Below are 41,551 nucleotides of genomic sequence, written 5' to 3'. Positions count from 1 at the left end.
TCGACCGCCATCATGCCGAGAAAACAATTCGACGCCTGCTCAAACGTCTCGCCGACCTTGGGTGCCACGTCGATCCCATCGCTCATGCTGTCTAACGCTTCTTAGTAGCGCGCTTAGCGCCTTCCAGTCTGCCGCGGCCAGGCTCGGCCAGCCGGATTTCTTCAACGCGACCAAGATCGCATCGAGCAACACCGACGTATTGAGTGCTTCGAGCACCACCGGCGCGTCACCGGGTACGTATACGGTCGATGTCACCGCGCTGGCCCAGGCGCAGTCGCTGGTCAGTGCAGGGCAGGCCAAGGAGGATGCGGCGATCGGCACCGGCACGATCCACATCGATTTCGGCACGATCAGCGGCGGCACGGTCGATACCGACAGCAGCAGTGCAACCTATGGCAAATACACCGGCGCGACCTTTGCGGCCAAGGACGGCAGTACGGGCGTCGATATCAACATCGACAGCAGCCATGACTCGCTCGAAGGCATCCGCGACGCCATCAACTCGGCCAATGCCGGCGTGACGGCGACGATCCTGAATGACGGCTCTGGCTCGCCGTATCGCCTGGTGCTGACTGCCAACGACACCGGCGCCACCAACAGCATGCGCATTTCCGCGACCTCCTCGGATGGCGGCAATGCGCTGGCCGGCCTGGTGGCCAATGACCCCGCCGGCACGCAGAACCTTGAGCAGACCGTCGCCGCGCGCGATGCGACGCTGTCGGTCAACAATATCGCCATCCAGAGCGCCAGCAACCAGGTGTCGGCGATCCAGGGGCTGACCATGTCCCTGTCGCAGACCGGCATATCGGTCGTCAGCGTTCAGCACGACACCGCGGCCATCGAGAGCGGCGTCCAGGCGTTCGTCACGGCTTATAACAGCCTCCAGAGCACGGAGACCAGCCTGTCCGCGTTCGACCCGACCGCCGCGCAGGGCCAGCAGGCCTCGCCGCTGACCGGCGACGGCGTGCTGCGCAACATCCAGACGCAGATCCGGGAGGCACTCGATACGCCGCAGGCCGGGGGCAAGGATGCGCTGACCGTGCTGTCCCAGGTCGGGGTCGCCTTCCAGACTGACGGCACCCTGTCGCTCGACACCGACAAGCTGTCCACGGCGATGACCAGCAATATGGCCGGCGTGGCGGCGCTGTTCAGCAACAGCGACGGCAAGACCGGCTTTGGCAACGCGATCGGCAATCTGGTCTCGGCGATGACCGGTACCAATGGCGCGCTGACTTCCGCGACCGACGGCATCAACCGGACGCTGAAGGACCTGAGCGCGCAGTACGACTCGACCCAAACCATGGTCAACGCCACGATCGACAACTATCGCCAGCAGTTCACGCAGCTGGACATGATCATGTCGCAGATGAAGAACACGAGCAGCTACCTGACGCAGCAGCTCGGTTCAATGAGTGCATCTGGCTAATCCCGCACGATAGCCGGGCTGGGTCTCCCCGGCTATCCAAGGTCAGCCGGGCAGGGCGTCAGGGTCGATGCCAAGCTGGCTGGCCATGTGCTCGACCAGTGCTTCCAGTCGCTGGACCCGGTTGGAAAGCTCGCGCTGCTCGGCGCGCAGCCGTTCGAGCTCGGAGGGCGCGACACTCTCTTCCGCCGCGGCAGGCCCGCTCGCGGCCAGGCTTTCCACACTGACTTCGCCGCCAAGCAGGTGCATCCAGCGATGCTCGCGCTCGCCCGGCGCGCGGGCCAGCTTCACGACATAGGGCGGTTCGTGTTCTGCCAGTTCGTCCAGGAAGGCTTCGACCGACGAGATATCCGCAAAAGAATGCAGGCGCACCGTGTTCAGGCGCAGTTCGGCCGCTGTCTGCGCCCCGCGCAGGAGCAGCATGGCCAGCAGCGCGGCCGATTGCGAGGGCACGCCCAGCACGCGACCCATATTGTGTTCAAAGCGCGGCACGCGGCTGCTGCTGCCTTCAAATACCAGGCTCAGGCCTTTCAGGCTGTCGATGGCCATCACCACTTCCGCTTCCGTGACGTTCATGACCGGCGAACGCGCCGTCTTCTGGTTGCAGCCAGCGGTCAGCGCATTGAGCGAGAGCGGGTAGGTGTCGGGCACGGTGTGCTGCTTTTCCAGCAGTACGCCGAGTACGCGTCCTTCGATCGGGGTCAGGGTACGGATTGGCTGGCGGGAAGGAGATGCGGGCGTTGAGCTCATCAGGGGTTCGTGTCGTGGTGCGGTAAGCCGAAGCCGGCAAGGCGGACATTCAAGCGCAAGCTGGCGCAATACGCAACTGCCTGCGCCCGCCACGCGGCCTTGCCCTCGCATTCGCGCCGCCGCGGACTACTATCGATGAGGTGCGACCGCTGGCAGCGACCGGTGTGCGCGAGAGTCGACAAATCCTTGAGTGAGCGGGGGCAAGCATGGCGCAGGCGGAACTGACGGCGGGCGTGGAAGGGCAGGGCACGGAGGCGGCAGCCAGCCTCGACGCGCCATATTCCACGCTGGAATCCCGGTTGCACCAGATGTTCCCGACGCTCAGCGCCGAGGAAGTCGCGCGGATGCGCCACTTCGGCACACCGCAGCGCTGGCACGCCGGCGACCAGCTGTTTTCGGTCGGGCAGGCGGGCCGCGGCATGTACGTGGTGGTCAGCGGCAGCATCCAGATCATCCGCCGCGACGGGCTCGGGCGCGAGCACCTGGTCACGGATATCGGGCCGGGCATGTTCTCCGCCGAAGTCGGTACCCTGACGGGGCGCCCGTCACTGGTGGACGGCCGCGCGCTGACCGATTCCGAGGGGTTCGTCATCCCGCCCGACCGGCTGCGCGCGCTGCTGGTGGCAGAGGCCGAACTGGGCGAGCGCATCATGCGCGCGCTGATCCTGCGCCGTGTCGGGCTGATCGAGTCCGGCAGCGGTCCGGTGCTGGTCGGGCACGGCACGGAGCCAATGCTGCTGGCGCTGCAGGCGTTCCTGCGCCGCAACGGGCATCCCCACACGGTGATCGACATGGACACCGAGCGCGATTGCTCGGGCCTGAGCGAGTTCGCGAACGCGCCGGCCTCGGACTTCCCGCTCGTGATCTGCCCGGACGGGCGCGTGCTGCGCGCGCCCGACGAAGGGCAGCTTGCCTCCTGCCTGGGGCTGCTGCCCGAATTCGACCCGGCGCACGTCTATGACGTGATCGTGGTGGGCGCCGGCCCGGCCGGCCTGGCCACGGCCGTGTATGCCGCGTCGGAAGGCCTGTCGGTGGCCGTGATCGATTGCCGTTCGCCGGGCGGGCAGGCCGGTGCCAGCGCGCGGATCGAAAACTACCTTGGCTTTCCTACCGGCATTTCAGGCCAGGCGCTGGCGGGGCGCGCGTTTGTGCAGGCGCTGAAGTTCGGCGCCCACATTGCCATTCCGCTCGAGGTCAAGGCCCTGCATTGCGGCATGGACCCGATCCGGCTGGAGCTGGCCGATGGCCGCATGATCCCGACACACACGGTGGTGATCGCCACGGGCGCCCAATACCGCCGGCCGGCGATTGCCGCGCTGGAGCGCTTCGAGGGGTGCGGCGTGTACTACTGGGCCTCGCCCGTGGAGGCCAAGCTGTGCAAGAACGAGCCCGTCATGCTCGTGGGCGGCGGCAACTCGGCCGGACAGGCTGCGGTCTACCTGGCGACGCATGCGGCGCAGGTGCATATGCTGGTGCGCGGCCAGGGGCTGGCCGCCACCATGTCGCGCTACCTGATCGACCGGATTGCGGGACTGCCAAACGTACAGCTTCACTGCCATGCGGAAATCCGTGCGCTGAATGGAGATGGCTGGCTCTCTGAAGTGCGCTATCACGCGCCCGCCGAAAGCGACGAACTGGTTTCGCTGCCGGTGCGGCACCTGTTCCTGTTCATCGGTGCCGATCCCAACGCGTCGTGGCTGCGTACCTGCAATGTGGAGACCGACGACAAGGGCTTCGTGCGCACAGGTGGGGGGACGCTGGGCTGCGCGTCCGCGGTGCCGTATCCCCTGCAGACCAGCGTGCCGGGCGTGTTCGCGATCGGCGACGTGCGTTCGGGTTCGACCAAGCGCGTCGCCGCCGCGGTCGGCGAGGGCGCGGCCGTGGTCGCGCAGATCCACAGCTTTCTTGCCGGGTTGCCCGTAACGCAAGCCGCCTGAACGCTGCCCCCTACTGCATCTTTCCCAGGTTCCCGATCCGCACCATCATCTCGGTGAACATCTGCAGGTCCAGGTCGAGATCGGCGACTTCCTTGTACTCCTTCGCGTTGTGCGCGGTGTACTTCTTGCCGGGCATGGCCGGACCGAAGTTGATGGCATTGGGCAGCAGCTTGGCGGTGGTGCTGCCGGCGGTGGCCACGGGCTTGGCTTCGAGCCCGGTGGTGTCGCCGAAGATGTTGAGCAGGGTGGAAAGCCAGGCACCCTTGGGGTCGCGCGCCATCCAGTTGCCCTGGTCATGCTTGATCTCGACCGTGGAACCCGTGGACGCTGCCCACTTGTAGATGCGTTGCGCCGCCTTGCCACTCAGCGCCTCCGGCGTGCTGCCGCGCGGCATGCGCACATTGGTGGTGACTTCCAGGAATTCGCCTTGCTCGCGGATCTGGTTGGGCGACATGGTCAGCGGGCCCATGAACGGGTCGCGATAGGCCAGACCCATCTTCTCGCCAAGGTAGCCCAGCCCGTACAGGTCGCTGATATAGCGGGAGGCCCGCAGGTACTGGTTGTCGGCCAGTTGCAGGCCGGATGTCTGCAGGAACAGGGCCAGCCGGGGCAGCGGGTTGACGCCTTCTTCGGGACGCGAGCCGTGTGCGGACACGCCCGTTACCTTGACCTCGACGTCATTGCCGTCGCGCTTCACGTCGATGCTGAACTTGCCGCCCTGCGGCGTGTATTTGCGGATGAACGCAGCGCGGGCGCCTTCGAGCGCGGTCATCACGGCGGCCGGATTGCCGCCGGCGATGCGCGCCACGGCGGTCTCGGGCACGCTGTTCGCCGACGCCGCGCCGCGCATGGCCACGATGGCCGGCCGCTTGCCATCCGTGGCCAGCGTCGGGAACATGACGCGCAGCGCGCCCGAGCCCTTCTCGGCCACCACGGCCGGGTATTTGCTGTCGAGCACGATGTTGTAGTCGGGCAGCGCGTTGTGTTCGCGGTAGTACTTCATGCCGTCGCCACCGGTTTCCTCGGTGGTCTCGATCATCAGGCGCAGGCTGCGCTCCAGCGGCACGCCGCTTTCCTTGACGGTCTTCATGGCGTAGAGCGCCGCGGCAATCGAGCCCTTGTCATCGATGGTGCCGCGGCCGTACAGGTAGCCGCCCACGCGCGTGACGGCGAACGGATCGAGCTTCGTGCCGTTGTCCAGCACCCATTCGTCGGCGACGGCCGGCACCACGTCCGCATGGGTCAGGATGCCGAAGGTGTCCAGGCCGGTGCCGGGCAACGTGACTTCGAACACGCGGTTGTCGACGTTGCGATAGACCAGCCCGAAGGACTTCGCCATGCCTTCGACGAGCTTGCCGAATTCGATGATGGCGGGGTTCTCGTGCTGCGGGATCTTCTCGTCGCGCACGGTGCGCAACACAACCATCTTGCCAATGGTGTCGATGACCGCCGCTTCGTTGTGCAGCCGGTTGTAGACACCGAGCAGGCGACCGATATTGACGAGGTTTTCGCCGCTGAGCGGCGATCCTGCCTGCCAGGCAGCCACGGCCGGCGCCACCGCAGGCTCTGCCTTGGCAGCGCTGGTCAGGAACGCTTCCAGGCTCGCCGGCGCGCCGGACTTGTTGGCGGCGATCAGCGCATCCAGGGCTGGCTTGCGCAGCGTCTCCGCGGCGGCCGGGCAGGCCAGTGCCAGCGATAGCACCAGCAGGGGCAGCAGGGGGATCAGCCGGCGGCCGGATTGCAGGCTGACAGGGCGGGTCATGAGCGCCATGGTGATTCCGATGATGTCAACAGATGGCCGCATGATAGGGCACTTGTCTGGATCATTGTGAAGTTTATGTGTGTTATGAGACGCTTTCCCCTGTCCATCAGGGGAGGCTAATCCGGGATTGATAGGTGATGACAATCGATGCTGTTGAAACGATGAATTATACAAATCACATGGGGATCTCCACAATCGGGTCCATCGCTGCAACACGCAGCAGACCACCGAAACCAAGGAGTGATTCCGATGCTGCAATCCCGTGAAGGCCAACGCGTTCCCAATGTCGCTTTCCGCATCCGCCAGGACAACGAGTGGAAGACCGTCACCACCGGTGAACTGTTCAACGGCAAGACCGTCGTCGTGTTTTCGCTGCCCGGCGCCTTCACGCCGACCTGCTCGTCGACCCACCTGCCACGCTACAACGAACTGGCGCCGGCGTTCGCGAAGCAGGGTGTTGACGAGATCCTGTGCGTCTCGGTCAACGACACCTTCGTGATGAACGAGTGGGCCAAGGACCAGGAATCCCAGCACATCACCATGATCCCCGACGGCAACGGCGAGTTCACCGAAGGCATGGGCATGCTGGTGGACAAGGCCGACCTGGGCTTCGGCAAGCGCAGCTGGCGCTATTCGATGCTGGTCCGCGACGGCGTGGTCGAGAAGATGTTCATCGAGCCGGACGAGCCGGGCGACCCGTTCAAGGTCTCCGACGCCGACACCATGCTGAACCACATCGCCCCCGACGCCAAGCGCCCGGACCAGGTGGTGGTGTTCTCCAAGGTGGGCTGCTCGTTCTGCGCCAAGGCCAAGCAGCAGCTCTCGGACGCCGGCTACGAATACATCGAAGTGCCGCTAGACAACAAGGTGCGCGGCAAGGTTCTCGGTGCCGTGTCCGGTGAAATGACCGCGCCGCAGGTGTTCATCAACGGCAGGCTGATCGGCGGTGCCGCCGCGCTCGAGCAGTACCTGGGCCAGTAATTCCTGTCACGACCGCCCTTGCGCGGTCCGGCAGTCGCCGGACCCGATGGCGCCGCGCTGTCCGCGTGGCGCCATCCAGTCCGCCGATTGATGTCAGATCGATCTCGAACAAAATCACTGAAGCGAAGGAACCGTACGCCATGAAGACCATCCAGACCGACGTCGCCGTCATCGGAGCGGGCACCGCCGGACTCGCCGCCTACCGCGCCGCCATTGCCGCGGGCAAGCGCGCCGTGATCATCGAAGGCGGCCCGTATGGCACCACCTGCGCCCGCGTGGGCTGCATGCCGTCCAAGCTGCTGATCGCCGCCGCCGAAGCCGCGCACGAACTGCGCCACACGGCGGCGTTCGGCGTGCACGTGGATGGCAATATCCGCATCGATGGCCGCGAGGTCATGGCGCGTGTCCGCAGCGAGCGCGACCGCTTCGTCGGCTTCGTCGTACGCGGCGTGGAGACCATCCCCGAGGCGGACCGCATACGTGGCTATGCGCGCTTCGTCGACAACACCACTCTGGAGGTGGCTGCCGCCGATGGGGACGTCACCGTGCGTGCCAGCCGCGTGGTGATCGCCACCGGTTCGCGTCCGGTCGTGCCGGCACCGTTCAATGTGTTCGGCGACCGCCTCATCGTCAATGACGACGTGTTTGCCTGGGACGACCTGCCGCGCAGCGTGGCCGTGTTCGGTCCCGGCGTGATCGGCCTGGAGCTGGGCCAGGCACTGTCGCGCCTCGGCGTGCGGGTCCGCGTCTTCGGTGTGCGAGGTTCGCTGGGTCCGCTGACCGACCCTGTCATCCGCCGCTACGCGAACGAGACCTTCCGCAAGGAGTTCTACCTCGATACCGAGGCCAATGTCACGGACATGGCGCGCGATGGCGAGCTGGCCCGCATCACCTACACCGACCGCGACGGCAAGTCCGTCACGGAGACCTTCGACTACGTGCTGGCCGCGACCGGCCGCGAACCGAATGTGCGCGGGCTGGGTCTGGAGAACGCCGGCCTGGAACTGGATGCGCGCGGCGTGCCGTTGTTCGATCCCGCCACGCTGCAGTGCGGCGTAGCGCCGGTGTTCATTGCGGGCGACGCCAACAACATCCTGCCACTGCTGCACGAAGCCGCCGATGAAGGCAAGGCCGCTGGCGAGAACGCCGCCACGTACCCCCGGGTGAAGCCGCTGGCTCGCCGCGCGCCGATCGCCGTGGTGTTCTCGGATCCGCAGATCGCCATGGTCGGCCAGCGCTTTGCCGACCTGGCCGAAGGCAGCTTCGTCACCGGCGAGGTCAGCTTCGAGGACCAGGGCCGCAGCCGCGTCATGCTGAAAAACCGTGGCCTGATGCACGTGTATGCCGACAAGGCGACCGGCCGCTTCCTGGGCGCCGAATGGACCGGCCCGCGGGCGGAGAACATCGCGCACCTGCTGGCGTGGTCCTGCCAGCAGGGCCTGACCATCGCGCAGATGCTGGCCATGCCGTTCTACCACCCGGTGGTGGAAGAAGGCCTGCGCACCGCGCTGCGCGACGCGGCGGCAAAGCTCGAAGCCTGAAGCGCCTGAGCTTCAGCGGCCGGTGAAAACCGGCTCGCGCTTCTCCAGGAACGCGCGCGTACCTTCGCGCGCGTCCGCGCTGGCGGCGGCTACGCGGAACTGCATGGCTTCGATCGCCAGCCCCTCGTCGACCGGCACATTGATGCCGCGCGTGACCGCTCGCAGGCAGGCGGTGACAGCAATGGGCGAGTGCCGTGCGATCCGGTCCGCCAGGTCGAGGCAGGCCCGCAACAGCGTGCCGGCGGACACCACGCGGTTGACCAGCCCGATCCGCTCCGCCTCGGCGGCGCTGATCGCGTCGCCCGTCAGGATCATCTCGTTGGCGCGCTTGCGCCCAACATGCCGCGGCAGCCGCTGCGTGCCGCCGAACGTCGGTGGAAAGCCGAGCCGGATCTCGGGCTTGGCGAAGGTGGCATGTTCCGCGGCGACGGCGAGGCTGCAGGCCTCCGTCATTTCGCAGCCCCCGCCGAACGCCAGCCCGTTGATGGCCGCGATCACCGGCTTGGGGAATGTCTCGATACGGCGTGTCAGCGCCTGTCCGCGCATCAGGAAGCGGCGCAGCGCCTGTTCCGGCGACGCCTCCAGGTCCGGTGCAAAGCCGGCGATATCGGCGCCCGCGCTGAAGGCACGCGTGCCCTTGCCGGTCAGGATCACGCAGCGCACGCTGTCATCGTCCTCGGCGGCATCGAGCCGCGCCATCAGCGCATCGATCAGTGGGTAGCTGAGCGCGTTGAGCTTTTCTGGCCGGTTCAGGACCAGCAGCATGTGCTGGCCATGGCGTTCGGCTTCTATCAGGTCCGTCATGTGTGGCTTTCCTCCAGGAGAGAATGGGCGACAGCGCTGGGCGACTGTCTGGCCGGAGCTTCGGCATCGACCGCTACGCAGGCGGGCCGGCGACGCAAGGCTGAAACAAAGCAGGTGATGGCCGCCTCCGCGCGCAGGTGCTCGCCGGCGTTCAGCACGATGTCGCGCACGGCTTCGTCGCGGTCCGCGCTTTCGCGCGTGATCCAGACCTGTCCGTGCAGGCAGCGCAGGCAGTCGCCGACATGCAGCCTGATCGTGCAGGTCGCGGCACCGCCAAGGGTCCACAGTTGCTTCGTTGTCACGGCGATCTCCTTGCGGCCTGACGGGAAGGCAAGTCCGTGACATCATTGTTGGCGCGATCCGGCCGGCGTGGCCGGAAGTGTTTTCATCCGAGGTATTCCTGCCCGTCATGACCCTCCTGAGCCAGGCCAGTGCCAACGCCTTGCGTGCGATCTCGCTCGATGCCATCCGCGGCTTCGAAAGCAGCGCGCGCCATCTGAGTTTCACCGCCGCCGCGCAAGAGCTGTGCCTGACCCAGTCGGCCGTGAGCAAGCAGGTCAAGAGCCTGGAAGACGTGCTGGAGGTTGCGCTGTTCGTGCGTGGCGGCAAGGGGCTCGCCCTGACCGCCGAAGGCCGCCAGCTCTATGAAGCCGCGCGGGCCGCGATCGCTCAGCTCGGCGATGCGGTAGACCGCCTGCTGTCCACGGAGCGCGTCTCGATCGCCGTGACCACCACGCCGTCGTTCGCATCGCTGTGGCTGGTCCCCAAGCTCGCGCGCTTCACGGCCATCGCGCCGGGCATCGACGTGCGCGTGGATGCGTCGGAAGCCAATGCCAACCTTGAGCGCGAGGGCTTTGACCTTGCCATCCGCCTGGCGCCGGCCGCACCCGATGAAACACCCTTGCTGCGCGAACGCCTGATGCTGGTGGCGGCGCCGGCCGTGGCCGCCCGCGTGCGTGACGTGGCGGACCTCGTCCGCCAGCCCCTGCTGGTATTCCACGATCCGGCCGGCCGCTTCCCGTGGATGTCGTGGCCCGAATGGTATGCGCGCCTTGGCCTGGCGCAGTCAGCCCGCCAGCCTTGCCTCTACTTCTCGCAATACGAGCACGTGCTCAACGCCGCGGCGCAGGGCGCGGGCGTGGCCATCGGACGCACACCGCTGGTCCTGCCGCTGCTCGGCAGCGGACGGCTCGAGGTCGTGCTGCCGCAGTACGTGTCCGACGGCATGACCTATCGCATCGTCGAGTCGCCCAATGCCCGCAGCGGCGTGCGGCGTTTTCGCGAATGGCTGGAGAGCGAGCTGGCGGCGGAAGTGCTAGGCGGCTAGCGCCACATCAATCGCCCGCTGCAGCCGCTCCATGCCGAACGTCACATCCTGCACCACGCCATTGACGAAAAATGACGGCGTGCCGCGCACCTGCCATCGCGTGGCGCCGCGCATGTCGTCGCGGATGTGCGGCAGGTGCGCGTGCCCGGACATGTCCTGGTCATAGCGGTCCAGGTCCATGCCGAGCATGCCGGCGTAGTGGCGCAACGCGTCGGGCTTGAGGCCTTCCGGCTTTTCGTGCAGCAGGCGGTACATCTGCCAGAACTTCTGCTGCGCGCCGGCCGCTTCCGCGCATTCGGCGGCGGCTTCGGCCGACGGATGCCAGTGCGACATAGGATAGTGGCGGTAGACGAAGCGTACCTGCGGGCCGTAGTGCTCCATCAGGATCTTCATGGCGCCGTAGGCCATGCGGCAGTATTCGCATTCGAAGTCGCCGTACTCGACGACGGTGACCCTGGCGGTGTCGGGGCCGACAGCATGGTCGGCGGCCGTGATGGCGGCGTCTGGCATAAGGCGCTCCGGTACGTGGGCGTGCGGCCCGGGATTTTCCAGTTTAGGCGCAGACGGGGCTCAGGAGGGGTAAGCAGAGGTTGGGCGACAGGCGACAACCCGTCATCACCACACCCCGCGGGACACGCCGAGGAGCAAGAAAGGGTTCATCGCCGATTCGTGGGGTCTACGGATCGGGAGGTGGCTAGCGTCAATACTGAACTCAGATGACCGATCCGCCGTTGGGACTCACGACCTGTCCCACCAGGTAGTGCTCATCGCTGGCCAGATGCAGTACGGTGCTGGCATATTCCTCTGGTGTTCCAAAGCGCCCGGACGGGCAGCCTTGCCAGAGCCGGTTCTTGCCTGCATCGCCAATGCCGTCAAGGTAGGCGTTGAAGTCTGGTGTGGCTACACCACCTGGCGCCATCACGTTGACGAAGATGTTGGCACCCGCCACTTCCATGGCGACGGAGCGACTGAACGCAATCACGGCTCCCTTGGTTGCACTGTAGTGCGGGCTGTGCGCGCTTTTTGCGGACGTGCCGGCGACAGACGCAATATTCACGATGCGTCCGTAGCGCTGTGGCTGCATGAGCCTGAGTGCTTCACGCGTGCAGAAGAAGACGCCGTGCACATTCACGCCCCAGTACCGCATCCATTCCGCGTCGGAGATCTCGCTGGTGAATGCCAGCGTATCGCGTGCGACCGGAGTCTGCATGTAGGCGTAGAACCGGTTGCGGCGTTCCGTATCGATCGGGCGGTTCGGCACCAGCGCGGCATTGTTGACGAGCGCGTGCACGGTTCCGAAGCGCGCGACGGCGGCGGCAAACATGTTACTGACCTCGTCGCTCGACGACACGTCGCAACGTACCGCCAGGCATGCACCGCCTGCTGCTTCGATGGCCTGCTGCGCGTCTGCGAGGGCGCCCTCGTCGATGTCGCAGATCACCACGCTTGCCCCCTCGCGTGCCAGAGTGACGGCAATGGCCTTGCCAAGCCCGGGGCCCACTCCGGTCACAAGGGCTACTTTGTCCTGCATTTTCATGGTGAGATCTCGCATCGTTCGTCGCATGGATTGTGGCGGTCATCCGCTGATGTCGCTTATCCTGGCGTCACCTGTTTTTATCTGCGCCTGTCCGGGTACATGGCTCAATCCGCCTGAACATGCGCTGCAGCCACGATGCGCTTCCACGCCTGCACATCATGGCGAATCACGCTTGCGAACGCGTCAGGCGAGTTTCTCGGCACCCACACCACGCCCTGCCGCGAGAACGCGGCCTGGGACGCGGGGTCCTGCATGATCCGTGCGATTTCGAGATTGAACCGCGCCACCGTAGTGCCCGAAGTGCCAGAGGGGACAAAGAATCCATACCAGCCATCCAGGTCGAAATCGAAACCCTGTTCCTTGAGCGTGCCGACGCCGGGCAGCAGGGGCGTGCGGCGCGTGCCCGTCATCGCGATCGGCACGAGCTTGCCGGATTGAACCAGCGGAACGGGCGATCTCGCATCGACGAATGCCAGCCTGACCACGCCGCCCTGCAGGTCGGTCAGCAGTTGTCCCATGGTCTTGTAAGGCACGTGGCGCAGGCGAAGTCCCTTCGCATGGGCAATGGCTTCCATCGTCAGGTGTCCGGTCGAGCCGATGCCCCACGTGCCGTAAGCCACGTCCGGATGCTGACGGACATAGTCCACGAACGTGCCGAGATCGCGCACCGGCGTGCCGGCGGCGGCCACCAGCAGCACACCGCCGGCGCTGACCTGGACCACGGGTGCCAGGTCCCTGAACGTGTCATAGGGCAGCGCGTCGCGCAGTGCGGCATTGACGGCGATCGCCGAGGCGTTGCTGAACAGCAGCGTGTAGCCGTCAGGTGCCGCCTTCGCGGCCATGTCGTTGCCGATGACGCCGTTGGCGCCCGGACGGTTCTCGACCACCACTGGTTGCCCCAGCGCGCGACCCAGCGGCTCGGCAAAGAGCCGGGCCATCAGGTCGGTGCCCGAGCCGGCGCCGCCAGGCACGATCATGCGCAATGCCCGTGACGGCCAGGACGCCGCGCGGGCCCGGGGACTCCACGGCAGGCTTGCCATCGATGCCATCGACAACAGTGCATGAAGACAGTTTCTTCGGTTCATCGTGTACTCCTGGTGTCTCGTTGCCGCGGCAACCCGGCAACGCGCCAGCGCAACGTGCAACGGGGGCGGTTGATCTCCGGGGTGCCTGCGGTGTCAGTCAGTCGCGCCTGGGCGGGGGCTGAAACCCCAGGAATGCGCGGTTCCAGGTCGGGCTGATGACCAGTTCGTTCACGGTGGCGCGTGCCGGCAACGCGAGGACAAAATCCACCGCGGCGGCGACGTCCTCCGGCTGCAGCATCCGTGCAAGGTCTTGCGCCGATGGCGGGGTGGGTCGGTTGACCAGAATCGGTGTGGCGGTTTCTCCGGGATAGATCGCGCAGGCGCGAATGCCGTTCGCGCATTCCTCCATGGCCACGGACATCGTCATGGCGGCCATGGCATGCTTGCTTGCGCCGTATGCCGCGCCGGTCAGCGCGGAGGCAAAGCGGCCGGCCCAGGAGGAAATATTGATGATGGTGCCAGCGCCCTTGTCGCGCATCCCCGGCAGCACCGCGTGCATGCAATAGAAGGCGCCGTTGAGGTTGATGTCGATGACCTGGTCCCAGTCGGCTGGCGTCAGGCGCGTCAGCTTGCGGTTGGCGACGTTGATGCCCGCCGCATTGACGAGGATGTCGATTGCCCCAACGCGTTCCTGCAGCTGGCGGGCCGCCGCCTCCACCGCGCGGCGATCCGCGACATCCAGTGGCAGGGCGATGACGCGTTCGTTGCCACATTCGCGCACCAGGGCGTCAATCGCGGTCTGTGTGCGAGCCGATACGACGATCGTCGCCCCCGCGCGCCACAGCGATAGCGCGCAGGCGCGCCCGATGCCACTGGCGCCGCCAGTGATCCAAGCCGTCTTTCCGAGCAAAGTTGTCATGGTGCGTTCTGTTCCTGTATTGCGCGATGTGATGGGGGGCTCAGTGGGTGGTGACGCCCATGATCTGGTTGACGTCATAGATGGGTGGGCGCGGATTCCTGGCCCAGGTGTCGGTGAGCATGTAGCGCAAGCGGAAGCTATCCGGCACGTCGGCCAGGCCGGGCGTAGAGAGCCACAGGCGCAGCAAGTGGCGCTTGCGATCGAGTTCGGGGTGGTCCTCGTAGCTCGTGCGCGAATGCAGGACCACGTAGTTGTTCAGGAACTGCATGTCGCCCGGCGCCAGTTCCATGTCGATGCGAAAGCGGGCATCCTGGGTGTAGGCGTCGAACTGGTCCAGCGCCGCCATGTCTTCGGCGCTGAGGCGCGGTGCCTCCGGGAAACGCTGTGCGGTATTGATGAAGCTGCGGATGTACCTGTTGAACAGCCGGCCGTTGTGCCATGAGAAAACGTGGGTCATGGTGAACGGCGCCTGCCCCGGCGCTTCCTCGTGGCGGCGATCGAACGCGAAGGCCCGATAGAGGCGCGCCAGCATCTCGGGGTGCTCCTGCAACATCGCGTTATGAATGGCCATGGAGCTGGCGATGCTGCTCATGCCCCCTCGCTTGGCGGTGCGCAGGCACAGCAGCCCGACCACGTCGGCGCCATCGGTGTGAAACGGCAGCCGGTGGCGGGACTGGTAGCCGCGCGCCGTCATGTCTTCCTTGGGGTCCTTGCCCAGGTCCCAGACATGGCCAAGCACATCGCCATACGCGTTCTGTGCCACGGCTCGTCCCAGATGCATGCCAATACCCCAGTAGATGGCCCCGGCATCCATCTTCGAATAGCGCTCCACGGGCAGGCCGCGCAGCAGCACCACGCCAAGCCCCTGTTCCAGCCGCTGGCGTACGTCTTCGAGCTTTGCCGCGAGGCTGCCGAGCGGGAACGTGTCCTTGCCAATGGTCGGGACGGACAGGCCAAGGGCTTTTGCATGAGCCAGGGCCGCATCCAGTTGCGCGATGTCGTCGTCGCTCAGGCGGATGACCCATTCCGATTTCAGGCCGGCCATTTGCGCGGCGGTCCAGGCCGCTGGCGTATCGACAACCCGCGGTTCCGCCAGGTCTTGCGTTGCTGCCATCTTCGTCTCCTTGATTCTCTTGGGTCCGGGCCACGATGTGGCTGGTGAGGGCATTGTGCAAACGGCAAGCGCGGATGAATAATGAAAAATGGTGGTCCTGGCCTAACCGTACGGTAATATCTGCCGCTTTTCGATGCCCCGGCTTTCCGGGTGCAATCTCAACGAATTGCTTATTTCAGGGATTTCACCCATGGATGCCATAGGTTTTCTTCGTACCGGTCTGAAGCTGCGTCATCTCCGTCTGGTAATGGCACTGGAGGAATACCGGCAGGTGGCTCGTGTGGCCAACGCCCTGAACATCACGCAGCCGGCGGTCTCGAAGGCCCTGGCGGAAGTGGAAGAGGGGCTTGGCTACCCGCTGTTCGTACGGCAGCCCCGCGGCATCGAACCCACACCGCACGGGCTGTGCTTCGTCCGTTATGCGCAGTCGATCCTCGACGAACTCGATCGCGCCGGCGATGAATTGCTGGCGCTGGGGCAGGGCGCATCCGCTTCGGTGGCCGTGGGCGCCATGCCGGGCACGACCTGGTCGCTGGTGCCACGCATCGTCGCGCTCGCAAGGGCGCGCATGGCGGCGCTCAATATCGCGGTCTATGAAGCGCCGATGGATGTGCTGATGGGACAGTTGCGCACCGGGCGGCTCGATATCGTGCTGGGCGCCCTGGCGGATCGCTCTGTCGCCGACGATATCGCCCAACGCCATCTTTACGATGAAGTGATGCGCGTGATCGTCAGCCGGCATCATCCGCACGCCACGCGTCGCCAAGTGACATGGGCCGACCTGGCGGCGTTTCCATGGGTGGTGCCGCCGCGTACCGCGCGGCTGCGACAGAGCCTGGAGGCCGCTTTCCGGCGGATGAAGGTGGCCGGGCCGGTGAGCCCGGTCGAATCGGTATCGGCGGGCCTGGTGCTGGGGTTGCTCGACGATATGCAGGCCGTGGCGGTGGTGACGGGACGCCTCGCACGCCATTACGAGGAGCGTGGACTTGCCCGCATCCTGCCACTGGAGATTCCGGGCGTGCTGCTGCCCGTCTCCACATTCACGATGGCGGGCAAGGCGCCGTCTCCCGCCATCGATGTCATCCAGCATTGCGCGGAACTCGCCGTGGCGGGCTGAGAAGGCGGGCGCAGCAGCCGCCGGTGCCACGCGAGCCGCGCGCTATTCCGGCTGAATCTTGTTGACCTTCACGACATTGGCCCACGTGGCATAGTCGTTGCGCACGGTGCGAGCGAATTCCTCCGGACTCGTCAGCGGCGGCTCCGCCACCATATTGAGCTGCTGAAACCGCGACGCCAGTGCGGGCGAACGCAATGCCTTGTTGATCTCCCGGTTCAGCGTCGTGACGATCCTGGGTGGCGTACCTTTCGGCGTGAACAGGCCGTACCAGCCCTCGTTCGTCATGGGGTAGCCCTGTTCGGCCATGGTTGGCACATCGGGAAATGCCGGCGCGCGGGACTTGCCGGTGATGCCCAGCGGGCGGATCTTGCCGCTCTTGACCAGCGGTATCGATGTCGTGATATCGACAAACGCAACCTTCAGCACACCGCCTTGCAGGTCGGTCATGATGGGCGGCACACCCTTGTATGGCACATGGGTAAGCTCCACCCCTGCCAAGGCCTGGAGCTGGGCCATCGCGAGATGGCCGCCCGAACCGATGCCCCACGTGCCGTAAGCGTACTTGCCGGGATTCGCCCTGGCGACACCGACAAACTCCTTGATCGTCCTGGCCGGGAAATCGGGCGCAACGACCAGCAATACACCACCGGCCCCGATCTGCGCCACCGGTACGAGGTCATTCACGACGTTGAATGGCAGCCTGGACTGGATGGCCTGGTTCATGACCGTGGCCGAAGCGCTGGCAAGCAATACGGTATAGCCGTCCGGCTGGGCGCGTACCACGGCATCGACTGCCAGTTGCCCATTGGCGCCGGGCTTGTTGTCCACGACGACTGGCTGCTTCAGGGCCTGCGAGATCTGCTCGGCAAACACGCGCGCCAGGACGTCGGGTCCGCTGCCGCCAGGGCTGGGCACTACCATGCGGATGGGTCGCGCTGGCCAGTCTTCCTGCGAAAAGGCGGAACCTGCCGCTAATGCAGCAGCTGCCAATATTGCGGCCCCGCGGGCCAGCCGTGCCATCTGATGATGCATATCGTCTCCTCTGGGCACACGCGGATCTTATGAATAAGGGGCTATGTCAGGCGTGTGCGGAGGAAAATTCTGCCTCGTGGCTAGGCCGCAGACTAATGAAATAAAACGGCGAAAGCATTACCGGACGCTTATGTCGGTCCCGGGGCCAGTCAACCGCGACGCACCGTCAGGCGCGGGCGCCGCCGTTGTCCGGCGCGCAGGGTGCCGGGCGAGACCCCGCGCCAGCGCAGGAACGCCTTGTTGAATCCGGCCTGCGTCTTGAATCCGAGCACGCCGGCAATATCCCCAAGCGGCATATCCGTACCGCTCAGGAGCCGTCCGGCCAGGGCCTCGCGTTCTTCGTCCAGTAGTTGCGCGAAAGAGGTGTCGTAGTCCTGCAGGTGACGATGCAGCGTAAAGCGGTGCACGGCAAACAGCGAGGCGAGCCGCGTTGCCGTGCATTCGCCAAGCAGCATCAGGTCACGGATGGCCTGTCGGACCTGTCCGAGGAAATCTGGCATCACATGGGACTCGAGTTCGCTCAGATACCGGACCACGGACGACTCCAGCCCCTTGTCCGTGATACCGCGACGCTGCTCGAGCGTCTCGGCTGGAAACAGGAATTCGTCGCGGGGTTGCCCGAACAAGGCATGCGTGCCGAAATGTGCCGTGTAGGGCCCGGCACGCACCGGTGACGGGCGGGAAAGATGGACCGCAGTGGGCGACCATGCCTTGCCCAGCAACATGCGGAACAACTGTACGTTCGCCGCGATGTAAGCGCTGGCGAGTTCCTCGCGGCCGGTGAAGCTGCCGTCGATCTCTACCGAGAACGACGCGAACCCTTCGCGGATGGACAGCGCGGTATCGATGCCCCGGTACCAGATCCGGCCATAGCGAAGAATGCCCTCCACGGCATCGCGCACCGTGCCGGAGGACAGGACCAGCAAGCGTAGCGGGCCCGCGTTCTCCATATTCGCGCGGGCGCCCACTAAAACGCCGAGATGCGGGCAGGCGGACGCTTCCGCTGCGTCAGCGAGGATCGCTGCGCATACCGACAGGGCGACCGGCGCCATCGGTTCGTGCATGGCGGCCGGCGACACGCCATGCCTTGCCAGAATCGGCCATGGGTCGGTGCCCAGGGCCTCCAATGCTTCGATGACGCGTGCAAGGGTTCCGATCGGAACGGAACGTGCCGGGGGCTTCAGGCTCAGGGTTTCCACTGACAAATGACGAGGGGCGCGTGATGTGTGACGTGAGGATAAACAAAGCGGGGGGATGCTGTCCAGAATGAAGGCATCGGGTTCCGCACGGCAGCGGACCTGCACATCCAGGAGACAACGATGCATTTTCTCGACGACAGCCTGCTTCCCGAGAACCAGGAAAAGCTGGTGATCCAGGTGGCCCCCTATGGCCCGCAGTGGCTTCCTTCGGACTCGGATGATATTCCGGTCAGCATGGATGCCCAGATCCAGAAGGCGGTGGACTGCTACAACGCCGGCGCCACGGTACTCCATGTACATGTGCGGGAGTCCGACGGCAAGGGTTCCAAGCGCCTGTCCATGTTCAACGAGATGCTGGCCCGCCTGCGCGACGCCGTGCCGGACATGGTGTTGCAGGTCGGCGGCTCCATCTCGTTTGCACCGGAAGGCGAGGGCAAGGCGGCCGAATGGCTGGATTACGACACCCGTCACATGCTGGCGGAGCTGAATCCCAAGCCTGACCAGGTGACCATCGCCATCAACACCAGCCAGATGAACATCTGCGAGCTGCTGACCGAAGATGACGTCAAGGGCACGATCCTCGAGAACCCCGAGTACTTCAAGGCCTACAGCGAGATGGTGGTCGACGCCAAGCCGTCGTTCTTCATCGAGCACCTGGAGAGGCTGACGAAGGCCGGCATCCAGCCGCACTTCATGCTCGGCCACGTTGCGCAGCTCGAGACGGTCGAGCGCCTGATCCGCAAGGGCCAGTATCGCGGTCCGCTGATCCTCAACTATGTCGCGATCGGTGGCGGCGCCGCGGGTCTGCATCCGGCCGACATGATCGAGTTTGCCCGCCGTACGCCGGACGGCGCCGTGCTGACCATTGAAAGCGCCATGCGTGCCGTGCTGCCGATGAATGCGATGGCAATCGCGCTGGGCTTCCATGTGCGCGTTGGCATCGAGGACACCCTTTGGGGCCGGAAAGGCGAGCGCATGACCTCGGTCCAGCAGATCGAGCAGACCGTGCGCCTGGCGCGCGAGCTGGGCCGCGACGTGGCCAGTGGCAAGGATGCCCGCCGCATCTACAGGATCGGCGAATGGTACGACAGCGCCGACGAGACCATCCGCGAACTCGGCATGGCGCCAAACCGCAAGCCGGGCCAGCGCGGTTTCACCGTGCCGGGCCTGAAGTAACCATCCGGCCGCGGCGGTCGGCAACGGCACGCCGGGAAGGTGTGCCGTCTGCACTGAAGGGCGCGGCCGAACGGTCGTGAAGGAATCATGAAACTGGCCAACAAGGTTGCACTGGTCACGGGCGTTGGTCCCGGGCTGGGGCAGGGCATTGCCGTCGCGCTGGCGCGCGAAGGTGCCGACCTGGTGATCTGCGACATCGACGTCGCCTCACTTGCCGCCGCGCGTGAGGCGGTGCTTGCGGAAGGCAGGCGCTGTCTGTCGGTGGCTTGCGATGTGTCCTCCAGCCACGAGGTCGCCGCGATGTTCGAGGAAGCGCGTGCCACGTTCGGCACCATCCATATCCTCGTCAACAATGCGGCGCTCACCCCGAACCGGCCGGAAGACCATGCGCGCCGGAACCGGCTGTACGACTACAACAACCTGCCCGTACCGCGCGACTCGCTGGGCTTTACCCGCACGATCTCCGATGAGGAGTGGCATCGCTGTTGGGGTGTCAATGTACACGGGACGTTCTATTGCACGCGCGAGGCGCTGAAGCTGATGGAGCCGCAGCGCGAAGGCCGGATCATCAATATCGCATCGATCGCGGGCATCTCCGCGCTAAGTGCCCACAGTCCGCACTATTCCGCCACCAAGGGCGCGGTAGTGGCCTTCACGCGATCCGTTGCCCATGAAGTGGCAGGCGCCAACATCTTCGTCAACTGCGTGGCGCCAGGCGGCGTGGCAACGCCGGCCTTCGAAACCTATCTGGGGCGGATTGGCGAAGAAGCGCGCAATCGCCTGTGGCAGGGCTGCCCGCTGGGCAGGCTTGGCACGATCGACGAATATGCATCGCTGGTGACGTATCTGGCCGGCGATCACTATCTGGTCGGCCAGATCATCAGTCCCAACGGCGAGGCGGTGATCTGATGAGACCAAGGAGTCAATGAACGATGCAGCAGAATCTCTTTGCGCACTACGGGGAACTACTCGATACCGGTGTGCTCGGCCGCGAACTGGATCCGCTCACCGCGTGGGATCCGAAGTGGATCGCCACCTGGGTCGAGCTGGCGCGCGATGCCGGGGCCGAAGGCGTGCTCGATCCGAAGCTGGTTGCGCTGATCCGGCTCAATATCGACGTCACCGCCACGCATCTGTACAAGCCGGGTGTCGCCCGCCATGTGCGGGAGGCCCTCCGGCTGGGCGCCACCCGAGCCGAGGTTCTCGAGGTCTTCAAGCTGGCCAGCGTGGTAGGCATTCATGCCTGCGCGGTGGGCGTGCCGGCGCTTGCGGAGGAACTGGCGCGCGCGGGCATTCCCGATGAGCCGGTACAGCCCGGTGCAACGCCGGTGTGCGATGCCGTCCGGGCGAACGGCATGTTCAACCCGCTATGGGAAACGTTGTACCGCTGGGATCCGCAGTACCTCGAGAAATTCCTCGCCATGGGCTTTGGCCTCTGGAAGGACAACATCCTGCCGCCGCTGTGGATCGAGTTCCTGTGCATTGCCGGGGATGCTGCCATTACCCACATGTACGGACACGGCACGCAGCGCCATATCGAGGCCGCGCTGAAGCTTGGCGCAAGCCGCGAGCAGATCCTTGCCGTGCTCAAGCTTGTCAGCCTGCAGGGTATCGAGGCGTGCGAGCTGGCCGTCCCGTTGCTGGAAGAAGCCTGCCAGTTACCGCACGTCACGCGCTGAGCCGCCGCGCGCATTCGTATCACCCGTCATCTACCGGAGGCCGCAGTGCAATCCCTGGCCAATCCATCATGTGCGGCGTCCCATGCCAGGGATGCCGAGATCGCCAGCAGCATGTATCGCAAGATCATGTGGCGGCTATTGCCGTTCCTGTTCCTGGCCTACGTGCTGAACACCATCGACCGCATCAACATCTCGTTTGCGAAATTGAGCATGGCGGGCGACCTCGGTTTGTCCGACGCGGCCTATGGCATTGGTGCTGCAGCATTTTTTGCCGGTTACATTCTCTTCGAGGTGCCAAGCAACCTGTACATGCAGAGAATTGGCGCCCGCGCGACGATCACCCGCATCATGCTGTTGTGGGGCATGGCGACGATTGCCACGAGCCAGGTTCAGTCACCCGGGGCTTTCTACGCGGCGCGTTTCTTTCTTGGCGTGGCGGAAGCCGGCTTTTTCCCTGGCGTGATTCTCTACCTGACTTACTGGTTCCCGGCACAGCGGCGCGGCCGCATCACATCGGTCTTTCTCATGTCCGGCACGCTGGCCGGCATGATCAGTGGTCCGCTCGCAGCCGCGCTGATGCTTCACCTCGATGGCTGGCTGGGGCTGCGTGACTGGCAGGCGCTCTTCGTGGTGGAGGGGATCCCCGCCGTGCTCCTCGGCCTGCTTGCGTGGCGCGTGCTGGACGATGGTCCGGAGCAGGCGCGCTGGCTGGGTCCGCACGAGAAAGCCTTGCTGGCGCGCGACCTTGCCGATGCGGGGCAGGAGCGCAAGGCGACGGGCATGAGGCATTTGCTCAGGGACCCGCGCATCTACGCGATCGGCCTCACGTATCTTTCCATCTACGCATGCACCAACACCATTGCGTACTGGATGCCGACCTTGATTCAGGGCTTTGGCGAACAGCAGGTGACGCGCATTGGCTGGATCTCCAGCTTGCCTTATGTCATCGGCCTGGTCGGCATGTTTGCGCTGGCGCGCAGTTCGGATTTCCGCCTCGAGCGGCGCTGGCACGTTGCGGGCATCATGCTGGTTGCCGCAGGCAGTTTCGTCCTGATGGGCTTCATGCGGGGCGAGATGCTGTGGTCCGTACTGTGCATGACAGTCGGGGCCGCAGCTTGCCTGGCTGCGCTACCAGTCTTCTGGACCATCCCCCCGGCCTATCTTTCCAGCGGCCAGGCGCCGGCGGGCATCGCCCTGATCAGCAGTCTCGGCGGCATCGCGGCACTGCTCAGTCCATTGGCGGTGGGTGCGATCCGCACTCGCACGGGAGACCTCTACCTGGCGTTCGACGTGCTCGCGCTGCTGCTGGTTGCCGGCGCCACTGCCATCTTGTCTGCAATTCCTGCCAGTCTGCTGAGCGTTCGACGGGGGCAGCAAGGCGCCTCCTGATATTGCCATTGCCAACGGTACGTCCAGGCCCGCCCGGTTCAGAGCCGCGCGGGCTTTTTGCATTGGCCGCGAGACCATTGTGGCGCTCCGGGTATCTACCACGTATGACGTGTGGCGCGTCATATGTGACGAGCGGATAAACAAGGCAAAGCCTGCCTCCCCAGAATGGCCGGCGTGCGCGGGTTGCGCACATCCACAGAAAAAGGGAGACAGGATGAAGAAGTCCAAGATCGCGCTTGCAGCGGCGATGTCCTTGTGTTTCGGAGCGGCATGGGGACAGGCAGCGTCGAGCGTGACGCTATACGGCGTGGTTGATGTACCGGTCGAATACGTGAACCACATGGCCGTTGGTGCGCCGACCATCAATCCCGCCACGGGTGCCATCACCCAGCAGAAAGGTGGCAATCGCTTTGCGCTGTCGGGCGGCGGTGGGCTGTCGGGTTCGCGGTGGGGGCTGCGTGGCGTAGAGGACCTGGGCGCTGGCATGCAGGCGCTTTTCGTCCTGGAAAGCGGATTCACGCTCGACGACGGCAAATCGGGTCAAAGTGGCCGGCTGTTCGGTCGCCAAGCGTACGTCGGTCTTCAAAGTAGTACGGTCGGCAAGCTGACCTTTGGTCGTCAGTACACGACGATGTTCGATTTGTTCGCGAACTTTTCTCCGACAGGCTACGCGACCCTGTATGAGCCGGTGGTGGCGCAACTGGGTACCAACTTCCGTTCGGACAATACGGCCAAGTACACGGGTGTGTTCGGTGGCGTCACCGCCGAGGCGCACTGGTCGTTTGGAACGGGTGTCGGTGCGATCGGCACGACCGCGCTGGCGGGCGGTGGCGCAGGCGAGGTGCCAGGCCATTTCCGCGACAACGCCGGATATGGTGCAGGTGTGGCCTATGCCGGCGGCCCGTTCGGAATTGCCGTGGCCTATGACCAGTGGAATCCGACGGTGACAACCGGCAGTTCGGGAACGGCCAGGAAGGCTGGCGCGGCCGCGAGCTATGCGTTCGGGCCGGCAAAGCTCATGGCCGGCTATCGCTGGGGCCAGACCAAGGATGGCGCGGGCAATACGCTGCTGCGCGACGACTACTACTGGCTTGGCCTCAACTATCAGGCGACTTCCGCGTTGGGACTGACGCTGGCCTACTACTACGACGACGTGAAGAACCTGCGTACCAGCGCGGCGCAACCCAACAACAACCAGCCCAACCCCTGGCAATTGAGCGTGATCGCCGACTACAACCTTTCCAGACGCACGGATGTGTACCTGACGATGGCTTACGCGAAGAACGCCGGACTGAACTTTGATACGTCGGCCACCAGCTTCGCCAACGGATACTTCTTTTCGCAAGGAAACTCCAATCAGCTTGGCGCAGCGCTAGGCATCCGGCACAGGTTCTGAAGTCTATGGTCAGCGCATAACTTCTCTCTCCACGGACTCTCCTGAGGTGTCGTTCGTCTCGGGGGCGTCCTTCGGCGAAGAATGGTCTGTCTGTCCTTGACGCGCAGACTGTTCAACGCGCCCGTACAGCGATTTGCTGTACGGGCCCTTTTTGGGAAATGGGATCCGCGACGTCGGTGGCCGCAGGTCACCTTTCTATTTGCCGAACCGTTGATGCGGGGTTTCCCCGGGGTGTCCCGACACATCAAGCGACGGTCCCGAAATGTCAAATGGCCAGCCGCATCCTGGCCGATACTGTCTTGCGCGTGCCCCCGGGGGATGACTCCGGAAGGTCATGAAGAGACCCGGAGTACCTGTGACCAGCCAGACCGCATCGCTTCCATCGGAAGCAGCGGCGCGTTTCCGGTAATGAGCCATCCTTCTGAACTTGCCGTCATGCGCGCGTTACTATGCTCCCTTGAGCAGTTGGGAGGAAGCTGGTTCTGTTGTGAATGCCTTTGGAGGAAACACCGTTGACCGTCATGAAAGCGATTTACCTCGAGCCACCTGGAGGGCTCGACCATCTGGTCCTGGAATCGGTCGCAGCGCAACCGCCTGGACCTGGTGAGGTCATGGTGCGTATTCACGCCAGCTCGCTGAACTATCACGACTTCGGCGTCGTCAGCCGTGGAGTCGGACCCGTGCGGCGCATTCCGATGTCGGATGGCGCGGGGATCGTCACGGAAGTGGGCGCGGGAGTGAAGGAATTTTCAGTCGGCGACCGCGTGGTCAGCACGTTCTTCCCTACATGGCTGGATGGTGAACCTGCCCTGTACGACTTTGCCACCGTTCCCGGTGATGGCATCGACGGCTTTGCACGGGAAATCGTGACGTTGCCCGTGACGGCTTTCACGCACGCGCCGGATGCTTATAGCCACGCTGAGGCGGCGACGCTGACGACTGCGGGACTGACTGCCTGGCGGGCACTGTTCGTTGATGGCGCCGTGAAGCCCGGAGAGACCGTGCTGGTTCTGGGTACGGGTGGCGTGTCGATCTTCGCGCTCCAGTTTGCCAAGGCGGCAGGTGCTTCCGTGATTGCGACGTCAGGCTCGGACGACAAGCTGGCGCGCCTGCGTAGTCTTGGGGCGGACCATGTGATCAACTACCGTGACGACCCCAGGTGGGGCGAGACAGTTCGCGCGCTGACCGGTGGCGCCGGCGTGGATCACGTCATTGAAGTCGGTGGTGCGGCGACGCTGGAGCAGTCGGTCGCTGCTGTACGGACTGGCGGGCACGTGGCCATCATCGGCGTCTTGTCGGGTGCGGATGCGCCGTTCAACGTCAGGATGATCCTGCGCAAGCAGTTGCGGATCACGGGCCTGCTTGTCGGCAGCCGGCGCCATCAGCTCGACATGGTGCGGGCGCTGAATGCCACGGGCATCCGGCCCGTCATCGACCGCCATTTTCCGTTGCATGAGATCGCTGATGCGTTTCGCTACCAGGCGGGACAGCGGCATTTTGGCAAGATCGTGCTGGATATCTGAGCGCTGCGGGGGTGCTAACGAAGCTGCCTGCCACGCTGTTGTATCTCAGGATGCAAACCGCATTGGATCATAAGGCAGGGGATCCAGGTAGGGCGGCTCGCCGTCGATCAGTTCGGCGAGCAGGCGCGCTGTGACCGGTCCCAGCGTGAAGCCCTGATGGCCATGCCCAAAGTGGAACCACAGGCCGGGATGACGTGGTGCCTTGCCGACAATGGGCTTCATGTCCGCCACGCAGGGGCGTGCACCGAGCCACGGCTGGACCTCCGTCGGAGGCCCCAGCCGCACCAGCTCGCGCGCGTAGCTTTCAGCCCGTCCCAACTGGACCGGGGTCGGTGGCGCATCGCGCAGGGCAAATTCGGCGCCCGTAGTCAGGCGCAGGCCGCGCCGCATCGGCGCCAGCATGACGCCTCTTTCGACGTCGAGCAGCGGCAGCCGGGGCATCGGCTCGGCCGCATAGTGGCGGTGATAGCCACGCTTGACGAACAGTGGAAAGCGATAGCCGAGTGTCTGGATCAGGGTCGAAGCCCATGGGCCGAGCGCAATCACTGCATTGGCTGCGCTCAGCGGACCATCTTCCGTGGTCACGGTCCAGCCTGCTGCGGTCGGCTTCAGGGTAGTGGCATCTCCACGGCGAAACTCACCTCCCTCGCGCCCGAAGAGCTCGGCATAGCGCGTGACCAGCTCGCCCGGATCGGCGACCGTCCACGGATCGCGCCAGTGAATCGCGCCCGCGAGTCGCCCGTACAGGGCCGGCTCCATGGCGGCTGTGCCAGTCTGATCGAGAACAAGGCAGTTCAGGCCATGGACACGCGCGACGGTGGTGGCCTCCTGCGCCGCCCGATCGAATGCCTGCGCCGTGCGGTAGGCCTGCAGCCATCCCGATTTGCTCACGAGTTCCTGTGCGCCGGCGAGCGTGATCAGTCGATCGTGCTCGCTCAGGCAGTGGCGGATCAGCGCGCTGTAGGCAGTCACGGTGGAAGCATAGCGATCGGGCGCCGACTCGCGCCAGTAACGCACCAGCGCCGGTGACAGGTGTGCCAGCGCGCCGGGATGGTAGTGCACATCGTTGCCCTGGCGCAGGGCAACGCGCAGGATAGCCTGCCATTCGCGCGGAAAGGCATAGGGTTGCACAGCCTCTCGCTGGATAATGCCGGCGTTGCCGTAAGAGGTTTCTCTGCCGGGTGCCTGTCGATCGACCAACACCACCGCATGGCCACGCTGGCGCAGTGCCAACGCTGTGCATACGCCCACCATGCCGGCGCCAAGTACCACAATGTCCCTGGTCATGCCGCGACGCAACGACTAAATCGCTGCTCGATGACCTTGGTTCCCCATTGCGTCCCCTCTGATTCGTCCATCAATTGAAAGCCGAATGACTCGTACAGATGGCGTGCCGCATCGAGGCCCTTGAACGTCCAGAGGTAGGTCTCGCTATATCTCTCGTCGACAAACTTCATCGCGTGTGACATCAGTTGCCGTCCAACACCTGAACCACGCAATGAGTCGTCCACGATGAACCAGCGCAAATGGGCGATGCCCGTCTTATCGTCCCCGTCGATCGCGAGGGAGGCGAGCGACCGGCCATTTTCGGCATAGAGCCATAGCGCCTTGCCGTCGGCTGGCAGCGTGCCGACAAACTCGGCAAGCTCCGTCGCCACCTTCTTTTCGAAGAATGCGCCGAAGCCCCAGTGCTCCGCGTAGAAGCGCGCGTGCAAGCTCGCGACGTCACCAATGCAGCCGGGTTGGTAGCCCTCCAGAATCCGTGCGGCCATGGCACCTTCACGCCCGGCTTTGACCGGGTTGTCTCGTGCGAGCGCGTCGGCGTACAGCGCGAGAGAACGAACCAGCGCCTGCTGGTCGGCGGGAACCATCCGTCGAAGCGCGTTGGATACCTGGTCTGTCGCGAAACGGTCGATTTTCTTTCGAAGTTTCTGCCCCGCCTCCGTCAAGTACAGCTCTGACGAACGGGCATCCCCGATTGCGATCTTGCGCTCCACAAGTCCGCCAGCCTCCAGCCTCGCGACCTGTCTGCTCGTGTTCGATTTGTCCAGCCGCAAGATGTTGCCCAGATCCTTTGCGCTGATACCTGGCTTCACCCCGATTTCGATGATCGCGTGAACGGCGGACGGCGCAAGTTCACTATCGGCCAGGGTGGCGCGCATGAAGCCAAGTTCGCGGACAAGTCTTCGGGAGAACTCCCGAAGTTCGAGAATCGTCGCTTCCCGCGATTTGTCCGGAATATCGATCAGGTCCAAGGGGATGCTCCCACAAGTTGCGTCTCGCAACCAATATAGTTGCGAGACGCAACTTGTGCAAGTTTTGACTTGCCGGGATGTCGTTTCTCACCGCGGCGCAGCAGGAACGCCATCCGCCGCTGAACTGTCTATACCGGTATATCGCCTTTCGGGGGAACGCAAAATGGATCCCTTGCAAGCAGGGGCGATGCCCCTATCCGAAACGGAGGCACGGCGCCAGTTGCGCCGCGCTGTGATCGCCAGCACCGTGGGTACCACGATCGAGTGGTACGACTTCTTCCTGTACAGCACGGTGACCGGCCTGGTGTTCGCCAAGCTGTACTTTCCCGAATCCAATCCACTCGTCGGGACGCTGCAGGCGTTCCTGATCTACGCGGTCGGCTTCATCGCCCGGCCGGTCGGCGCAGCGATCTTCGGGCATTACGGCGATCGCATCGGCCGCAAGGCCACCCTGGTTGCCACGCTGCTGCTGATGGGGCTGGCTACATTTGCCGTTGCGTTCGTGCCTTCCTATGCACGGATCGGCATCTGGGGCGCGGTGGCGCTGACGGTGCTGCGCTTTATCCAGGGCGTAGGCGTGGGCGGGGAATGGGGAGGCTCGGTGCTGATGTCGATGGAATGGGCACGCTCCGATGCGCATCGCGGCCTGGTCGCGTCCTGGCCGCAGTTCGGGGTGCCAGCCGGGTTGTTCCTGGCCAACCTTGCGGTGCTGGCGATGAGCTCGCTGGCCGGGGACCAGTTCCTGACCTGGGGCTGGCGCGTACCGTTCCTCCTCAGCATCGTGCTGGTCGCGATCGGGCTCTATATCCGCCTGAACATCCTCGAGACGCCGGTCTTCGCGCGGCTGCTGGCCGAACACCGGATCGAGAAGACCCCGATGCTTGAGGTGATCCGGCGCCAGCCGAAGGACATCTTGCTGTCGGCCCTGGTCCGCATGGCCGAGCAAGCGCCGTTCTACATCTTCACGGCCTTTGTGTTCACCTATGGCGTCATGACGCTGGGCATGTCGCGGAACCTGCTGCTGACCGCCGTGCTCGCTGCCGCGGTACTCGAGTTCTTCACCATTCCGTTCTTTGGCCATCTGTCCGACGTCTGGGGGCGGCGCCGCATGTACATCGCCGGCGCGGTGGCGGTGGGGGTGTTCGGCTTCCTGTATTTCGCGATGGTGGACACCCGCAACCCGATGTGGGTGTTCGCCGCGATCGTGCTCTCGCTGGTTCCGCACTCGATGATGTACGGCCCGCAGGCGGCACTGATCGCCGAGACATTCACCGGACGCCTGCGCTACAGCGGCGCGTCGATGGGCTACCAGCTCGCCTCGGTGATCGCCGGCGGCCCCGCGCCACTGATTGCGACGGCGCTGTTCGCCAGGTACCAATCCGGGTACGCGATTGCCGTCTACGTCCTCGTGTGTGCGGCTCTCAGCGTGTTTGCCGCCTCGCAACTGCGTGACTACACCAACAAGGACATCTCGCGAGAGTACGACGACACGGGTGCCACGCACGACAGCGGAGACACCTGGCACGCCGCATGACTGGTCAGGCTCCTGGCGCGACAGAAACGACAGCGGCCGGCAGTGGATGCCCTGCAGGCCGCCTCCGGTTGTCCGGACCTGCGGCAATGGTATCGGCCTCCGCCTGGATCTCTCCGTTGCACGAATGCTTCCGTCAATGGCTATCGCCTGCCTCAATATGCCGCACAGGCCCGGCCGCTCTGCCATCTCGGCACACGATGGCGGGATAGCAAGATGTTGATTTGCATCGATTCGCCCGTCCCTCACTATGAGAGCACCAGGCAACGGCACTTCGTACCTGGCTGCTAACAGAAGAGGAGACAGCATGAAAACCCTGAGGACGCCATGGGCAGCCCTGCTCGCCGTGGGCTTTGCGGCGACGGCCGCGGCACAGGACACCTATCCCGCGAAGCCGATTGTGGTAGTGGTTCCGCAAGCGCCGGGCGGTGCCAATGACGTCATTGCCCGCATCGTGACAACGAAGCTCTCCGAGCAGCTGGGCCGCCAGGTAGTCGTGGAGAACCGCCCGGGGGCAGGCGGCAACATTGGCACCACCTATGTGGCGAAAGCCGCCGCAGACGGTTACACGCTACTCTTCACAGTCAGCAGCGCGCACGTCATCAATCCATCGTTGTACAAGCGCACCGGCTTCGATCCCATGCGCGATTTCGTGCCCGTGGGCAGTGTGGCGACGGCTGGCTATGTGCTCGTGGCGAATCCGTCGTTTCGTCCGGGCAATGTGCGGGAACTGATCGAAGCCGCACGCGCGAAGCCGGATACGATCACGATTGCGTCAGCGGGCAATGGCACGCTGAACCACCTGATCGGCGAAATGCTTCAGCGCAGCGCCGGGATCCGGCTCGTGCACGTGCCATACAAGGGCGCAACCGCCGCCGCTTCGGACGTGGTGGGAGGGCAGGTGGCGTTGTCGGTGCAGAGCCTGCCGTCGGCGCAATCGTTTATTCGCGCCGGTAAGCTCAAGGTGCTGGCGGTGACCAATGAGCGACGCTTGCCATCGATGCCCGATGTGCCAACCGTTGGCGAGACGCTACGCGGATTTGGTGCCACACCGTGGTATGGGCTGTTCGCCCCCACCAGCACACCGGATGCAGTTCTGGTTCGCTTGCGAACTGCTCTCGGCAAGGTACTCGGGACTGCCGAAGTGCGCGAGACCTTGGCACAACAGGGATGCGAGCCGTTCGCTTCGGATCCGCGTCAGTTCGAGACACTCGTCCGTGGTGACCTGGCTCGCTGGTCCGACATCGTGAAGACTGCGGGTGCAACCGTGGATTAGGTGGTTCAGGCGAGGGCACGCGTCGCGCCTGCCGCTGCGACAATGGCATGCGCCGTCGGGCAAAGGTGATCGACGAGCTGGCGTGCCGCGACCGGCAAGCCCTCGTAGGACCGGATGCACAAATTGAGCTTGCGATGCGCCCACGGCGCATCAAGCCCGACCACGCTAATGCCGATCGTCTTTGCATAGCGCCGCGCCAGGCTGACTGGCAGGATGCCGATGCCCATGTCGGATTCCACCATCAGGCAGACGGCGTCGTAGCTGTTCACCTGCATACGGAATTTCACCGGCACGCCGAGCTGGCCGGCGACTCGCAGCAGTTGCATGTTGATGTAGCTTCCGGTCTGCAGCCCGATCAGGTAGTGTTCCAGTACCTCCGGCGCCGCCAGCTTCTTGCGTCGGGCCAACCGGTGGCCCCGCGATACTACGACAACCAGGTCGTCCTCGCGATAGGGGAGCGTGACCACGCCGTGCGGCGCCGCGCCCAAGTCCGCAAAGCAGCCGATATCAGCCGCATTCTCAGCCACACCCCGCAAGATCGCGGTACTGATGCGCTCTTCCAGTTGCAATTGCACGTCCGGATACTTCTCGATGAAACCGTGCAGGTCCATCGGCAAGAACTGGGCGATCGAGGAGACGTTGGCGTAGATGCGAACCAGTCCGCGGGTGCCGCTGGCATAGTCCTGCATCATCGTGGCGATATTCTCGATGTCATTCACAATCCCGCGCGACAGGTTCTGCAGGGCGATCCCGGCCGGCGTAGGCACGATGCCCTTGTTGCTGCGCTCCAGCAACTGAGTGCGCAGCGCATCTTCGAGATCGCTGATGCGCTTGCTCACTGCCGAGGCCGCGATATGTTCCCGCTCCGCTGCGGCGGCAATCGTACCCAGCTCGGATACTGCAAGGAACAGCCGAAGCGAAACGGGATCAATCTTCATGGCATCAGGGGGGGGCGGTCGACAGCTGGCATTATGCGCGCCAGGCGAGCTCCAGCACTGCCCGCAAGTCGCTCTCGGTTTCGATGGGCCGGACGTTGTTGCGGGTGACCATTGGATGCTCGAGCGCGGGGGCGATCATGGCATCCAGTCGTGCGCGGCTCAGACCAAGATCGTCCAATGTGGTTGGCATGGCCAACTGCACCAGCAGGTTGTGAAGGATTGCGTGAAACGGCGTGCCAGGTTGTCCGATGGCAGTACACAGACGCTCGTGCTGTGGCTTTACCCATCCTTCAAGCCACTTTGCCTGGGCGAGCATCAATACGCATGCGGCATCGCTATGGGCAATGCCGCCATATGGACCGATGATATGGACCATCCAGTGGCTGAATCCATGCGGCACGGACATCTGGCCCATACCCGTGTACCAGGTAGCCAGCTGGCACTGCGTGAAGGCATCGATCTCGCTGCCATCGACGAGTTTAGGCAAGTTATGCACGTACAGAGCGATGGCCTTCTCGGCAAGCAGGCTTGCAAAGGGATGTGGGGCGGATGAGCAAGCCGTGTTGATGGCGTGGTCGAGACCGCGGATGCCAGTAGACATCAGCAACCTTGCAGGCGTCTGGCGCAGCAAGGCGGGGTCGTAGAGGATGACCTGGGGCGAGCCGTCAGGGACGACGAAACGTGCCTTGAGCCGGGTTTCGTCATCGATCGGCGTACTGACCGGCGTCCATTCCGACGTGGCCAGTGTGGTGGGAATCGCGATCTGGCGGATGGCGGCCGGTGCGCGCGATGTCGTCAGCATCTCGGTACCATCTTCGGAGAGCACAAACTGCAGCCTGAGCAGGCTGTCTCGGTCGTATGCATTTTCCGAAATGCAGAGTTGCATGGCCTTGCACATGTCCATGACTGAGCCGCCGCCAACCGAGACGATCACATCCGCATCGGCATCGCGTGCTTGCCTGGCAGCCTTCAGGACATTCGATAAAGGAGAATGCTCGCCGACTTCGTCTGTCAGGCCGACAATCCGTTCGCCAAGTGTCGCCTTCAGCCGCTCGATAAAGGTGCTCTTCGTGCGAATCGAGCGAGAGCACACGACAAAAACGCGTCGATATCCGAACATCGACAAGACATCGGGCAGCGTCTCAATGGCGGACACATTGTGAAGAACCCGCTCGTGTCCGGTAAAGCGGTAGCGCCTGGGCTCGATAGTTTCCATCTGGCATCTCTCAGGAATGTGAAAAGTCACCAGATGATGGCGTGCTATCCGCAGTCCGGAAATCAGTGGATCGAGAGTCTGCCATCGCGGTCTGCGATGGCACCATTGGTTCGGCGGATCCGGGCTGTGGAACGATTGCCAGTCCTTGGCGAGCGCGAGCAGGCCCTAGGAGTCTCAGCGTTCAAATCCTTGCATTGCAATCTGCTGCGCCGCGCCGGCCCGTATTGGCGTTGCCGGGTAATGCCTTTCCGCCGAGAGGCGGAAACCGTAGGCCGAGGGAGGGAGTCGATCAGGACACCAGGACGGCGCGATGCACTCAACGAAGCGCCGGACGTGCGCGGCAATCTCTAGCCCGAACACGGTCGAGGGCTTTGAGAATAGCGTAGCCCTGGATTGTGACCTGAGGTCGGGTTCGGTTTGGTCCGAGCCGCTCCAGCGTAATCAATTGGCGCGCACACAGCTCCGCCACATCCGCACTGTCCAATTCTGCCGGGTCGGCGCTGTCTTTTACCAGTACCAGGGTGGCGAACTCATGATGACTCAGCACAGTCGTCTCCTACGCTATTGGTCAAATAGTGCTACGGGACTTCACTGCCGTCCGTCATGGCGGGCTTGGCGAAAGACGCTGCCACTCCTCTCGGACGCGGGTTCTGGCTGGTGGGGCGCTTGTCTGATCGCACCCGGAAGAAGCATATTAGTTGCTCGCACCTTGTTGTCAATACGACGGGAAGGCATGGTAAACCCACGGGACTCAAGCCGCTTGCAACCACAGCATGGGATCACAAGTCATAGATCACAGCGTGATGCATCGCCAATGTCTTGCGGTTCAAATGTCGACCGACCGGCCGGGGATTTTTTGGCGAGCCATTTGGAGGCCGCGCAAAGTCCAAAGAGGGACTGCATTGCCCGAGCGGTTGAGCGGATGCCTGCGGGACTTCAGGGCCTGCACCCTATTGACTTAGATTTTTCTTACGTCAGAATTAAGGAAAACTTTGGCCGGGGAAAGGGCGCTGAATCGCTCCCCGTGGTTTCAAGCGAGGCGGCCCGAGGCAGGAAAGGAAAGACGCCTTGGCCATTGGGAAAGTGACCAGAACGTCATAACTCAAATGGGGCGTGCGGCGATTCGTACGTCAGTGGTTTTGAACGGGGGACAGAAATGACGACGGCACGGGCTGGAACCAAGGGGGAGGCCATCAGACTTCTCGAAGCGGCGGGTGTTGGACTTGTCGATCTCGACTACGAGACTGGTTGGCAAGACGCTTCCGAACTCAGTCACCTGGGCGAGAAGTCTGGCGTCCGCGTAGCGTACCGCGGCCATGAGAGTATTGCCGTCAGGTCGCCGGCGGCACTTGCTGCCGGCTTGAAGCGCCCCAAGCTGACGTTCCGTCAGCGCAATCTTTATTGCCAGTTCGAGTTGAGCGAGTTGACTCCCGACGAACTGGCAGCCCTGGAAGCGAAAGCCATGAGGCTTGGCGACTACATACTGGCCGGGCATCTGCTGCGGGGCGCCGATACCGTTTGGCCCGGGTAAGCTCGACTCATTGCAGTCACCTGATTTCGGCAGCCTTCGCACTTCCCGTCCGGACGATCTAGGTATTTGCCCCATACATCGCCATTGGTTGAAAGGTAATCTGTCCGAGATGCCGAAAGCTTGGCATCTGCACACCTCTTTGGCTATGCTGGAGGTTCGCGACCTCATGCGGCAGCAGGCAATGCCTGAGCGTTGCGACAAATCCAGGGACGCAGGAAGTCCCAGCACGATCTGTGCACACCAAATGTTGAGGACGAGATGGCGACTGGCACTGTGAAGTGGTTCAACAGCGAAAAGGGCTACGGATTCATCACGCCGGATGATGGCGGCAAGGACTTGTTTGCTCATCACAGCGAAATCCAGGGCACTGGATTCAAGGCGCTGGAGGAAGGCGCGAAGGTAGAGTTCGAGGTCACGCAAGGCCAGAAAGGCCCGCAAGCGTCAAAGATTCGAAAGCTATAGCCGCCTGCGTACCTGAGCAGCCCTGACGGCAAAGCCCTTCTCTCACGCGAAGGGCTTCTTTGTGTGCCGAGGCGAGAGAACTGAAATTCTCGCAGGACGGCATCGGACACAGGGCTGGGGACGTCAACGATGCGATCTCCCCAGCCGTTCCTAACGGCGGGGCAAGCTGCCTCACTTTTCCAGGAGAGTGTCCGTGATCAGAAGACTTTCTGCCGTCGCCGTCGCAATGTTGCTTGCAAGCGGCGGTGTTTATGCGCAAAAGGCTGCGCCGAGCGCTGCCGCCAAGCCAGCTACCCCCGCAGAAGCTCAGCCCGCTGCATCGAACTGCGAGGCGAAAGCGGTCGACAAGAACGGCAAGCCGCTGAGCGGGGCGGCGAAGGCCTCCTTTGTCAAGAAATGCGAAACCGGATCCAAGGGCAGCGCGTCTGCCGCTTGCGAAGCCAAGGCCGTAGGGAAGGATGGCAAGCCGCTCGCTGGGGCTGCAAAAACATCGTTCATGAAGAAATGCGAGACGGACGCTGGCAAGTAACCCAGTACCCGCACAAAAGAGAGGAGCCGGCTTGAGCCGGCTTTCTTGCTCGTAGGCCCCTGGCTGCCGCGCCGAAGCGATCTATCCCTGATCTCCACCGCCCACGGGCAGCACGGTTCCGGTGATGTACGACGCCTCGTCGGAAGCCAGGAACAGGATCGCACCAACCTGCTCGTCAATCGTGCCGTAGCGATGCATCTGGCTCGTGGCGATAGTCTGGTCAACGATGCCCTGATACCACTCGGCTTCCTGCTGCGTCGGTTCGGCCGTGTTGCGCGGAATGCGGCGCGGCGGGGCTTCCGTGCCGCCGGTGGCCACCGCGTTGACGCGGATGCCTTCGCCTGCATGCTCGAACGCCAGGCTGGCGGTCAGCGCGTTGACGCCGCCCTTGGCCGCCGCGTACGGCACGCGGTAGATGCTGCGCGTGGCGATTGACGACACATTGACGATCGCGCCCTGGCGGCGTTCCACCATGCCGGGCAGTACCGCACGGCAGCTCCACAGCGTCGGGAACAGCGAACGGCGGATCTCGGCTTCGATCTGGTCTTCCTCATAGTGCTGGAAAGGCTTGGCCCAGATCGTCCCGCCGACATTGTTGACGAGTACGTCCACGCGGCCGTGGGCCGACAGCGCGGCGTCGACCATGGACTTTGCGCCGGCATAGGTTTCGAGGTCCACGATCACGGCCGTCGCGCGCCCGTCCTGCGCACTGATCTCGGCCACCACTTCGTGGACGAGTTCCGAACGGTCCGCCAGCACCAGCGTGGCGCCTTCGGCCGCGGCGCGCAGCGCCACGCCGCGGCCGATGCCTTGCGCGGCGCCGGTGATCAGGACGATTTTTTCTTCAAAACGCTTGCGATTGGTCATGGCAGTCAGGCCGCGCTGCTGGCCGAGAATTTTTCGTAGTAGAACCCCGCCGGTTCCACGCCGCTTTCCTTGAGCCAGTTGCGCACCGCATCCACCATGGCCACCGGGCCGCAAAGGTAGATGTCGACATCGCCACTGTTAAGCCATTCTGGCTCCACGTGCTGCGTGACGTAGCCCTTGCGCGCGTGCCCGCTTTCGGCGCTGGCGACGCAGGTCCGGTATTCGAAGCCCGACAGGTTCTGTGCCGCGCCGTCGATGCGCGGCAGTTCGACCAGGTCGATGTCGTTGGTGACGCCATAGACCATGCGCACCGGGTGCGGATTTCCGTTGGCGGACAGCACGTCGAGCATCGAAAGGAACGGGGCGATGCCGGTGCCGCCGGCCAGCAGCAACACGGGGCGCTGCACTGGCCGCAGATAGAAGCTGCCGTACGGGCCGGAGAACGCGATGCGCTGGCCGGGTTGCGCATCCTTGGTCAGGTAGCTGCTCATGCGGCCGTCCGGCACGTTGCGCACTACGAAGCCGGTGCGCGTCGCGCCCGGTGCGGAGCTGAACGAGTAGGAGCGCGTCACGTCGCTGCCCGGAATCTCCACGTTGACATACTGCCCCGGCAGGAAGTCCAGCGCGCCGGCATCGTCCAGGTCGATCGAGAACCCGATGGTGGAATCGGAGAGCCGGTCGACGCTGGCGATGGCACCTTCGAACTTGGTCACGCCGGTCTTGCACGCCGTCGACGATGCCGCCACGCGGATCACGCAGTCCGAGCGCGGGCGCGTCTGGCAGGCCAGCACATAGCCCTGCGCCGCTTCTTCCGGGGTCAGCGCGTCTTCGATATAGCTGGATTCCGGCAGGTCATAGCTGCCTGATTCGCACATCCCGCGGCAGGTGCCGCAGGCGCCGTCGCGGCAATCCAGCGGGATGTTGATCTTCTGGCGATAAGCGGCATCCGAGAGGGTTTCGTTTTCCCCGCAGGTGATGAAGCGGGTAACGCCGTCCTCGAACTGCAGCGCGATCGTGTGTTCCATGGCCTTGTCCTCCAGCCCGGTGAGTCAGATGTGATAGATGTCGATGACCTGGTTGATGTAGTCGTTCTTCAGCACGACGTACTTGTCCCGGATCTGCGGTTGCCCGCCGGCGAAGTCGATCACGTAGCGCGACATGCCGAAGTAGCTGTAATTGGTCTGGTAGCGGTGCGCCAGCGTGTGCCAGTTGAAACGCACGGTCAGCTTGTCGCCGTCGCGCTCGATGATCTCGACGTTGCTGAGGTTGTGGCTCGTGCGCGTGTCCGGGATCGTGGCGCTCGAGCGCTCGGTCTTGATGCGGAAGATGCGGTCTTCCAGGCCCTGGCGGCTCGGGTAGAAGATCAGCGAGATCTCGCGCTGCGGGTCGGTGATGAGCTGGCCGTCATCGTCCCAGCACGGCATCCAGAACTGCGCCTCGGGGTGGTAGCAGGTCAGCCACTCGTCCCACGCCTCGTCGTCGAGCAGGCGGCTTTCGCGGTACAGGAACGCCTGGACGGCGGCGATGTCGATGGTGCTCATGCGGCGCTCCCGTTGCAGCCTTGCGATTCCTGCGATTCCTGCGAGCCCTGCGCGTTTTGCGCGGCCATGGCCCGCTTCATGACGTCCAGCCAGTAGCGGTGCTGCACGGTGTAGAGGCCTTCATCCTCGGTGCGCACGCCGCTCATGACCGGGTTCAGGCCGATGCGCTGCGCGGCTTCGTCGGGGCCGGTGATCCAGTGCTTGGCGCCGCGGCACATGTCGTTCCATGCGAGCGCGCCGCCGTTGTAGCCTTGCTGGCAGGCGCGGAACTCTTCCAGGTCGTCCGGCGTGGCCATGCCGCTGACGTTGAAGAAGTCTTCGTACTGGCGGATGCGGCGGGCGCGAGCGTCGTCGGGTTCGCCCTTGGGCGCGATGCAGTAGATGGTGACTTCGGTCTTGTCGACCGACAGCGGACGCAGCAGGCGGATCTGCGAGCCGAACTGGTCCATCAGGTACACGTTCGGGTACAGGCACAGGTTGCGCGAGTTCTGGATCATCCAGTCCGCGGTTTCCTCGCCGCAGCGCTCCGCGAACTCGGCGCGGCGGCTGAAGTTGGGCCGGTCTTCCGGGTTGGCCCAGCGCGTCCACAGCAGCATGTGGCCGTGGTCGAACGCGTAGAAGCCGCCGCCTTGCTTGCCCCACTTGCCGGCGTCCATGGCGCGGATCTTGTCCTCGCGCTCGTTCTGCTGCTTGCGGTGGTTCGTGGTGGCCGCGTAGTTCCAGTGCACGGCGGAGACGTGGTAGCCGTCGGCACCGTTCTCGGCCTGCAGCTTCCAGTTACCTTCGAACGTATAGGTCGATGAGCCGCGCAGCACTTCCAGGCCGTCAGGCGACTGGTCGGCGATCATGTCGATGATGCGTGCGGCTTCGCCGAGGAATTCCTTGAGCGGCAGCACGTCGTCACTGAGGCTGCCGAACAGGAAGCCGCGGTAATTCTCGAAGCGCGCCACCTTCTTCAGGTCGTGCGAGCCTTCCTTGTTGAAGCAGTCGGGATAGCCGGCTTCCTCGGGGTCCTTCACCTTGAGCAGCTTGCCGCTGTTGTTGAAGGTCCAGCCGTGGAACGGGCAGGTGTAGGTGGCCTTGTTGCCGCGCTTGTGCCGGCACAGCATGGCGCCGCGGTGGCTGCACGCATTGATGAAGGCGTTCAGTTCGCCCTGGCGGTTGCGGGCGATCACCACGGGCTGGCGGCCCATGTGGGTGGTGTAGTAGTCGTTGTTGTTCGGGATCTGGCTTTCATGCGCCAGGTAGATCCAGTTGCCCTCGAAGATGTGCTGCATTTCGAGTTCGAACAGGGCTTCGTCGGTGAAGGCGCTACGGTGCAGGCGGTGGTCGCCGGTCTCGTGGTTTTCGACGAGGAACTGGTCGAGCGACAGGCGCGGGCGTGCGGGGGCCGCGCCCCTGTCCACATGGATGGGGATCATGGAATCGTCTCCTGGTGCAGTGTCTTGCGGCCCGTTTCTGGAACCGGGCGGCCGTCCCCGGTGGTGCTGTCCTGGTCTGCGTAAGACTCAGGCGGCGGCGCGGATGCGCTCGACTTCGGCCGACGGTGCGTGGTCGCGCTCGGCGTTCAGGCGGAAGTCGAAGTCGATCGAGGCGAACGGCTTGTCCACGCCATGCTTGTCCAGCGCCGCGGCGTCGCTGACGCGCGTCACGGCCGGCACCAGGCCTTCACGGCTGGCGAAGGCGAAGTCGTCCCACAGGTACTCGTCGCCGTCGATGTTGATCTGCGTGGTCAGCTTGCGGTGGCCCGGCGCCGACACGAAGAAGTGGATATGCGCGGGGCGGCGGCCGTGGCGGGCCAGCAGGTCCAGCACGCGCTGCGTGGTGCCTTGCGGCGGGCAGCCGTAGCCCATCGGCACGTTGCTGCGGAACTGGTAGCGGCCCTGCTCGTCGGTGGTGATGGTGCGGCGCAGGTTGAAGTGCGACTGGGTCTTGTCGAAGAACGAGTAGTTGCCCAGGAGGTTGGCGTGCCAGACTTCAATCTTGGCGCCCGGCAGCGGCTTGCCGGCGTCGTCGTAGACAGTCCCCTGCATGAACAGCACTTCGCCCTTGCCGTCTTCGCTGCCGTCGTCCAGGCGGGCAAAGCCCTTGCTCTCCGGCGCGCCGGCCACGTACAGCGGGCCTTCGATGGTGCGCGGGGTGCCGCCGGAGATACCGGCCCTGGCGTCGGCCTCGTCGGCACGGACATCCAGGAAGCGTTCCAGACCCAGGCCCGCCGCAAGCAGGCCGAGTTCCTGGCTGGCGCCGGCTTCGGCCATGTATTCGATGCCCTTCCACACTTCGCTCTGGCTCAGGTCCAGGTCCTCGATCGCCTTGAACAGGTCCGTGGTCAGGCGCAGCACCACTTGCTGGACGCGCGGGTCGGGGGTGCCCTGCGTGGCGGTATCGACGATGAATTGCTTTACCAGTGCTTCGATTTCAGCGTGCGTCATGTGTCTGCTCCGGGGAATTGTCGTTGTATCCAATGGCGTCGAACGATCGGTCAGATAATGCGTTTGAGGTATCAAGGCTTGCCGTTCGACTTGATACGGAGCATAGTTGACGGGTATTTTGGTCGTCCAACACTGATTTAGTATCTTTTTTATACCTGCAGGGTATGACCATTGAATTGAGGCACCTACGCTACTTCGTCGCCGTGGCGGAGGAACGCAACTTCACCCGCGCGGCCGAGCGGCTGCATATCGCGCAGCCGCCACTGAGCCGCCAGATCCAGCAGCTGGAGGAGCTGCTTGGCGTGCAGCTGTTCGAGCGCAATACGCGTCCGCTGCGGCTGACCGACACCGGCCGATTCTTCTACACCCATGCGCTGCAACTGCTCGCGCAGACCACGGAGCTGGAGGCCATGACGCGGCGCGTGGCCAAGATCGAACGCAAGATGTCGGTGGGCTTTGTCGGCTCCACGCTGTACGGCATGCTGCCGCGGATCATCCGGCGCTTTCGCACCGAACACCCCGACATCGAGATGAGCCTGCACGAGATGTCGACCATGGACCAGATCAAGGCGCTCAAGGACGGGCGGATCGACGTGGGCTTCGGCCGCATCCGCCACGACGACCCGGCCGTGCGCCGCGTGGTGCTGCGCGAGGAGCGCATGATCGTGGCCCTGCCGCTTGGCCACCATCTCGCGAGCGGCCACGCCACGCTGTCGCTGCACGAACTGGTGGACGAATCGCTGATCATCTTCCCGAAGGCGCCGCGGCCCAGCTTTGCCGATCAGGTGCTCGCCGCCTTCCATGACCGCGCGTTGAAACCGCGCCGGCTGCATGAGGTGCGCGAGCTGCAGATCGCGCTCGGACTCGTGGCGATGGGGGAGGGAATCTCGGTGGTGCCCAGCAGCGTGTACGGTCTCAAGCGCGACGACGTCAGCTACGTCGAGCTCGACGATCCGAGCCTGGTGTCGCCGATTATCATGAGCATGCGCATGCTCGACGAATCGCAGGACCTGCGCGAAATGCAGGCGATGATCTACCAGCTCTACGAGGAACTCGGCATGTCCTACAATCCGCCCGGCCACGAGTAAGCTCGCCGTGCGCGACCCGTTAGTCATTTACTCTTAGCCATACCTCGAGGGTATGCGTTGAGACATCATCGGTCTTGGACAGCAGGAAATACGGCTCCCATACTCTCGCATACGACATTCACTGTATCGAGAAGGTATGACAACCACGATTACCTCGGTCGAAGCCATCCTGGTCGACCTGCCCACCATCCGGGCCCACCAACTGGCCATGGCCACCATGCAGCAGCAGACGCTGGTGATCGTGCGGCTGCGCT

The 41,551-nt window shown here is 64.2% G+C and carries 38 protein-coding genes and 1 pseudogene; 19 read left to right on the top strand and 20 right to left on the bottom strand.

Translation table 11 applies throughout. The features are described from left to right. Positions 1 to 61 precede the first annotated feature (61 nt). A complete protein-coding gene (gene fliD / locus KHO22_RS30990; RefSeq protein WP_230427099.1) occupies positions 62 to 1,426 on the top strand; it encodes a flagellar filament capping protein FliD in 1,365 nt (454 codons plus the stop codon). Positions 1,427 to 1,468: 42 nt separating this feature from the next. On the opposite strand, the gene KHO22_RS30985 is transcribed toward fliD, so the two are convergent. Next, a complete protein-coding gene (locus KHO22_RS30985) occupies positions 1,469 to 2,173 on the bottom strand; it encodes a YceH family protein (protein WP_211951007.1) in 705 nt (234 codons plus the stop codon). 206 nt (positions 2,174 to 2,379) lie between these two features. Here KHO22_RS30985 and KHO22_RS30980 point away from each other — a divergent pair, with 206 nt between their 5' ends. Beyond that, entirely contained in the window at positions 2,380 to 4,110 is a 1,731-nt protein-coding gene (locus tag KHO22_RS30980) for an FAD-dependent oxidoreductase (protein WP_211951006.1), read from the top strand. A 10-nt stretch (positions 4,111 to 4,120) separates the two neighbouring features. Here the strand turns inward: KHO22_RS30980 and KHO22_RS30975 are convergent, their stop codons facing one another. Continuing rightward, positions 4,121 to 5,872 (bottom strand): dipeptidase, encoded by a 1,752-nt coding sequence (locus KHO22_RS30975; protein ID WP_230427100.1) that lies wholly within the window; start codon positions 5,870 to 5,872, stop codon positions 4,121 to 4,123. Between the two features lie 249 nt (positions 5,873 to 6,121). Here KHO22_RS30975 and KHO22_RS30970 point away from each other — a divergent pair, with 249 nt between their 5' ends. Continuing rightward, complete coding sequence (locus tag KHO22_RS30970) at positions 6,122 to 6,853, top strand: glutathione peroxidase (protein WP_211951004.1); 732 nt, start codon at positions 6,122 to 6,124, stop codon at positions 6,851 to 6,853. Between the two features lie 140 nt (positions 6,854 to 6,993). Continuing rightward, entirely contained in the window at positions 6,994 to 8,394 is a 1,401-nt protein-coding gene (locus tag KHO22_RS30965; protein ID WP_211951003.1) for a dihydrolipoyl dehydrogenase, read from the top strand. A 12-nt stretch (positions 8,395 to 8,406) separates the two neighbouring features. Here KHO22_RS30965 and KHO22_RS30960 read toward each other — a convergent pair whose 3' ends face one another. Together KHO22_RS30960 and KHO22_RS30955 are read right to left on the bottom strand one after the other, a co-directional pair. Beyond that, positions 8,407 to 9,198: a crotonase/enoyl-CoA hydratase family protein gene (locus KHO22_RS30960; protein WP_211951002.1), complete on the bottom strand. Its 792-nt coding sequence runs from the start codon at positions 9,196 to 9,198 to the stop codon at positions 8,407 to 8,409. Then, a complete protein-coding gene (locus tag KHO22_RS30955; protein ID WP_211951001.1) occupies positions 9,195 to 9,500 on the bottom strand; it encodes a DUF2917 domain-containing protein in 306 nt (101 codons plus the stop codon). The genes KHO22_RS30960 and KHO22_RS30955 overlap by 4 nt, the downstream gene beginning before the upstream one ends. Before the next feature lie 107 nt (positions 9,501 to 9,607). Between KHO22_RS30955 and KHO22_RS30950 the strand changes: the two genes are divergently transcribed. Then, positions 9,608 to 10,525 carry a LysR substrate-binding domain-containing protein gene (locus KHO22_RS30950; RefSeq protein WP_211951000.1) on the top strand — a complete coding sequence of 306 codons (918 nt, stop codon included), beginning with the start codon at positions 9,608 to 9,610 and terminating at the stop codon, positions 10,523 to 10,525. Here the strand turns inward: KHO22_RS30950 and KHO22_RS30945 are convergent. The 5 genes from KHO22_RS30945 to KHO22_RS30925 form a co-directional block, all read right to left on the bottom strand. Further along, positions 10,514 to 11,035: a DsbA family protein gene (locus KHO22_RS30945; protein WP_211950999.1), complete on the bottom strand. Its 522-nt coding sequence runs from the start codon at positions 11,033 to 11,035 to the stop codon at positions 10,514 to 10,516. The genes KHO22_RS30950 and KHO22_RS30945 overlap by 12 nt on opposite strands. A gap of 202 nt (positions 11,036 to 11,237) precedes the next feature. Then, positions 11,238 to 12,062: an SDR family NAD(P)-dependent oxidoreductase gene (locus KHO22_RS30940; RefSeq protein WP_211950998.1), complete on the bottom strand. Its 825-nt coding sequence runs from the start codon at positions 12,060 to 12,062 to the stop codon at positions 11,238 to 11,240. 104 nt (positions 12,063 to 12,166) lie between these two features. Then, positions 12,167 to 13,147: a Bug family tripartite tricarboxylate transporter substrate binding protein gene (locus KHO22_RS30935; protein WP_211950997.1), complete on the bottom strand. Its 981-nt coding sequence runs from the start codon at positions 13,145 to 13,147 to the stop codon at positions 12,167 to 12,169. 97 nt (positions 13,148 to 13,244) lie between these two features. Continuing rightward, positions 13,245 to 14,006, bottom strand: coding sequence for an SDR family oxidoreductase (locus tag KHO22_RS30930; protein ID WP_211950996.1), 762 nt, complete (start codon positions 14,004 to 14,006; stop codon positions 13,245 to 13,247). A 40-nt stretch (positions 14,007 to 14,046) separates the two neighbouring features. Next, positions 14,047 to 15,120 (bottom strand): TauD/TfdA family dioxygenase, encoded by a 1,074-nt coding sequence (locus KHO22_RS30925; protein WP_211950995.1) that lies wholly within the window; start codon positions 15,118 to 15,120, stop codon positions 14,047 to 14,049. Positions 15,121 to 15,253: 133 nt separating this feature from the next. Between KHO22_RS30925 and KHO22_RS30920 the strand changes: the two genes are divergently transcribed. Then, positions 15,254 to 16,237: a LysR substrate-binding domain-containing protein gene (locus KHO22_RS30920; RefSeq protein ID WP_211950994.1), complete on the top strand. Its 984-nt coding sequence runs from the start codon at positions 15,254 to 15,256 to the stop codon at positions 16,235 to 16,237. 42 nt (positions 16,238 to 16,279) lie between these two features. Here the strand turns inward: KHO22_RS30920 and KHO22_RS30915 are convergent, their stop codons facing one another. After that, positions 16,280 to 17,158, bottom strand: coding sequence for a Bug family tripartite tricarboxylate transporter substrate binding protein (locus tag KHO22_RS30915; protein ID WP_211950993.1), 879 nt, complete (start codon positions 17,156 to 17,158; stop codon positions 16,280 to 16,282). A gap of 260 nt (positions 17,159 to 17,418) precedes the next feature. Further along, positions 17,419 to 18,573 carry an AraC family transcriptional regulator gene (locus KHO22_RS30910; RefSeq protein WP_211950992.1) on the bottom strand — a complete coding sequence of 385 codons (1,155 nt, stop codon included), beginning with the start codon at positions 18,571 to 18,573 and terminating at the stop codon, positions 17,419 to 17,421. 15 nt (positions 18,574 to 18,588) lie between these two features. Between KHO22_RS30910 and KHO22_RS30905 the strand changes: the two genes are divergently transcribed. The 6 genes from KHO22_RS30905 (at position 18,589) to KHO22_RS30880 (ending at position 25,631) form a co-directional block, all read left to right on the top strand. Then, positions 18,589 to 19,644, top strand: coding sequence for a beta-keto acid cleavage family enzyme (locus KHO22_RS30905; protein ID WP_211950991.1), 1,056 nt, complete (start codon positions 18,589 to 18,591; stop codon positions 19,642 to 19,644). An 87-nt stretch (positions 19,645 to 19,731) separates the two neighbouring features. Further along, on the top strand, positions 19,732 to 20,553 hold the full coding sequence (locus tag KHO22_RS30900; protein WP_211950990.1) for an SDR family NAD(P)-dependent oxidoreductase: 822 nt from the start codon (positions 19,732 to 19,734) through the stop codon (positions 20,551 to 20,553). Positions 20,554 to 20,576: 23 nt separating this feature from the next. Continuing rightward, positions 20,577 to 21,323: a carboxymuconolactone decarboxylase family protein gene (locus tag KHO22_RS30895; RefSeq protein WP_211950989.1), complete on the top strand. Its 747-nt coding sequence runs from the start codon at positions 20,577 to 20,579 to the stop codon at positions 21,321 to 21,323. A 111-nt stretch (positions 21,324 to 21,434) separates the two neighbouring features. After that, entirely contained in the window at positions 21,435 to 22,712 is a 1,278-nt protein-coding gene (locus KHO22_RS30890) for an MFS transporter (protein ID WP_211951013.1), read from the top strand. Between the two features lie 214 nt (positions 22,713 to 22,926). Then, complete coding sequence (locus tag KHO22_RS30885; RefSeq protein ID WP_211951012.1) at positions 22,927 to 24,108, top strand: porin; 1,182 nt, start codon at positions 22,927 to 22,929, stop codon at positions 24,106 to 24,108. Positions 24,109 to 24,629: 521 nt separating this feature from the next. Beyond that, on the top strand, positions 24,630 to 25,631 hold the full coding sequence (locus tag KHO22_RS30880) for a zinc-dependent alcohol dehydrogenase family protein (protein WP_211951011.1): 1,002 nt from the start codon (positions 24,630 to 24,632) through the stop codon (positions 25,629 to 25,631). Positions 25,632 to 25,676: 45 nt separating this feature from the next. On the opposite strand, the gene KHO22_RS30875 is transcribed toward KHO22_RS30880, so the two are convergent. Beyond that, positions 25,677 to 26,918, bottom strand: a complete 1,242-nt coding sequence (locus tag KHO22_RS30875) for an NAD(P)/FAD-dependent oxidoreductase (RefSeq protein ID WP_211951010.1) — start codon at positions 26,916 to 26,918, stop codon at positions 25,677 to 25,679. Next, positions 26,915 to 27,886: a bifunctional helix-turn-helix transcriptional regulator/GNAT family N-acetyltransferase gene (locus tag KHO22_RS30870; protein ID WP_211950988.1), complete on the bottom strand. Its 972-nt coding sequence runs from the start codon at positions 27,884 to 27,886 to the stop codon at positions 26,915 to 26,917. The genes KHO22_RS30875 and KHO22_RS30870 overlap by 4 nt, the downstream gene beginning before the upstream one ends. A 163-nt stretch (positions 27,887 to 28,049) precedes the next feature. On the opposite strand from KHO22_RS30870, the gene KHO22_RS30865 reads away from it, so the two are divergent. Together KHO22_RS30865 and KHO22_RS30860 are read left to right on the top strand one after the other, a co-directional pair. Then, complete coding sequence (locus KHO22_RS30865; protein WP_211950987.1) at positions 28,050 to 29,420, top strand: MFS transporter; 1,371 nt, start codon at positions 28,050 to 28,052, stop codon at positions 29,418 to 29,420. Positions 29,421 to 29,724: 304 nt separating this feature from the next. After that, the gene (locus tag KHO22_RS30860) at positions 29,725 to 30,693 is read left to right on the top strand and encodes a Bug family tripartite tricarboxylate transporter substrate binding protein (RefSeq protein ID WP_211950986.1); all 969 of its coding nucleotides are present in this window, start codon (positions 29,725 to 29,727) and stop codon (positions 30,691 to 30,693) included. Between the two features lie 5 nt (positions 30,694 to 30,698). Here KHO22_RS30860 and KHO22_RS30855 read toward each other — a convergent pair whose 3' ends face one another. Both KHO22_RS30855 and KHO22_RS30850 read right to left on the bottom strand, forming a co-directional pair. Continuing rightward, positions 30,699 to 31,631 carry a LysR family transcriptional regulator gene (locus tag KHO22_RS30855; RefSeq protein WP_211950985.1) on the bottom strand — a complete coding sequence of 311 codons (933 nt, stop codon included), beginning with the start codon at positions 31,629 to 31,631 and terminating at the stop codon, positions 30,699 to 30,701. Between the two features lie 31 nt (positions 31,632 to 31,662). Beyond that, positions 31,663 to 32,847, bottom strand: coding sequence for an iron-containing alcohol dehydrogenase (locus KHO22_RS30850; RefSeq protein WP_211950984.1), 1,185 nt, complete (start codon positions 32,845 to 32,847; stop codon positions 31,663 to 31,665). 1,156 nt (positions 32,848 to 34,003) lie between these two features. Here KHO22_RS30850 and KHO22_RS30845 point away from each other — a divergent pair. The 3 genes from KHO22_RS30845 to KHO22_RS30835 all read left to right on the top strand — a co-directional run bounded on the left by KHO22_RS30845 (position 34,004) and on the right by KHO22_RS30835 (position 35,369). Next, entirely contained in the window at positions 34,004 to 34,378 is a 375-nt protein-coding gene (locus KHO22_RS30845) for a PHA-granule associated protein 4 (protein ID WP_211950983.1), read from the top strand. Positions 34,379 to 34,636: 258 nt separating this feature from the next. Continuing rightward, the gene (locus KHO22_RS30840) at positions 34,637 to 34,840 is read left to right on the top strand and encodes a cold-shock protein (RefSeq protein ID WP_211950982.1); all 204 of its coding nucleotides are present in this window, start codon (positions 34,637 to 34,639) and stop codon (positions 34,838 to 34,840) included. Between the two features lie 193 nt (positions 34,841 to 35,033). Further along, entirely contained in the window at positions 35,034 to 35,369 is a 336-nt protein-coding gene (locus KHO22_RS30835) for a hypothetical protein (RefSeq protein WP_211950981.1), read from the top strand. 81 nt (positions 35,370 to 35,450) lie between these two features. Here KHO22_RS30835 and KHO22_RS30830 read toward each other — a convergent pair whose 3' ends face one another. The 5 genes from KHO22_RS30830 to catA form a co-directional block, all read right to left on the bottom strand. Continuing rightward, on the bottom strand, positions 35,451 to 36,236 hold the full coding sequence (locus KHO22_RS30830) for a 1,6-dihydroxycyclohexa-2,4-diene-1-carboxylate dehydrogenase (RefSeq protein ID WP_211950980.1): 786 nt from the start codon (positions 36,234 to 36,236) through the stop codon (positions 35,451 to 35,453). Positions 36,237 to 36,241: 5 nt separating this feature from the next. After that, the gene (gene benC / locus KHO22_RS30825; RefSeq protein WP_211950979.1) at positions 36,242 to 37,261 is read right to left on the bottom strand and encodes a benzoate 1,2-dioxygenase electron transfer component BenC; all 1,020 of its coding nucleotides are present in this window, start codon (positions 37,259 to 37,261) and stop codon (positions 36,242 to 36,244) included. A gap of 24 nt (positions 37,262 to 37,285) precedes the next feature. After that, complete coding sequence (gene benB, locus KHO22_RS30820; protein WP_211950978.1) at positions 37,286 to 37,777, bottom strand: benzoate 1,2-dioxygenase small subunit; 492 nt, start codon at positions 37,775 to 37,777, stop codon at positions 37,286 to 37,288. Further along, positions 37,774 to 39,198: a benzoate 1,2-dioxygenase large subunit gene (gene benA, locus KHO22_RS30815; protein ID WP_211950977.1), complete on the bottom strand. Its 1,425-nt coding sequence runs from the start codon at positions 39,196 to 39,198 to the stop codon at positions 37,774 to 37,776. The genes benB and benA overlap by 4 nt, the downstream gene beginning before the upstream one ends. Positions 39,199 to 39,285: 87 nt before the next feature. After that, complete coding sequence (catA, locus tag KHO22_RS30810; RefSeq protein WP_211950976.1) at positions 39,286 to 40,209, bottom strand: catechol 1,2-dioxygenase; 924 nt, start codon at positions 40,207 to 40,209, stop codon at positions 39,286 to 39,288. Between the two features lie 170 nt (positions 40,210 to 40,379). On the opposite strand from catA, the gene KHO22_RS30805 reads away from it, so the two are divergent. Beyond that, positions 40,380 to 41,297, top strand: a complete 918-nt coding sequence (locus tag KHO22_RS30805; protein ID WP_211951009.1) for a LysR family transcriptional regulator — start codon at positions 40,380 to 40,382, stop codon at positions 41,295 to 41,297. Between the two features lie 136 nt (positions 41,298 to 41,433). Further along, a pseudogene (locus KHO22_RS32695) lies at positions 41,434 to 41,551 on the top strand (muconate cycloisomerase); the annotation flags it as partial.

The sequence above is a fragment of the Cupriavidus yeoncheonensis genome, from assembly GCF_905397275.1.
GTDB classification, from domain to species: domain Bacteria; phylum Pseudomonadota; class Gammaproteobacteria; order Burkholderiales; family Burkholderiaceae; genus Cupriavidus; species Cupriavidus yeoncheonensis.
Note: the sequence above shows the minus strand (reverse complement) of the source record. Positions and strands in the feature narration are given on the sequence as shown.

What these genes read in the sequence shown, in the direction of transcription:
- KHO22_RS30950 (WP_211951000.1), top strand. Translation starts at nt 9,608, where the DNA reads ATGACCCTCCTGAGCCAGGCCAGTGCCAACGCCTTGCGTGCGATCTCG.
- benA (WP_211950977.1), bottom strand. Translation starts at nt 39,198, where the DNA reads ATGATCCCCATCCATGTGGACAGGGGCGCGGCCCCCGCACGCCCGCGC.
- KHO22_RS30935 (WP_211950997.1), bottom strand. Translation starts at nt 13,147, where the DNA reads ATGAACCGAAGAAACTGTCTTCATGCACTGTTGTCGATGGCATCGATG.
- KHO22_RS30945 (WP_211950999.1), bottom strand. Translation starts at nt 11,035, where the DNA reads ATGCCAGACGCCGCCATCACGGCCGCCGACCATGCTGTCGGCCCCGAC.
- KHO22_RS30880 (WP_211951011.1), top strand. Translation starts at nt 24,630, where the DNA reads ATGAAAGCGATTTACCTCGAGCCACCTGGAGGGCTCGACCATCTGGTC.
- KHO22_RS30850 (WP_211950984.1), bottom strand. Translation starts at nt 32,847, where the DNA reads ATGGAAACTATCGAGCCCAGGCGCTACCGCTTTACCGGACACGAGCGG.
- catA (WP_211950976.1), bottom strand. Translation starts at nt 40,209, where the DNA reads ATGACGCACGCTGAAATCGAAGCACTGGTAAAGCAATTCATCGTCGAT.
- KHO22_RS30875 (WP_211951010.1), bottom strand. Translation starts at nt 26,918, where the DNA reads ATGACCAGGGACATTGTGGTACTTGGCGCCGGCATGGTGGGCGTATGC.
- benB (WP_211950978.1), bottom strand. Translation starts at nt 37,777, where the DNA reads ATGAGCACCATCGACATCGCCGCCGTCCAGGCGTTCCTGTACCGCGAA.
- KHO22_RS30855 (WP_211950985.1), bottom strand. Translation starts at nt 31,631, where the DNA reads ATGAAGATTGATCCCGTTTCGCTTCGGCTGTTCCTTGCAGTATCCGAG.
- KHO22_RS30905 (WP_211950991.1), top strand. Translation starts at nt 18,589, where the DNA reads ATGCATTTTCTCGACGACAGCCTGCTTCCCGAGAACCAGGAAAAGCTG.
- KHO22_RS30885 (WP_211951012.1), top strand. Translation starts at nt 22,927, where the DNA reads ATGAAGAAGTCCAAGATCGCGCTTGCAGCGGCGATGTCCTTGTGTTTC.
- KHO22_RS30940 (WP_211950998.1), bottom strand. Translation starts at nt 12,062, where the DNA reads ATGAAAATGCAGGACAAAGTAGCCCTTGTGACCGGAGTGGGCCCCGGG.
- KHO22_RS30915 (WP_211950993.1), bottom strand. Translation starts at nt 17,158, where the DNA reads ATGGTAGTGCCCAGCCCTGGCGGCAGCGGACCCGACGTCCTGGCGCGC.
- KHO22_RS30930 (WP_211950996.1), bottom strand. Translation starts at nt 14,006, where the DNA reads ATGACAACTTTGCTCGGAAAGACGGCTTGGATCACTGGCGGCGCCAGT.
- KHO22_RS30925 (WP_211950995.1), bottom strand. Translation starts at nt 15,120, where the DNA reads ATGGCAGCAACGCAAGACCTGGCGGAACCGCGGGTTGTCGATACGCCA.
- KHO22_RS30970 (WP_211951004.1), top strand. Translation starts at nt 6,122, where the DNA reads ATGCTGCAATCCCGTGAAGGCCAACGCGTTCCCAATGTCGCTTTCCGC.
- KHO22_RS30900 (WP_211950990.1), top strand. Translation starts at nt 19,732, where the DNA reads ATGAAACTGGCCAACAAGGTTGCACTGGTCACGGGCGTTGGTCCCGGG.
- KHO22_RS30845 (WP_211950983.1), top strand. Translation starts at nt 34,004, where the DNA reads ATGACGACGGCACGGGCTGGAACCAAGGGGGAGGCCATCAGACTTCTC.
- KHO22_RS30975 (WP_230427100.1), bottom strand. Translation starts at nt 5,872, where the DNA reads ATGACCCGCCCTGTCAGCCTGCAATCCGGCCGCCGGCTGATCCCCCTG.
- KHO22_RS30980 (WP_211951006.1), top strand. Translation starts at nt 2,380, where the DNA reads ATGGCGCAGGCGGAACTGACGGCGGGCGTGGAAGGGCAGGGCACGGAG.
- KHO22_RS30895 (WP_211950989.1), top strand. Translation starts at nt 20,577, where the DNA reads ATGCAGCAGAATCTCTTTGCGCACTACGGGGAACTACTCGATACCGGT.
- KHO22_RS30865 (WP_211950987.1), top strand. Translation starts at nt 28,050, where the DNA reads ATGGATCCCTTGCAAGCAGGGGCGATGCCCCTATCCGAAACGGAGGCA.
- KHO22_RS30860 (WP_211950986.1), top strand. Translation starts at nt 29,725, where the DNA reads ATGAAAACCCTGAGGACGCCATGGGCAGCCCTGCTCGCCGTGGGCTTT.
- KHO22_RS30840 (WP_211950982.1), top strand. Translation starts at nt 34,637, where the DNA reads ATGGCGACTGGCACTGTGAAGTGGTTCAACAGCGAAAAGGGCTACGGA.
- KHO22_RS30830 (WP_211950980.1), bottom strand. Translation starts at nt 36,236, where the DNA reads ATGACCAATCGCAAGCGTTTTGAAGAAAAAATCGTCCTGATCACCGGC.
- benC (WP_211950979.1), bottom strand. Translation starts at nt 37,261, where the DNA reads ATGGAACACACGATCGCGCTGCAGTTCGAGGACGGCGTTACCCGCTTC.
- KHO22_RS30890 (WP_211951013.1), top strand. Translation starts at nt 21,435, where the DNA reads ATGTATCGCAAGATCATGTGGCGGCTATTGCCGTTCCTGTTCCTGGCC.
- KHO22_RS30920 (WP_211950994.1), top strand. Translation starts at nt 15,254, where the DNA reads ATGCCCCGGCTTTCCGGGTGCAATCTCAACGAATTGCTTATTTCAGGG.
- KHO22_RS30960 (WP_211951002.1), bottom strand. Translation starts at nt 9,198, where the DNA reads ATGACGGACCTGATAGAAGCCGAACGCCATGGCCAGCACATGCTGCTG.
- KHO22_RS30965 (WP_211951003.1), top strand. Translation starts at nt 6,994, where the DNA reads ATGAAGACCATCCAGACCGACGTCGCCGTCATCGGAGCGGGCACCGCC.
- KHO22_RS30985 (WP_211951007.1), bottom strand. Translation starts at nt 2,173, where the DNA reads ATGAGCTCAACGCCCGCATCTCCTTCCCGCCAGCCAATCCGTACCCTG.